Source organism: Streptomyces cyaneus, assembly GCF_004028635.1.
Classification (GTDB): domain Bacteria; phylum Actinomycetota; class Actinomycetes; order Streptomycetales; family Streptomycetaceae; genus Streptomyces; species Streptomyces cyaneus.
The window spans coordinates 1-56,741 of record NZ_RQJW01000024.1 but is presented as its reverse complement, the minus strand read 5'-3'; the positions used below and the strand labels follow the sequence as shown (position 1 = coordinate 56,741).

The following is a 56,741-nucleotide window of genomic DNA, read 5'->3' as shown; positions in this document are numbered from 1 at the left end:
GCAGCTCATCGACACCTACCCCGGTCTAATCCTCGTCTACTGCTCCACCGTCGTCCCGTACTGCGCGTGGCTGATGAAGGGCTACTTCGACACGATCCCGTTCGAGATCGACGAGGCGGGGCGCGTCGACGGGCTGTCTCCCTTCGGCACGTTCGCGCGGCTGATCCTGCCGCTCGCCAAGCCGGGCCTGGCGGTCGCCGCGTTCTACAGCTTCCTCACGGCCTTCGGCGAGGTCGCGTTCGCGTCGACGTTCATGCTGTCCGACACGAAGTACACCTTCGCCGTCGGTCTGCAGACCTTCGTCAGTGAGCACGACGCGCAGCGCAACCTCATGGCCGCCACCGCGGTGCTGATCGCCATACCGATCTCCGCGTTCTTCTACTTCGTGCAGAAGAACCTGGTGACCGGGCTCACCGCGGGCGGAACGAAGGGCTGAGCCCAGGGCTCACCACGACTCCCGCGCGCCTCGTCGCGCGGGTGGCGGCCGCGGTGCCCATCCGACCCCGCTGTCACCGCGGCCGCCTCACATCCGTGCGCCGAAGAATCCCGAGGGTTCCGTAAACCGCCGAAAACCTGCAAGCCGCACCATTCATCCATGACTCGAACTCCGTTACGTACCAAGGACGCCATGAGCCAGCACTCCGCAGCCCCGGCCCCGACCCCCACTTCCGCAGCGGCCGTCGCCACCGTCGCCAAGCGACGTGACTGGTGGCGGGACGCGGTGATCTACCAGGTCTATCCGCGCAGCTTCGCCGACAGCAACGGCGACGGCATGGGCGACCTGGAAGGCGTACGCTCACGCCTGCCGTACCTGCGCGACCTCGGTGTGGACGCCGTGTGGCTCAGCCCCTTCTACGCCTCCCCGCAGGCCGACGCCGGCTACGACGTCGCCGACTACCGGGCCGTCGACCCCATGTTCGGCAACCTGCTCGACGCGGACGCGCTGATCCGCGACGCCCACGAGCTGGGGCTGCGCATCATCGTCGACCTGGTGCCCAACCACTCCTCCGACCAGCACGAATGGTTCAAGCGGGCGGTCGCGGACGGCCCCGGCTCCCCGCTGCGCGACCGCTACCACTTCCGCCCCGGCAAGGGCGCGGACGGCGAACTCCCGCCCAACGACTGGGAGTCGATCTTCGGCGGCCCGGCGTGGACGCGGGTCACCGAGCCCGACGGCACCCCCGGCGAGTGGTACCTGCACCTCTTCGCCCCCGAGCAGCCCGACTTCAACTGGGAGCACCCGGCCGTCGGCGACGAGTTCCGCTCCATCCTGCGCTTCTGGCTCGACATGGGCGTCGACGGCTTCCGTATCGACGTCGCTCACGGCCTGGTGAAGGCGGAAGGGCTGCCGGACCTCGGATCCCACGAACAGCTCAAGCTGCTGGGCAACGATGTCATGCCGTTCTTCGACCAGGACGGCGTGCACGCGATCTACCGCCAGTGGCGCACGATCCTCGACGAGTACGCCGGGGAGCGGATCTTCGTCGCGGAGGCCTGGACGCCGACCGTCGAGCGCACCGCGAACTACGTCCGCCCGGACGAGCTCCACCAGGCCTTCAACTTCCAGTACCTGTCGACCGAGTGGGACGCCAAGGAGCTCCGCGAGGTCGTCGACCGCACCCTGGACGCGATGCGCCCGGTGGGTGCCCCGGCGACGTGGGTCCTGTCCAACCACGACGTCACCCGCCACGCCACCCGCTTCGCCAACCCGCCCGGCCTCGGCACCCAGATCCGCGTGGCCGGCGACCGTGCACTGGGCCTGCGTCGCGCCCGCGCCGCCACCCTGCTCATGCTCGCGCTGCCGGGTTCGGCGTACATCTACCAGGGCGAGGAACTGGGCCTCCCGGACGTCGTCGACCTCCCCGACGAGGTCCGCCAGGACCCGGCCTACTTCCGCGGCGAGGGCCAGGACGGCTTCCGCGACGGCTGCCGCGTCCCGATCCCGTGGACGCGCGAGGGCTCGTCGTACGGCTTCGGCGCCGGCGGCAGCTGGCTGCCGCAGCCGGAGGGCTGGGGCGAGCTGAGCGTCGAGGCGCAGACCGGCGACCCCGACTCCACGCTGGAGCTGTACCGCTCCGCGCTCGCCGTCCGCCGCGAGCAGCCCGACCTCGGCGCGGGTGAGTCGGTGGAGTGGCTGCGCGCACCCGAGGGCGTCCTGGCCTTCCGCCGTGGCGAGTTCGTCTGCGCCGCGAACACCACCGGCGAGTCCGTGACGCTCCCGTCCCACGGCCGGGTGCTGCTCACCAGCGGCGAGATCACCGAGGCGGACGGCGAGACGAAGGTCCCGTCGGACACGACGGTGTGGTGGACGACGGCCTGACGACTCCGCCGGAGGACAACACCGAGGGCCCTGCCGATCGATCGATCGGCAGGGCCCTCCGAACGAAGGCTCTACGCAGGTCTGGGATCCAACTACCCGTGAGGGTGGTGCAGTTGCGAAAGCACGTCAAGGCAACCGGTGAAAGTTCTTTCTGTGAATTTCCAACCTCTTGCTGTAAAGCTTTCGCTAGCGGTACGTTCTCGCCGACGCCCGGCAACGACGCCGTGCCGCGGCGCAGGGGGGAACCGAACTGAGCCGCACTCGCAAGGAGTTCAGCCTGTGATATCGAAAAGATCGGCTCCCGCGGTTGGCCTGACCGCGCTCGCCGCAACCGGAGCCGCGGTCGCGGCCCTCCTGGTCCCCAGCGGCACCGCATCCGCCTCCCCGCCCGGCACCAAGGACGTCACCGCGGTGATGTTCGAGTGGAACCTCGCCTCGGTCGCCAAGGAGTGCACCAACACCCTCGGCCCCGCCGGCTACGGCTACGTCCAGGTCTCCCCGCCCCAGGAGCACATCCAGGGCTCGCAGTGGTGGACCTCGTACCAGCCGGTCAGCTACAAGATCGCCGGCCGCCTCGGTGACGCCACCGCCTTCCAGAACATGGTGAACACCTGCCACAACGCGGGTGTGAAGGTCGTCGTCGACACCGTCATCAACCACATGTCCGCGGGCAGCGGCACCGGCACCGGCGGCTCGTCGTACACGAAGTACAACTACCCAGGCCTGTACTCCTCGGCCGACATGAACGACTGCACGGCCGCGATCAGCGACTACACCAACCGCACCAACGTCCAGAACTGCGAACTCGTCGGCCTCGCCGATCTGGACACCGGCGAGGAGTACGTCCGCGCCACCATCGCCGGGTACATGAACACCCTGCTCGGCTACGGCGTCGACGGCTTCCGCATCGACGCGGCCAAGCACATCCCGGCGGCCGACCTCGCCAACATCAAGTCGCGCCTGACCAACCCGTCGGCGTACTGGAAGCAGGAGGTCATCTACGGCAGCGGAGAGGCCGTCCAGCCCACCGAGTACACGGGCAACGGCGACGTGCAGGAGTTCCGCTATGCCTATGACCTCAAGCGCGTTTTTAACAACGAGAACCTCGCCTATCTGAAGAACTACGGCGAGGGCTGGGGCTACATGAGCGGCGGCGTCTCCGGTGTCTTCGTCGACAACCACGACACCGAGCGCAACGGCTCCACGCTCAACTACAAGGACGGTGCCAACTACACGCTGGCCAACGTCTTCATGCTGGCCTACCCGTACGGCGCTCCGGACATCAACTCCGGCTACGAGTGGTCCGACACGGACGCCGGCCCGCCCAACGGCGGCTCGGTGACGGCCTGCTGGCAGGACGGCTGGAAGTGCCAGCACGCCTGGCCGGAGATCATCCGCATGGTCGCCTTCCGCAACGCCACCCGCGGTGAGTCGGTCACGAACTGGTGGGACAACGGCGGTGACGCCATCGCGTTCGGGCGGGGCAGCAAGGGCTACGTGGCGATCAACCACGAGTCGAGCAGCCTGACCCGCACGTACCAGACGTCCCTCGCGGCGGGCACGTACTGCAACGTGCAGAACAACACGACGGTGACCGTGAACTCCAGCGGTCAGTTCACCGCCACCCTCGGCTCCAACACCGCCCTCGCGATCTACGCCGGCATGTCCAGCTGCTGAGCTCCCACTCTCTCTTCGGCCACCCGTGTCGCGGCTTCACACGCCGGCGCACGGGTGGCCGATCGAGTATCAGGGCCTGGACCCGACCGCCTCCGGCCCCTACAACACCCTGCCCTGGCGGCTCGGACTGCTGACACAGACGAACTCCAGTTGTTGAAAGGTCTTTCCGTTACTTTCACGACTCTTGCTGTAAGCCTTACGGCGGCGATACGGTCGCGCGGGGTCGGACCCACGTAGAGCCGCCGCAATCGCAAGGAGTCCATCTGTGATATCGAGATGGCCGGCGCCGTCGAGGCGCCGAACAGCTCATGCCGGACGGGTCGCTGCGGTCACCGTGACCGCGCTGGCCGCAGCACTCGTCCAGCCTCTCGCGGCGCGGGCGGACACCCCGCCTGAGCCCCCGTCCGACGCCAAGCTCGCCGCCGAGCCGGCCCGGCACGACGCCACCGGCGAGCAGTTCTACTTCGTCCTGCCGGACCGTTTCGCCAACGGCGACGCGAGCAACGACAAGGGCGGCCTCACCGGCTCCCGCCTCTCCACCGGCTACGACCCCACTGACAAGGGGTTCTACCAGGGCGGCGACCTCAAGGGCCTGACCAAGAAGCTCGACTACATCAAGGGCCTCGGCACCACCTCCATCTGGATGGCGCCGATCTTCAAGAACCAGCCCGTGCAGGGGACGGGGAGCAACGCCTCCGCCGGCTACCACGGCTACTGGATCACGGATTTCACCCAGGTCGACCCGCACTTCGGCACGAACAAGGACCTGGAGACCCTCATCTCCAAGGCCCACGCCAAGGGCATGAAGGTCTTCTTCGACGTCATCACCAACCACACCGCCGATGTCGTCGACTATGAGGAGAAGTCGTACGACTACCTCTCCAAGGGCGCCTTCCCGTACCTGACGAAGGACGGCGAGCCCTTCGACGACGCCGACTACGCGGACGGCAAGTCCAAGTTCCCCGCGGTCGACACCGACTCCTTCCCGCGCACCCCGACCGTCACGGCCGCGAAGAAGAACGTCAAGGTCCCGTCGTGGCTCAACGACCCGACGATGTACCACAACCGCGGCGACTCCACCTTCGCCGGTGAGAGCTCCACGCACGGCGACTTCGGCGGCCTCGACGACCTGTGGACCGAGCGACCCGAGGTCGTGACGGGCATGGAGAAGATCTACCAGCGCTGGGTCAGGGACTTCGACATCGACGGCTTCCGGATCGACACCGTGAAGCACGTCAACACGGCGTTCTGGACCCAGTGGGCCACGGCCCTCGACTCCTACGCCGCCAAGCAGGGCCGCGACGACTTCTTCATGTTCGGTGAGGTGTACTCCGCCGACACGAACATCACCGCCCCGTACGTCACCCAGGGCCGCCTCGACGCCACGCTCGACTTCCCCTTCCAGGAGGCGGCACGCCAGTACGCCTCCCAGGGCGGCAGCGCCAAGAAGCTGGCCTCCGTCTTCGGCGACGACTACAAGTACACGACCGACAAGGCCAACGCGTACGAGCAGGTCACCTTCCTCGGCAACCACGACATGGGCCGCATCGGGTACTTCCTGAACCAGGACAACCCGAAGGCGACCGACGCCGAGCTCCTCGCCAAGGACAGGCTCGCCAACGAGCTGATGTTCCTCAGCCGCGGCAACCCCGTCGTCTACTACGGCGACGAGCAGGGCTTCACCGGCGCCGGCGGCGACAAGGACGCCCGCCAGACCATGTTCGCCTCCAAGACCGCCGACTACCTCGACGACGACGAGATCGGCACCGACCGCACGCACGCGAGCGACGCCTACGACACCGGTGCGCCGCTGTACCGGCAGATCAGCAAGCTCGCCAAGCTCCGCAAGGCCAACCCGGCCCTCGCCGACGGCGTCCAGACCGAGCGCTACGCGGCCGACGGCGCCGGGATCTACGCCTTCTCCCGCACCGCCGCCAAGTCGGGCACCGAGTACCTCGTCGCCTTCAACAACGCCGGCGACGCCAAGACGGTGACCCTCCCGGTCGGTTCGGCGGACATGACGTACTCCGGCATCTACGGCACCCGGGCGAAGGCCGAGTCCGACGGCGACAAGAAGCTCACCGTCACCGTCCCCGCAGGCTCGGCGATCGTCCTCAAGGCCGCCGGCAAGCTCGCCAAGCCCGCCACCGAGCCGACCCTCACCCTCAAGGCCCCAGCCACCGGCGCCACCGGCACCGTGGAGCTCGGCGCCGACGTAGACGGCGGACAGCTCAACCGCGTCGTCTTCGCCGCCCAGGTCGGAGGCGGCAAGTGGAAGACCCTCGGCTCCGCAGACCACGCCCCGTACAAGGTCACGCAGACCATCGCAAAGGACGTACCGGCCGGCACCGCCCTGCGCTACAAGGCGGTCGTGATCGACTCCGCCGGCCGCACGGCGAGCGCGACCGCCGCGAGCACCACCGGCACCCAGCCCGCTCCCGAGATCCCCTCCGCCGCCTCCCGCGACTACGCGGTCGTCCACTACAAGCGCACCGACGGCGACTACGCGAACTGGGGCCTGTACGCCTGGGGCGACCTCGCCGACGGCGAGTCCACGAACTGGCCGGACAGCCACCCCTTCGTCGGCCGTGACGCCTACGGGGCCTTCGCCTACGTCAAGCTGAAGCCCGGCGCCTCCAGCGTCGGCTTCCTCGTCATCGACAAGGACGGCAACAAGGACGTCTCCGCCGACCGCACGATCGACGTCACCAAGACCGGCGAGGTCTGGATCGAGCAGGGCAAGACGGACGTACGCACGGAGAAGCCGGCGGCCGACTACCCGGCCCCGGACAAGACCAAGGCCGTCCTGCACTACCACCGCGCCGACGGTGCCTACGACGGCTGGGGCCTGCACGTCTGGACGGGTGCCGCGAACCCCACCGACTGGTCGAACCCCCTCAAGCCGGTCAAGACTGATGCCTATGGCGCAGTCTTCGAGGTACCGCTCACCGACGGTGCCACCAGCCTCAGCTACATCCTGCACAAGGGCGACGAGAAGGACCTGCCCAGCGACCAGTCGCTCGACCTCACGGCGAACGGCCACGAGGTGTGGCTGTTGAGCGGCCAGGAGAAGTACCTGCTCCCGCAGCCCGCGGGCTCCGCGGCCGCGCTCGACCTGAGCACCTCCAAGGCGGTCTGGATCGACCGGAACACCCTCGCCTGGAACGGCTCCGAGGCCGCCGCCTCCACCCAGCTGCTGTACAGCCGCCACGGCTCGATCGCCGTGAAGGACGGGGCGCTGACCAGCGACGACGAGCGCTGGCTGCGGCTGTCCAAGACCGGCCTCACAGACGCCCAGAAGGCGAAGTTCCCGCACCTGAAGGACTACACCGCCTGGACCGTCGACCCGCGCGACCGCGACCGGGTCCGCGAGGCCCTCGCCGGCCAGGTCGTCGCCTCCCAGCGGGCCGCGAACGGCGCCGTGCTCGCGGCGACCGGCGTCCAGCTCGCCGGCGTACTCGACGACCTGTACGCGGGTGCGACGAAGGCCGACCTCGGGCCGACCTTCGACAAGAGCGGCCGTCCCACGCTCGCCGTATGGGCGCCGACCGCGCAGAACGTCGCCCTGGAGCTCGGCGGCGACACGGTGAAGATGAAGCGGAACCCGACCACCGGCGTCTGGTCCGTCACCGGCCCCAAGGCGTGGAAGGGCAAGCCCTACCGGTACGTCGTGCGGGTCTGGGCGCCCAGCGTCCAGAAGGTCGTCACCAACAAGGTCACCGACCCCTACTCGGTCGCCCTGACCATCGACTCCGAGCGCAGCCTCGTCGTCGACCTGGACGACAGGTCCCTGGCGCCGAGCGGCTGGTCCTCGTACACCAAGCCCAAGGCCGTGCCGCTGAAGGACGCCCAGATCCAGGAGCTGCACATCCGGGACTTCTCGGTCGCCGACAAGACGGCCAGGAACCGGGGCACCTACCTCGCCTTCACCGACAAGGACAGCGACGGCTCCAAGCACCTGCGCGAGCTGGCGAAGTCGGGCACGTCGTACGTCCACCTCCTGCCCGCCTTCGACATCGCCACCATCCCCGAGAAGAAGTCCGACCAGGCGGTCACCGACTGCGACCTCGCCTCCTTCCCGGCCGACTCCGACAAGCATCAGGAGTGCGTGGCGAAGATCGCCGCGAAGGACGCCTTCAACTGGGGCTACGACCCGTACCACTACACGGTCCCCGAGGGCTCGTACGCCACCGACCCGAACGGCACCGGCCGTACGGTCGAGTTCCGCAAGATGGTCAAGGCCCTCAACGACGACGGCCTGCGGGTCGTCATGGACGTCGTCTACAACCACACCGCGGCCGGCGGGCAGGCGCAGACCAGCGTCCTCGACCGGATCGTCCCCGGCTACTACCAGCGGCTCCTAGCCGATGGCTCGGTCGCGAACAGCACCTGCTGCTCCAACACGGCCACCGAGAACGCCATGATGGGCAAGCTGGTCGTCGACTCGATCGTCACCTGGGCCAAGGAGTACAAGGTCGACGGCTTCCGCTTCGACCTGATGGGCCACCACCCGAAGGCCAACATCCTGGCGGTGCGGAAGGCCCTGGACGCGCTGACCCTCGCCAAGGACGGCGTCGACGGCAAGAAGATCATCCTGTACGGCGAGGGCTGGAACTTCGGCGAGGTCGCCGACGACGCCCGCTTCGTGCAGGCCACGCAGAAGAACATGGCGGGCACGGGCATCGCGACCTTCTCCGACCGCGCGCGCGACGCCGTACGCGGCGGCGGGCCCTTCGACGAGGACCCCGGCGTCCAGGGCTTCGCGTCCGGGCTGTACACCGACCCCAACTCGTCCAAGAACAACGGCACTTCGGCCGAGCAGAAGGCCCGCCTGCTGCACTACCAGGACCTGATCAAGGTGGGGCTCTCCGGCAACCTCGCCAAGTACCGGTTCACCGACACCGACGGCAAGGAGGTCACCGGAGCCGAGGTCGACTACAACGGACAGCCCGCCGGGTACGCGGACGCGCCGGGCGACGCCCTCGCCTACGCCGACGCGCACGACAACGAGTCGCTGTTCGACGCCCTCGCCTTCAAGCTGCCCGCCGGCACGAGCGCCGCCGACCGCGCCCGTATGCAGGTCCTCGCCATGGCCACGGCCACCCTCTCGCAGGGCCCGGCCCTCTCCCAGGCCGGCACCGACCTGCTGCGCTCGAAGTCGCTGGACCGCAACTCCTACGACAGCGGCGACTGGTTCAACGCCATCCACTGGAACTGCGCCGACGGCAACGGCTTCGGACGTGGACTGCCGATGGCGGCCGACAACGCGTCCAAGTGGCCGTACGCCAAGCCCCTGTTGAGCACCGTGCAGGTCGGCTGCGGGCAGATCCAGGGCGCTTCGGCGGCGTACCAGGACCTGTTGCGGATCCGCTCGACGGAGGGCGCGTTCTCCCTCGACACGGCCGACCAGGTGCAGTCGAAGCTGTCCTTCCCGCTGTCCGGCAAGGACGAGACGCCCGGCGTGATCACCATGCGGCTCGGTGACCTCGTCGTCGTCTTCAACGCGACGCCCGAGAAGCAGGAGCAGCGCATCGCCTCGCTCGCCGGCGAGGGCTACCAGCTGCATCCGGTGCAGGCCTCAGGGGCGGACCCTATCGTCAAGTCCTCGTCCTACGAGCAGAAAACCGGCACGTTCGCCGTTCCGGGGCGCAGTGTCGCCGTCTTCGCACGGGCCCATTGATGCGGCGCTAACTTGAGTGGGGCGGACCCGGTCACGGGCCCGCCCCACTTCACGTGTATCCGAGGGCTGCGGACGATGGACGGTTACGGCAGGCAGTCCGGCGCGACGGTGATGGTCGTCGACGACGTCTCGGCCAGCCGCTACGCCATGGGCGCCGTGCTGCGTCGCGCGGGCCACGACGTCGTGCCGGTCGCGAGCGCGGGCGAGGCGCTGAGCGAACTGGACGTACGGCTGCGCGCGGGCGCCCTGCCCGACGTGGCCCTCGTCGATGTGGGGCTGCCGGACATGAGCGGCTTCGAACTGTGCCGCCGGGTCAAGGCCCGGCCGTCCACGGCCGCGCTCCCCGTCGTCCACTTCTCGGCGACGGCCATGGAGGCGGGGGACCGGTGCCAGGGGCTCGACTCGGGCGCCGACGCCTACCTGACGGTGCCGGCCGAGCCGAGGGAGATCCAGGCCGTCGTCCATGCCGCGATGCGCAGGGCGCGCCGACGCACCGCGGCCGAGGCGCTCGCTCACCGGCTGACGCTGCTGTCCGAGGCCATCGTCACCGTGCAGACGGCGCGCTGCCTGGGGGAGCTGGCCGACGCGGCGGCAGCGGGGGCGGCCCGGCTCAGCGGTACGCCCGCCGTCGTCTTCGTCATCGGCCCGGACGGCGAACCGCACTGGGGCAGCTCGCCGAGCTCCCTCCACCTGCCCCGGAGCCATGGCTTCGCCCGCCCGGCGGGAACCCCCAACGCCCTGCCCGAGACCGCCCCGCACGTGGCGGCGGCACGGCTGATCACCCGGATCGCGGAGGGCCGGACCGGGCGGACAGGAGTGCACAGCACCGTCGTGCCCGCCTCGCTGTGGCCCGCCGGCTTCTTCCGGCCCGGCGTCCGGGAGGACGCCCGCCTGATAGTGGCGTCGGGCCAGGAGGGCCGAGTGCAGGTGTGCATCGCGACACCGGCATGTGCGGTGCCCCAAAGGGGCGCGGGGCGGTATCGATATGCGGCTCCGCCACGGGGCGCGACCAACCACGACGTCCCCGCAGACGCCCGACGACACAGCGCGGTACTTCCTGTCGCGGCACCTCCGGTGGAGCGCCCCGCGGAGCGACTCGCCCAGGCCACCGCGCTCGCCGCCGAACCGCTGCTGATGTACCAGGCGGAGCGGGACATCGCCCTGACCTTGCAGCACAGCTTTCTGCCCCAGCCGTACCGGCTGCCCGCGCTGCCCGGCGTGGAGGTCGTCGTCCGGTACGTGCCCGCGTCCCGGCAGGCCGAGATCGGCGGGGATTTCTACGCCGCCCTGCGCACCGAGGGCGGGGTGCTCACCGCGGTCGGGGACGTCGTCGGGCACTCACTGGACGCGGCCACGGTGATGGTCGAGATCCGGCACGCGCTGCGCGCCTACTGCGTCGAGGAGAGCGACCCCGGCACGCTCGCGGCACGGCTCGACCGGATGCTCCAGCACTACCACCCCGATGTCACCGCCACGGTCTGCCTGGCCCTGGTCGACCCCGGGACCGGGCGGGTCCGGATCGCCAACGCGGGGCACATTCCGCCGCTGCTCGTGCGGGACGCGGGCGACGCCGAGTACGTCCCGGTGGACGGTCCGCTGCTCGGGCTCGCCCTCGACCGGCCCGAGCCCAGCGAGCTGGTGCTGACCCGGGGGGACCGTCTGCTCATGGTCACCGACGGCCTCATCGAGACCCGCGGCATCGACCTCGCCGCCTCCATGGAGCAGCTGCGCACGGCCGCCGCCGAGGCTCCGGCAGGCCTCGACGCGCTGTGTGACACGCTGCTGAGCTGCTTCGGGCGGGGCCGGGAGGACGACATCGCGATGCTGGCGCTGCGGTTAGGGTGAGTCCGGATGCCGCCGTAGAACAGGAGTGCCCATGCCGCAGATCACCGTCGACTATTCCGGGGTACTGGCCCACGTCTTCGACCGGGAGGGTTTCGCGCGGGCGCTGCACACCGCGACGGTCGAGATCGCGGCGGCGAAGCCGGAGGCATGCAAGACACAGTTCCGGCGGAGCGAGTACACCGCGTTCGGCTATGAGGACCCCGAAGAGCAGGGCCACGCCATCGTGCACGTCACGCTCGGACTGCTCGCCGGCCGCACCGAGGAGACGAAGGCGAAGCTGACCGAGGCCGTCCTGGAACTGCTGCGCAAGCACGTGGAGGAGGACGAGTTCGTTCTGCACGCCTCCGCCGAGGTACGCGACCTCGACCCGTCCTACCGCAAGTTCGAACGCTAGGAAGCCAGCGAGATCAGCCGGGCGACCAGGTCGCTGAACGGACCGTCGGCCGGCTCCTCCTTCAGCATGCGGCGCAGCAGCGCGCCCATCTCCTCGTCATAGGCCGCGCTGACCGCGGCCAGCGCGGCGAAGTCGTGCACCAGCTGGGCCTCCAGCTCGGCGCGCGGGATGCGCCGCCCGTCCAGCCAGATCAGCGCCGTCGACTCGGCGAGCGAGATCCAGGAGCGGACGACCAGCTCCAGGCGCGCGGGCGGGTTCGCCACGTCCAGATGCGAAAGGATCTGGACATACGCGGCCTGCCGCACGGAGTCGATGAGCGCGTTCGTCGCCGTCGAGCCGACGGCCGGGCCGCCGCGCATCAGGGCGGAGAAACCGGGGCCGTGCTCGTCGACGAAGTCGAAGTACCGGCGCATCACCCGCAGCAGCCGCGCCCCCAGCGGCCCCTCCTGCGGCTCGACGAAACGGGCCGCGAGCTCCTCCGAGGCACGCTTCAACGCGGCTTCGTACAGGCTGAGTTTGCCGGGGAAGTAGTGGTAGACCAGCGGACGTGAGATGCCCGCCGCCGACGCTATCTCGTCGATGGAGACATCGTCGGGCGAGCGCTGGCTGAACAGTTCGAGGGCGACGCCGATCAACTGCTGCCGTCGCTCCTCGACTCCCATTCTTCGGCGTACCCCGGTAGTCATGCGAACACCTTACCGATCGAATTCAGCCCCGAACGGACCGGACCGACCACGGACGTTCACATATCGAGTACGAGTCGATCACCTCGCGCCCGCGACACGCAGATCAACATCGAGTCGGCCCGCTCCGCGTCCGTCAGCAGTTCGTCCCGGTGGTCCACCTCGCCCTCCAGCACCCGCTGTTGGCAGGTCCCGCAGAACCCCTGCTCGCAGGAGTACGCGGTGTTCGGCAGCTCGGCGCGCACGGTGGCCAGGACGGTCGAGTCCGCCGCCACGCTCAACGTCCGCCCGCTGCGCCGGAGTTCGACCTCGAAGGCGCCGCCTTGCGAGGCGCGTGGTGTGAACCGCTCCAGATGGACCCGCGGGAATCGCTCCTCCACCGCGGCCATCAGCCCCTCCGGACCACAGCAGTAGACGGCGGCACCCTCGGGCACGTCCGCGAGGACCACGTCGAGATCCGGCTGCCCCTCCACCACGGTCACCCGGTCCCCGCCCCCCAGCTTCCCGACCTCCTCCAGGAACGGCATCGAGGCGCGGTCCCGCCCGCAGTACAGCAACCGCCACTCCACACCCTCGGGCAGCGCCCGCAGCATCGGCAGGATCGGGGTGATGCCGATACCACCCGCGACGAACACGTACGACGACGCCTCGACGAGCGGGAAACGGTTCCGCGGCCCCCGCACCTCCAGCTCCATCCCCTCCCGCACCTGCTCGTGCACCTCGCGCGAGCCGCCCCGCCCGTCCGCGACCAGCCGGGTCGCCACGGTGTACGACGAGGTGTCCTCCGGGTCGCCGCACAGCGAGTACTGCCGCACCAGCCCCGACGGCAGCACGAGATCGAGATGCGCGCCGGGCTCCCAGCACGGCAAGTCGTGCCCCTCCAGGCGTAGTTGTACGACCCCCTCGGCGACCTCGTCGCGCGCGGCCACCAGCAGACGCAGCGCCCGCGACCGGGGCCGCCCGGAGATCGGCTCCTCCAGGGCGGGCATCGGCCACAGCGGCGAGGCCTGGATACGGCGGCGCATCGCCCGCCGGGCGAGCAGTGCGGCACCGGCGACCACGGCGACGGTCCGTAGCTTCGGCATCAGGCGGCACCCTTCTCGGCGGCCCGGGCGGCAGGGGAGGAAGCGAGGTAGGCGACGGCCTGCGCGGTGGAACCCTCCTGGGAGGGGTGGTACGAGCCGCTCAGATAACGGGGGATGGACTTGAGCATGTCGCCGGTCGTAGGCAGCAAGCCCCGTCGGCCACGGAGGTAAAAGTCCTTGAAGCTTGCCTTGCCGTCAACGAGCGTCGGGTCGTTCTCCATGAAGAACCGCGCCCCGCGTTGCCACAGGAACACCAGTGCGGTGAACGCCGTGGCCCACGTCCGTGCCCGCCGCCGATAGCTCCCGTCGACGTGCATGAACAGCTCGAAGGCGACCGACCGGTGCTCGACCTCCTCGGCGCCGTGCCAGCGCAGCAGGTCCAGCATGGTCGGGTCGGCGCCCCGGCGGTCCAGCTCCTCGGCGTTCAGCACCCAGTTGCCGAGGAACGCCGTGTAGTGCTCGATCGCCGCGATGAGCGCGACCCGCTCCATCAGCCACCACCGCCGCGCCCGGCCCGGGGGGAGGGTGCGGTCGCCGAGCAGCTTCTCGAAGAACCAGTCGACCTGCGCGGTGTACGGCGTCGGATCGAGCCCCTGCTCCCGCAGGTGCGGCAGCACCTCGTCATGGGCCTGCGAGTGCATCGCCTCCTGCCCGATGAACCCGATGACGTCCTCACGGAGCCGCTCGTCCCGTATGTACGGCAGCACCTGCTTGTAGACGTGCACGAACCACCGCTCACCGGCGGGCAGGAGCATATGCAGCACGTTGATGGTGTGCGTGGTGAACGGATCCCCGGGCACCCAGTGCAACGGGGTGTCGTCCCAGGAGAAAGACACCTTGCGGGCCTTGAGCGGCACCCGGTCCTGCGTATTAGACATGGCGTCAATGTACTGACGAGTAAGCCCGCGGTGAACCCCCGTGCACGCCCTTGTTCACATGCCTGTCAGCAAGACGCTCGACCGGGTCTCACCGCAGCCCGCTGATCGTGCGCCCGCTCTCCAGCGTGCCCTTCAACTCGGCCTGCGCGCCCTGCTTGGCCCGCACCGTGAGCAGGCTGCCCTCGGTGCTGCCGCGGGCCCCGCCCGTGGCCCGGATCGACTCCGTGTCCCGGGCGCCCGCCGCCAGCAGGTACCAGCCGCCCGTGTTCGCCTTCCACAACACCCCTGCCAGCACATGCGGATCCCGCGCCCCGCACGCCGATACGTTCTCGCCCTTCGCCGCCACCGCCGCCTGTGTCGCGCCCGGTGTCCGGAACTGGGCCAGCACCCGCTCTCCACCGCCCCGCCAGGTCTCGGCACGCGTGCACACCCAGTCCGCCGAGCCGGTCCCGTCGGGCAGCGCCTGCCGGGCGAACGCCCAGGCGTTGACCGTGCGCACGCCCGCGGAGCGCATCTGGCCCAGCCAGCAGGAGTACGGCGCCCAGGTGCGCAGCGCCGCCGCGCCGGACGCGTCCTTGACCGACCCGGGACGGCCGGTGGTGAGGCGGGCCGGGACCAGTTCGGCGAGGTCGGTCAGCAGGCGGGTGCCGGTGCTGTCGGTCAGCTGCAGGACGTTCCACGACGTGCACGTGCCGGCCTGCTGGGCGGCGGCGCTCGCCAGCGGCGAGGTGATGCCGTCGGTCAGGGTGAGGTCCATCGCCCCGGTGCGCGGCTTCAGCAGATCCCGCTCGGCCGCCCTCTTCACCCAGGGCGCCACCAGATAGCGGACGTTGCCGTCGGCCCGGCTCAGCACCACCGCGCTCGCCTCCGCCCTGGTCGCGCCGTCGACCCGGGAGAAGTCCAGGGCGGCGCCGGCCGTGCCCTCCTCGGGTTCGGCGTAGCGGACGATGCGCAGGCCGTCGTAGAGGATCACCACGTGCGCGTTGTCGACGGTCCCGGCGTACAGCAGCTGCGGCGCGCCGGGCGGGCCGCCCGACGGGGTGCCCGGGGTCGCCGAGACCGCGACCGTCTCGCCGGGGCGGGCCCAGACGGCGAGGGCGCGGCGCAGCAGGGCCGAGTCGTCGGTGAGGTCGCCGCGCGCGGGCCACACGGAGAAGTCGGTGCGGGCCGAGGACTGCCAGGCCAGTGCGGGGACCTTCGTCAACTGGGCCGGGTCGAGGGCGGCCTCGGCCGCCGGGTTCTGCGCGTACGAGGGGGCAGCGGCACTGCCCGGGCCCCAGCCCTCGCCGGGCAGACCGAGCAGCGCCCCGCACACCAGGAGGGCGGCCCCGGCGGCGAGCGCGGCCTTCGTGTGCTGCCTGCGCCGCATCAGGTCGGTGGGGCGGGCCTGCAGCGAGCAGGGATCGAACTCGGGGGAGTCGAGCAGCGCGTACTGCTCGGCCACGGTGTCGGCCTCGGCGAGCGCGTCGTCCACGTCCTCGACGCCGGCCGCCGTCAGTACGTCGCGTACGTCGCCGTCCTTGAGCTTCTCCAGGCCGCGCAGGACGTAGGCCGCCCGCGCCGGGCCGGACAGCGCCGACAACTGCTGGTCCAGGGCGAGTTCGTCGGCGCCGCCCGACCTGGGGAACAGGCGCAGGCCCCACACCTGGGGCAGCAGGGGCGGCAGCTGGGAGCGCTTGGGCCAGGCCAGGCGCTTGAGCGGCAGGCCCGCCTCCAGCGCCGTACGCAGGACCTGGAGGCGGAGGAAGGCGTACCCGGGGTCGCCGTCGCGGCCGGTCGACTGGGCCGGGATCGCGGGCGTCGCCGCCGCCCGGCCCCGGGGCAGTGCCCGCTGGGTGAGGGAGTGCGCGGTCACCACGCGCCGGTTGCGGCCGAGGCTCGGCGGCAGCACCAGGTAGGCGAGCCGGACGAGGCGCGGGTAGTGCTCGACGAGCGCGGCCTCGGCCCGCTCGACGTCGACGACCGGGTCGTCCGAGGCGGGTGCGGGGCGCGGGGCGACATCCTGTGACTGCACGTTCAGCAGAACGAGCGAATGGTCAGTTGGTCACCGTCACCCGGACCCGCCGGAGGCGTTTCCGGGCCTGCTCAGTACTCGGGCTCCAGCAGTGCCCTTGCGTAGTTCGCCATCGACCGCTGGTACCGCGGCAGATGCGGCGCGAGAGCACCCAGCACCAGCGCCAACCCCTCACGGTCACGCCCGAGGCTCGACAGGCACAGCGCCAGCGTCGCCCGTACGGCGTCGTCCAGCTCGTCGGAGGGCGCGTCCAGTTCGGGTGTCAGCAGCTTGACGCCCTCCTCGGCCTGCCCGATGTTCCTGAGCGAGCTGGAGAGCTGGATCTTGGCCCGGCGCCCCTTGTAGCCGGTCAGCCCTCGTGCGAGAGCCTCCCGGTACAGCGGTACCGCGTTGTCCGAATGCCCCGTCGAGTCCCAGGCGCACGCCTGCTCGAAGGGGCCGAGGGGGCTGTCGTCCGGCAGTTCGGCGACGAGGGCGTCGATGACGGCGCGGAAGTCGGCAGCCTCCTCCTCGGGGTAGGTGTCGAACGTCGCCCATGCCGCGGTCACGCGATCTTCCCAGTCCTGGTTCACCCGACCCACACTGGCACATCCGTACCCATGACAACCTCGGATTTGAGCGCATCGCACGCCACAGCCGTATGGGAGACGAGGGCCCCGCCGGGGCTCTGTGCGGCATGGACCGGAGGAACAGATGACATTGACCCGACCGATGCTCGCGCTGACCGGCGCGGTGGCGGTGCTCGCGCTGGCCGGCTGTGGCTCCGGCGGCGACAAGGAGGCCGAGGTGCCCAAGACGGCGACCGGCAGCCTGGAGCATCTGGCGGCCATGGCGAAGTGCGACCCGAACATGCAGACCGACGCCGACGAGATCCGCCAGGCCATCTGCAAGACCGGCAAGGAGAAGTACGTCCTCGCCACCTTCGCCACCGACCGCGGCCAGGCCGAGTGGCTGAGCGGCGCCAAGGACTACGGCGGCTACTACCTCGTCGGCCGCAAGTGGGTGGCCGTGGGCCAGGAGAAGACGGTCACGACGCTCCAGAGCAAGCTCGGCGGGACCATGGAAGAAGGGTCCGCGCACATGAACCCCGGTGGCAGTCACAACAGCGGCAGCCATCACGGTTGACCCGCTGGTCAATGGCCCAAGCGAAAGCCGGCGGTGGGAATTCCCACCGCCGGCTTCCTATTGGTTCAGAACCGGTTCAGGACTACTTGGACTACTGGCAGTCCTGGCCGCTGTTGATGCACTGGACCATCTCGTTCATCACGTTCTCGTCGAAGAAGTTGATGAAGTCGTTGTGGTCGGTGATCGCCTTGTGCAGCTGGTCCGGGAAGGAGTCCACCGCGTAGGCGTTCTGGACCTGGCCGTTCTGGATCTGCGGGGCCGGGACGTCGTAGACCAGGCGCACCTGGAGCTGCGGGATCGCCTGGAAGCCGTTGGCGCAGGTGCCGTCGCCCTGGACGAACGCCACGTGCGTACGGTGGTTGGCGCTGTCGATGTTCTGACCGTCCCAGCAACTCTGGAAGTTGGACGTCCGCACCACGGAGCTGCCCTGGGGGCAGATCGGGAGCTTGTCGTGCAACTGCACCTTGTCCTCGAAGCCGGTGCAGCTCCAGTTGGCGTTGGCGTTGTTGTTGCCGTTGACGAAGGACTTGGCGTCACCGGTGATGATGCGCAGCGCCGTCGGCATCGCGACGACATCGCTCGTCTTGTTGCCGACGAACTTCAGCTGTGCCTCGCTGGCCTGGATGATCGTGCCGACGTTGCCGTCCTGGCCGCCACCGGGGGCGTTCGCGTCGATGTCGTTCTGACCGTCCTGCACACGCAGCACCGGCCAGAAGTACGACGACTTGTCGCCCTGGTTCTGGCAGGTCGTGTCGCCGTTCGCCAGGTCCTGGTCGCTCGCGAAAGCGTTGTTGGCCTGGTTGCCCACGTAGTCGTGCTGGTGCTGCGCACCGTTGGAGACACCCGGGGCGACGATCACGTTGTCCGAGTTGCGGTTCTCGTTCTCGTTGGTACCGCAGTTCGTGGTGAAGCTGCCCGTCGAACCGGAGTCGCCGTTCGCGGGGAGGCCGTTCGCGCCGACGCCCAGCTGGGCGTTGCCCTGGACCTGGGTGATGTCCACGAAGTCGTTCGCCGACGGGCCGTTGCCGGCCTGGCCGCCGTTGCCCTGGTCCTGGCCGTCCTGACCGTCCTGGCCGTCCTGGTTCTGGTCCTGACCGTCTTGGTTCTGGTCCTGACCGTCCTGGTTCTGGCCGTCCTGGTTCTGGTCCTGGCCGTCCTGGTTCTGACCGTCGCCGGCGTTGCCGTCATTGGTCTCGGGCTGTTCGGCCGGGACGCCCTGGCACTGGGCGAGCTGGTCGAGGCCACCCGGCGCGGTTCCGCCCACGCGCCGGATGTTGATGCCGATCCGGTCGAGCGTGGCCGTCCGCTTGGACTTCAGCGGACCGAGGATCGCGTTGTTGACGAAGCCGGCGTCCCCCGCCTGGGCCTGACGCGTGTCCGCGAGACGCTTGTAGGCCTCAGTGATCTGCCGGTCGAGCAGCGCCAGCTCCTTGGCGACACCCTGGCGTGCGCTCCTCGGCACGTTCGTCAGCTTCTGGCCGACGTCCGGGCAGTCGATCGTGGCGACCTGGGCGCCCGCGGACTTCGTCTGGTTCCACCCGGAGTTGTCCTCGTGTGCCGAAGCATAGAAGTTGGCCCAGACAAGCCCGCCCCCACCGAGCGCTAGGGCCGCCGATGCGGCAATGGCCTTGGTGGCCAGCGGCGTACGGCGTTTTCGAATGTTGCGTCCCATGGAACTCCTCTGACTTCCTTTTTCGGGGCATCGAGGCGCCCGACAGGAGTGAAGCGGCTCCCATTCATACGGAGGGCGTCCCAGGGGTGTTCAGTCGCCTCGGAAATTGTTGAGAGATTCGTGAGAACGCTGTGTTCTCAACCGCCCCATAAACACCGGGAGTTGTTGATCCCCCACGGCGGGTGCACGGCCGGGTCCGTTTTCACCGGCCGTGGTCGAGATACGCGAGAACCGCCAGCACGCGACGGTTGTCGTCGTCCGACACCTCCAGGCCCAGTTTGGCGAAGATATTGGCGGTGTGCTTCGCGATCGCCCGTTCCGTGACGACCAGCCGGTCGGCGATCGCCGCGTTCGTCCGCCCCTGCGCCATCAGCTCCAGCACCTCCGTCTCGCGGGGCGTGAGCCGCGCCAGCGGCTGGTCGTCGGCCGCGCGCCGGCTCAGCAGCTGCTGGATCACCTGCGGGTCCATCGCGGTGCCGCCCGCAGCGACCCGCCGTACGGCGTCCACGAACTGCTCCGCGTCGAACACCCGGTCCTTCAGCAGATACCCCACCCCGCCGCTGCCGTCGGCGAGCAACTCCCGTGCGTAGAGCTGCTCCACGTGCTGGGAGAGGACCAGCACGGGCAGCCCCGGCTTCCTGCGGCGGGCCTGAAGCGCGCACTGCAGCCCCTCGTCGGTGTGCGTCGGCGGCAGGCGTACGTCGACCACGGCGACGTCCGGCTCCAGCTCGGCCAGCGCGCGGGCCAGCTCGGGGCCGGTCTCGACGGCCGCCGCGATCTCGAAGTCGTAGGCCTGGAGGAGCCGGACGAGTCCGTCGCGCAGCAGGAACAGGTCTTCGGCTAGGACAACGCGCAAGGAATCTCCATGGTGACCATGGTGGGACCGCCCGCAGGCGAGCTGACGGCCAGGACGCCGTCGAATGTACCCAGTCGCCGCTCGACTCCGGCGAGGCCCGAACCCGCCCCGATCACCGCGCCGCCCTTGCCGTTGTCGGTGACGGTGACGCGCAGCATGCCGTCGCCTGCCTTTTGCGTCGCGTGGTGCAGGTCGATCCAGATCCGGTCGGCGCCGGAGTGCTTGACGGCATTGGTGAGCACCTCGCTGACCGCGAAGTACGCCGCGGACTCCACGGGCGCCTCCGCACGCCCGGGCAGCTCCACGGTCACCTCGGTGGCCACGGGAATCCGCAGTGCCAACGCCCGTACGGCGTCGCCGAGTCCGCGTTCGGCGAGGACCGGCGGATGGATGCCGCGGACCAGGTCGCGCAGTTCGGCGAGCGCGTCGGCGGAGGACTTGCGGGCGTGTGCGAGGAGCTTCTTCGCCTGGTCCGGGTCCTTCTCGACGAGCATCTCGATGGTGCCGAGGTCCATGCCCATGGCGACCAGTCGCGCCTGCGCCCCGTCGTGAAGGTCGCGCTCGATACGCCGCAGTTCGGCGGCGGAGGTGTCGACGGCGTCGCGTCGGGTCTCGGTCAATACCCGTACGCGCTCGGCGAGTTGGCCTTGATTGGAGGCGAGGACGGCACGCGTGAGGCGGAAGTGGAGGTGGAACAGCGGGACGGTGAAGCGGTGGGCGAGGACGAGGAGCACGGCGCCCAGGGCGGCCGCGCCGAACGCGGACGTCTGGTCGCTCACCGGCACGAAGCCGTACCAGTACGGCCCGTACTCGACATACGGTCCGCCCGTCATGGTCCGCCACAGCCCGGCCGCCAGCGCGAACCCCTCCAGCGGGTAGAGCACGAGCACGGCGGGCAGCAGCGCGGTGGTGAAGCCCACCGTCATGTCGAACGGCAGCCACCGCAGGTCGCGCCAGGTCGCCGGATCACGCAGCATCCCGAAGGTGCGGGACCAGGGATTGGCGTCCTTCGGTATCGGGCGGTACGCCGGCGGAATCCGCACCCCGCCCCACTCCGCCGCGATGACCCGCCGCCAGTTCGCGAACGCCCGAACCCCCGTGAGCACCCACGGTGTCGTGACGATGCCCACGCCGATCGGGATCAGCGCGATGGACACCAGGGAGAGCGTGAAACAGAGCACGGCCCCCGGCAGCAGCACCAACGCCAGTCCCAGTCCCCGTAGTGCCGCGAGCACCATGCCCCGCGCCCTGCTGCCGCTCTTCGTCTCTGTGGTCGTCATGCCGCAAGTCTGGACGAGGCGGGGGAGCAGGTCACGGGGCCGAGACCCCCGATCAGGAGGTGGTGTCAGGTACACCCCCCACGCCCGCGAGCACCTTCGCCTCCACCTCCGGATCGAGCCCCTTCGACGTCCGGTCCGGCCGCATGGGCGCCGTGCCTCCGATGTCCGTCAGCCACCGCCAGGTGTCGGCGACGGTCTCCTCGACGGGCCGGCAGCGCAGTCCGGTCGCGACGGCTCGGGACACATCGGCGCTGTGCAGGGCGTCGTGCATGTCGCTGCCCGGCGGCACCCACACCGGCAACTGGGTCCACGGCTCGATGCCCGCGTCCAGGATCACCTCGGGTTCGGTCCAGCGCAGCTCGGCGGTCCCGCCGACGGTGGCCACGCACGCGTCGAGCAACTCGCCCATGGTGGCGTGTCCTTGCGGGCTCATCAGGTTGTACGGCCCGCTCAACTCCTGCTCCACCGCACCCAGGATCCACTCCGCGAGATCACGGATGTCGACGTACTGGAGCGGCAGATCCCGTGGCCCCGGGGCCAGCACCGGCCCGCCCCGGGCGATCCGGGTCAGCCACCACGGCAGCCTGCCGACGTTCTCGTACGGGCCGATGAGCAGCCCGGCGCGCACGAGTACCGAGCGGTCCGCCCCGAACTCCTCGACGGCGGCCAGCTCGCCGCCCCGCTTGTCCCGCAGGTAGTCGGTCTGCTCCGCGTCGGCCTCGGCGCCCTCGACCAGCGGCGCGTCCTCGCCGTACCCGGCGGGCGGGGCCCACTCGTACACCGAGCAACTCGACACGTACACATACCGTTCGGCGCGGCCCCGCAGCAGCCGCGCCGCGTCCCGCACCGCGCGGGGCGCCGCCGACCAGGTGTCGACGACGGCGTCCCACTCGCCGGTGTGCTCGGCGAGGGCGGCGAGCCCGTCGGACGCGGTGCGGTCACCCTGCAGCAACCGCACCCCGGCCGGGGGCTCGTGCCGCCCCCGGTTGAAGACGGTCACGTCCCAGCCGCGCCCGAGGGCCGCCTCCACGACGGCCAGCCCGGCGAACTCCGTACCACCCAGCACCAGAAGTCTCATGCCTCCGACTCTGCACGGTGCGGGCGCGGGACGGAACAGGTCTCTGCCGTCGGCAGAAGGCTTTCGAGGGTGCGGCCGCGTAGGTCAGCGCCCGGCCGGCGGGGCGTACTTGTACCCCACCCGACGCACCGTCCGGATGGTGTCCCGGTGCTCGGCGCCCAGCTTGCGGCGCAGCCGGGCGATGTGGACGTCGACGGTACGGCCGTCCCCCACATGCCCGTACCCCCACACCGTGGTGACCAGCTGGTCGCGGGTGTGCACGCGATGCGGGTTGGCCACCAGGTGGGCGAGGAGCTCGAACTCCAGGTAGGTGAGGTCGAGTTCACGCCCGTCGACCGCGGCGGTGCGCCGCACGGTGTCGACGCTGACGAGCGGGTCGCCGTCGACGTCCCGGGCCGGCGGGCCGACCGGTGGCTGCTGGTCGGCCGGGACGAGCACCAGGTAGCCGATCATCGGCGGCTGCCCCGGGAGCGTGGGCAGGGAGTGCTGGGGAGCGGGGAGCCAGGTGGCACCCGGCGGCAGGAGGTCCGCGACGTCGATCACCTCGTCCCGGTCCACGGCGCGCAGATGATGCCGTGAAGCGGTCGGGGTGGGGGAGTTGAGCGTGGCGGCGGAGGACAGAGAACGAGTGGTCGCCATGAGAGGTCAGCTCTTTCGCGCGAGAGGTCCATTGGGGAGGAACGTCGTTCGCGCTGGCCGAAGGCCGGGGAAATACGGCTTTAGAGGGCCGGCGCGTTCATCGCGCGGCAACACACCCGGTCGAAGTCGTGGTGCTGACGGGACGGCCAGAAGGGCTCCAGGTCGTGGCGACCTGTCGCGAGGTGCTTCTGGATGCTGGCCATGCCCCCATTGAAGCAGACGACGTGCACGTGCAGGACCCTCCTCTCACAGCTTGGACGCGAAGAGGGCGCCCACCGGACGGTGGGCGCCCCTCGGGAGCTACTGGGCGGATCAGACCTGGCCGGCCTTCTCCAGCGCGGAGCAGCAGGTGTCGACGAGCAGGCGGGTCACCACGTACGGGTCGACGTTGGCGTTCGGACGGCGGTCCTCGATGTAGCCCTTGCCGTCCTTCTCGACCTGCCACGGGATACGGACCGAGGCACCGCGGTTGGAGACGCCGTAGGAGTACTCGTTCCACGGGGCGGTCTCGTGCAGACCGGTCAGGCGGTCGTCGATGCCGGCGCCGTAGTTCTTGACGTGGTCGAGCGGCTTGGAGCCCTCACCGAGCGACTCGGCGGCGGTGATGATCGCCTCGTACGTCTCGCGCATCGCCTTGGTGGAGAAGTTGGTGTGCGCACCGGCGCCGTTCCAGTCGCCCTTCACCGGCTTCGGGTCCAGCGTCGCGGAGACACCGAAGTCCTCGGCGGTGCGGTAGAGCAGCCAGCGGGCGACCCACAGGTGGTCGGAGACCTCCAGCGGGGAGACCGGGCCGACCTGGAACTCCCACTGACCGGGCATGACCTCGGCGTTGATGCCGGAGATGGCGAGACCGGCGGCGAGGCAGTTGTCCAGGTGGGCCTCGACGACCTCACGGCCGAAGATCTCGTCGGCGCCGACGCCGCAGTAGTAGCCGCCCTGCGGGGCCGGGAAGCCGCCCTTGGGGAAGCCGAGCGGGTAGCCGTCCTGGAAGAAGGTGTACTCCTGCTCGATGCCGAAGATCGGCTCCTGAGCGGCGAACTTCTCGGCGACCTCGGTGAGCGCGGCACGGGTGTTGGACTCGTGCGGCGTCATGTCGATGTTGAGGACCTCGCACAGGACGAGGATGTCGTCGCCGCCGCGGATCGGGTCGGGGCAGGTGAAGACCGGCTTGAGGACACGGTCCGAGGAGTGGCCCTCGGCCTGGTTCGTGGAGGACCCGTCGAAGCCCCAGATCGGCAGCGCGTCCAGACCGACGGGCTCGCCCGTCATGATCTTCGTCTTGGAACGGAGCTTGGCGGTCGGCTGGGTGCCGTCGATCCAGATGTACTCAGCCTTGAAGGTCACGGGCCACTTCCTTCGGGGGTGTGTCTGACGCACTTGCGGGTGCTGCGGCGCTGCGGCACTGAGGCGCCGCTCGTTGATGCCCGCGAGCCTGTCAACAGGCGATTTCCCGGCCGTTGCTCGAATGTGAACCCCGTGTTACCTGGTGGTGGTGTGGCGCGATTCACGCTGTGAGCGGCCGTACAAAGTCGATACGCCGACATCCGTCCCTCTGGGCGGGAACGGCTCGACGCCTCGTATGCGATGGGAGTGAGGCACCGGGTGCACCCCACGCACGCGGGCCCTGCCGCTCGTGGCCGCGAGCGGCAGGGCCCATGACACGTACGCGTGGTTACCCGAGCCTCACCCCACCTTCTCGATCAGCGCCCGGCGAATCAGGAACTTGCCGGGCTCACGCACCTGCTCGAAGGCGGCGTTGTTGAGCAGCGCACAGCTACCGGAGACCGAAGTGACCTCCACCGTCGTGGACTTGTTGTTGTCCAGGTTGGTGACCTTCAGCTTCGTACCCGCAGGGAACTGGTTGCTGGATGCCGCAGGAGCCCCGCCCTCGCCTGAGAGCGTGACGGTCGAGCCGTTGCAGACCTGCTGCCCCGAGGCCGCGGCACCACCACCGGCGTCCCCCGCGTTCCCGTTGTCCCCGCCGTTCCCCGCATTGCCGGCGTTCCCAGCGTCCCCCGCATCGCCTGCATTCCCGGCGTTCCCCGCGTTCCCGGCGTCCCCCGCAGGAGCGCTCTGCGCCGGGGGCGAGGCCTGGGAGTCCTGAGCCGACTCCCCGACCGCGCACCCGGACGCTTCCTGTTGGACCTTGATCTGCGCGATGACGGCCTCGCGGTTGGCGATCCGGGCCTCGGACTGCGCGTCCGGATCGGCCCGTTGACCGTCGATGAACTTCTGGTTGTTGCCGAGAGCGGTGGCGAGGCCTTGGCAGACGTTGGAGTCTGCGGCCGACAGGGTCCTGGGACTCTGCGAGGCGTTCGACGTGCTCGCCATGACGAAGGCACCGCCTCCGGCCACCGTCGCCGCGCTCACGAACAGCGCGAGCTTCTTCTTCGTGCTGAGAGTTCTCCTACGCGACATGCGCGCCTCCTGAGAGGTAGGGGAGCGTACGTCGCTATGTACGAGATACCGAACGAGGTTACTCAGCGGTTACAGGAGTCACTGAAGTAACCTGCATCACACAAAGCTCAGCAGGGCATTTCAGCTTCAGCTTCAGCTCTCACGGGACAGCGCATCCCGCACCGCCTCTTCGGTACGCGCGACAACGGCCGTACCGTCGTCCGCGGTGATGATCGGCCGCTGGATCAGCTTGGGGTGCTCGGCCAGCGCCGTGATCCACCGCTCCCGCGAACCCGCGTCCCGGGCCCACTCCTTGACTCCGAGCTCCTTGGCGGCGGCCTCCTGGGTCCGGGTGATGTCCCAGGGCTCGAGCCCCAGCCGATCGAGGACGTCCCGGATCTCGGCCGCGGTCGGCACGTCGTCCAGATAGCGGCGGACGGTGTAGTCCGCTCCCTCGGCGTCGAGCAGGGTGATGGCGCTACGGCACTTGGAACAGGCCGGATTGATCCAGATCTCCATGCCGCTCACGGTATCCCGACCGGCTCGACCACCTCCGTCGACCGGGCCCGGGCTGCCTGCCCAGCCGTCGGCCCAGTCGCCCGCCCCACCGCTTGCCGGACAACCCGTGTTCGATTTTTCCGCCGCCTCACACACCCCTCCCGGCCCCGGTGTGACACAGTGACAATTTCGTTGCTGACCAGGGCATTTCATGGACGTCCGGGACCCTCGGATTGTCAGTGCCGGGCAGTAAACTGTAACCAGTGTTCGAGAGCGTCGCCGGGGAACCCGACCGGCGCTCTACCGCGACAGGAGGATGCCTGTGCCCGCTGCCGCACTGAAGCAGAAGCCGACCCGCAAGCCGCTGCCCACCCAGTCCACCGCGAAGCACCCGGTGCTGCTCGACCTGCCGTACGCGCCCGTGGAGAAGCGGCCCCTGCCGCCGGGCCGCCCGCGCGAGTGGTACATCACCCACAACCGCCGTCTCAAGGCCATGCGCCTGGCGATAGCCCTGCTCGACTCGGGCGTCCTCATGCCCAACCAGGCCCGCAACGACACGATCCGAAGCACCGCGGAGACGATCGGCGTGCACCCGCCGTCGGACACGACGTGCCACATGGTGCGGGCGTTCATGAGGTATTCGAGGTAAGCCGCGACGCCGGGTGCCCACACTGACCAAGGGCACCCGGCACTGCCCCTGCCAAGCGTGGGCGCCCCTACGCCGACAACTCCCGCTCCAGCGGCGTCCGGAACCGCGGTGTCACCCGAGCCGCCCCCACCCACCCCCGCAACCGCTCCGCCTCCAGGGCGACCGCGGCCTGAACCGCCCGCCGCTCCACGGCCCCCAGGTCCTCCAGCAGCCGCCAGACGATCTCCCCGTCCCCGCGCTGAGCCCAGCCGCCCACCACACGCCCGTTCCACCACACGGTCGGCCCCACATTGCCGCTACGGTCGAACAGCGACGGCCACAGCTCCGGCGCCAGATACCACTCCCGCTGCTGCCACCCCATCGCCGTGGGGTCGAGGGCGGGCAACAGCGCTGCCCACGGTTCCGCGGGCCCGGCCACCGGGCCGACGTCGCCGTCGACGACGTACCCCGTCCCCTCGTCGAGGGACACGGCCTGCGCGTCGATCGCCGCCAGCGCCCGGCGTACTTCGGTCACCTTCCACCCGGTCCACCACTTGAGGTCGGCCTCCGTCGCCGGCCCGCACACCGCGAGCCAGCGCCGCAGCAGCTCCGCCTGCGCCCCGGAGACGTCCAGCTCGGGATGGTCGGGTGCCACCGCCCATCTGAACTGCGAGGACGTCCAGGAGCCCAGGGGCCGCCCCCGCACCACCTTCCCCTCGACGCCCAGCACCCGCAGCAGCCGCGTCGAGACGGTGTGCACGCCCTCGTAGCTCTTGCCGGCCCCGTACACGAACCGCTCGCGCAACCGCGGCTCGTCCTCGGCGAGTTCGGCCGCCGTCGCCGGTCCGCGCCGGGCAAGCGCGGCCAGCGTCGACTCCTCGACCTCGGCCAGCCAGGCCGCGTCCGGCGCCCCAGCCGTCGCCATGTGCTTGACCAGCGTGGCCCGCTCCCGCGCGGCGACAGCGAGGCCGGTCGAGGCGTGCACGACGGCCGTCAAGCCGGTGGGGAACACGAACACGGTGTGCCGCATGCCGTGCATCCGAACCAGCGCCCGCTCCTCGTACAACGCCCGCTCGGTCTCCGCGACGGTCTGCGCGGGCTCCGCCAGCCGCGCGCCCACGGCCAGATACACGGTCGCCGGATCGGTGCCGTGCAGCGCGACCAGCGACTCGGCGACCTCGACCGGCCCCGCCGCCCGAGCGGCCCCGGCCAGCCGATGCCGCAACCCCAGCCGGGCCCGGCGCTCCGCCACCCCGATGTACCGCAGCCCGCCACCCATCCCGACCTCCACCCGTCACAACGCCCGTGACTGCATCTTCCCGGACCCCACTGACAACGGCCCCACACACCCGACCGCCCCTGTCACCCGATCGCCGTATCAGGCACGCGCGCGCACCACACCCCACACCCCCGCCGACCGAACCCTCCGCGGCAACGCCGCCCACAAACAGATCCCGCGCTCCGCGCACGCCTGCCGGAGGGGCGGCGCCCCCGTTCGCCTTCGTGCCGCAGTGCTCGGCCGTCAACGCACGTAGCCGCGGGCGGCGTCAGCCGTACCTGCCTGGGGCCTCAGCCGTACGTATCCGGGGCCTCAGCCGTACCGCTCCACCAACCCGCCCACATACGCCGTCAACCGTTCGCCCAGCACCTCCGCCGTCAGATCCGTCCGACCCAGCTCACGCCACGGCCCGGCGAGCTTGGCGGCGTCGGGGGAGTAGGCCAGGGCGTCCAGCAGCCGCCAGTACAAGTGGTCGGCCGGGGCGGCGAGTCGGCGCCCGCCGTGTGCCTCGTACCGCTCCCGGAAGCCGAGCCCGTGCTCCGGGCCGTGCAGCAGCGCGAGCGCCGTCGAGCAGTGGGCGACGTCGAGGTCGGCCGGTCCCCACGACGTCTCCACCCAGTCGACGACACCGCTGACCCGCAGCTCCGTGCCTTCCCCGCTGAACAGCACGTTCCCGGGGTGGAAGTCCCGGTGCAGGAAGCACCCTTCGTAGGCGGGGGGCTCGCGGCGGATCACGTCCACGGCTCGTTCCCAGAGCGCGCCGCCCGGCGTCCGTACCCTCCCCCACTCTCGGCTTCGCTCGAGCGGGGGGACCCCCATCGGGGACGTCCACGCCTGGTACGTACGCGGACGCTCCGCCGGTACGACCCGGTGGATCCCGGCGAGTTGGGCGGCCAGCAGGTCCAGGCGGCGGTCCAGGTCCTCCTCGTCGACCCGCACCCGGCCCGGCAGCAGGGACATCAGCAGTGCGGGGTGGTCGCAGTGCTCGGCCGTGGCGTCGACGGCGATCAACCGGGGCGCGGGAACGCCCTCCTGGGCGGCGAGCAGGGTGAGGACCGACGCCTCACGGGACAGCAGCCCGGGCGCGTGGCCGCGGAAGAAGGGCTTCACGAACGTGCGCAGCGCGAGCCCGGTGCCGTCGTCGAGGGTGAGCCGTCGCATCTGCGAGCTCCAGCCACCCTTCGCGAACGCGGTGCCGGTGACGGTCCGCCCCTGGGGCAGCTGCTTGGCCAGCCACGATCGGGTGGCCGTCCAGCCCCGGTCGCCCAGGCCGGTCAGTACGGCCGTCACGAACTCCCGCCGGTCCTCGGCATGCTCCTGGAACCACAGCCCCAGCATGTGCTCCGCGTCCGGCACCTCGAACCGGGTGAACTGCGCGCGAGCGGCCAGCACCTCCTGCACCGCCTCCGTCACGTCCGGCGGGATGATCGCGTCCGTCCCCGGCACCGCGAGCACCGCCCGCCCCTCGTACGCCCGCAGCACATCGAGCGCGGGAGCCGCACGCCAGCCGTCCGGCCTGCGGATGATCTCGCTGAACCGCCCGTCCCCCTCGCCGAACGGCACATCCCACGCCTCCTGCGCGTACACAGCGGGCGCGCACAGCCCCACCGCCGCCACGCGCTCCCCGTAGTGGCCGACGAGGTCCGCCACCGTCTGCCCGCTCATGCTGAACCCCACCACGATCAGCGGCCCGCCCGCCGGCACGCGCGCCTCGATGACGGCGACCGCCTGCTCCAGGCGCCGCCGCAGACTCAACTCCCGCAGTTCGCCGGTGCTTTCGCCGTGCCCCGAGAAATCGAAGGCGAGCCCACGGCAGCCGCGGGAGACGAACTCGGCGAGCAGCGGCAGCAGCCGTTCCTTGCTGCCGTTGCCCGCGCCGTGCAGCAGCACGACGGTGGCCGTCTCCGGGCCGCCGGCGTCACCGCCGTGGACGCCGCTGAGCAGTTCACCGTCGTGGGCGCATGTGAAAGGAGAGAGCTCGATCATGCGCCCATTCATTCACGGCACTCGGGTCCCGGGAAAAGGAGATGCACGCCAGGTGACCGGATCCCTACGCTGGACACGCGTAACGGAGCTGTTCACGCCGCTTTCCGCAGGGCAGGCGTCACCCTGCGGACTCGGGGCTACTCTCTACGCACCGACGGACGGTCGCCCATCCCCCAGCGCCCCGTCGGGACATCGGTCACCGCTCGAGATCCAGATTCAACCCACGCTCACGGAGGCCCGTGATGGGCACCATCGTCATGTCCGGGACTGTCGTCCTGGTGATCCTAGGATTCGGAAACCACCTCTACTGGCTCGCTGCCGTCGCCGTGCTCTTCCTCTACCTGCAGTACGGTCGCAGCTCCTCCGCGTCGAGCGGCGGAGCCGGGGGCGCCGGCGGCGGGGGAGGGGCCTCGTCGGGAGGTCCCATGCCCTCGGACTACCGCGCCTACCGAGACCGTCGTGACATGCAGGCCAAGTGGGAGCGCCGCTACCGCCGCGAGCGTCCCATGGAGGCCCGTCGTCAGGAGCGCGAGAAGAGCAAGTGAGACCAGCTCCGCTGGTAGCCGGAGGGGCCCCCGGTCACAGGCCGGGGGCACCCCACACCGGGAACCAGCGGTTCAGGTCCTGCTCGATCCGCAGGTCGTCGGCGAGCGCCGCCTTCACCCGTAGCTCCAGCGCATTGTCACGCCGTTCCGCCGCGCCGGGCAGCGGTGCGAAGGGATAGAACCTGCCCCGCTTGTAGAGATAGACGAGGGCGAGCCGTCTGCCCTGCCGCTCGTCCTCGAACCCGGCCAGCGAGCACAGCAGCTGCGGCCCGAAGCCGTTGACCTCCATCGCGCTGTTCACCGCGTGCAGGTCGTTGACCAGCTCCGGCAGCTGCTCGGGCATGCGCCGGGAGACCAGCCACGAGTAGCCGTAGGAGTCGCGTGTCAGCTCCACCGGGCGGCCCTCGCGCTCGGCGTCCGCGTCGAGCAGCGCCTGGACCTCGCGGTGTGTCTGCTCGAAGACCGCGCCCTCGACCGGGGCGAAGCACACCGCTCCGCTCCCGGTGGGCCGCAGCCCTACCGCCGCCTCCAGCGTCACCGCCGCCGACGGCAGCCTGAAGAGCTGGTCGAGATCGGGCGCGACCGGCTTCGTACGGCCGAGCAGGATGTCCAGCAGCCCCATGCTCACGCCCCTCCGGGAGCCGTCGTCTCGCCCAACTCGGCGGAGATCCGCCCCAGTTGGTCGAGCCGCTGCTCCAGACTCGGGTGCGTGGAGAAGAGCTGCGCAAGGCTGGGCTCGCGGCCCAGCGCCGGAGTGAAGTAGAAGGCGTTGAAGGCCTGGGCCGTGCGCAGGTCCTTGCTGGGAATCCGGGCGATGTCTCCTGTCACCTTGGTGAGCGCGGAGGCCAGCACCGAGGGCCGCCCGGTGAGCAGCGCCGCGGCCCGGTCGGCGGCCAGCTCCCGGTACCGGGACAGGGCCCGGATCAACAGGAAGCTGATCGCGTACACGGCCGCCGACACACCCAGTACGGCGGCGAAGACGACGGCGGTGTTCTGGTCCCGGCGTCCACCGCCGAACAGCTGCGAGTAGAAGGCGAACCGCACGATCAGTCCCGCGATCACGCCGAGGAACGAGGCCACCGTGATCACGGCGACGTCCTTGTGCGCCACATGCGACAACTCGTGCGCGAGCACACCCTCCAGCTCGTCCGGCTCCAGCCGTCGCAGCAGCCCGGTGGTCACACAGACCACGGCATGATCGGGATTGCGCCCGGTGGCGAACGCGTTCGGCATCTCCATGTCCGACACGGCGACCACGGGCTTCGGCATGTCGGCGAGGGCACACAGCCGGTCGACGACCCCGTGCAGCTCGGGATACTCCTCCCGCTCCACGACCCGCCCACGCATCGCGAACAGCGCGACCCGGTCCGAGAACCAGTACTGAGCCCCCAGCAGCCCCGCCGCCACGACCACGACGAGCACCCAGGACTTCAGCAGCACGATCAGCGCGGCGATGAACGCCACGTACAACAATCCGAGCAAAAACAGAGTGATCCCCATCCGGGCGGTCAACCGCCGATCACTCCGGAACCGGCTCTGCATCTCGCATCACCCCGCGCGCACTCAGGCACTCGTCCCACTGCCCAGTGTGCACCCGGTGACCCCCATGAACGGGTCGTGATCGGCCCTAGGGCCAGCAAAGACGCCGGTCTCAGTACGTCCGGAAGTTGATGTAGCCCAGCAGCACGATCACCCCGGCGACGCAGCCGAGCACGATCGCCGTGGACACCCAGCCCGACCGGCGCTGCCGCCGCGCCACATGATCGGGCTCGGCCCGGAACGGCACCGGAGCGGGCGGGTTCTCCTTCCAACGGGCGGCGAGCATACGGGCCCTGGCCGAGGGCTCCTTGTGCTCGGCGTTGTCCGCCCACTTCAGGTCGAACTCGCGCTCCTGGTCGTCGTGTTCGTGCTCCGGCATCCCGTCCACCCCCGTGTCGTCTCATCGGCAGAATAGAACATACGCCCGCGCCCCCGCTGTCGGTATGACAGCGGGGGCGCGGGCGTATGCCTCCGGTTCGAGAGACCGGTCAGGCGCCGATCACACGTCGAAGTAGAGCTCGAACTCGTGCGGGTGCGGACGCAGCTGCAGCGGGGCGATCTCGTTCGCGCGCTTGTAGTCGATCCACGTCTCGATCAGGTCCGGCGTGAAGACGTCGCCCTGGAGGAGGAACTCGTGGTCGGCCTCGAGCGAGTCGAGAACGGCCGGGAGCGAGGTGGGGACCTGCGCGACGCCCGCGTGCTCCTCGGGAGCCAGCTCGTAGAGGTCCTTGTCGATCGGCTCGGCCGGCTCGATCTTGTTCTTGATGCCGTCCAGGCCCGCCAGGAGCAGGGCCGAGAAGGCCAGGTACGGGTTGCCGGAGGAGTCGGGCGCGCGGAACTCGACGCGCTTGGCCTTCGGGTTGGAGCCCGTGATCGGGATACGCATCGCGGCGGAGCGGTTGCGCTGCGAGTACACCAGGTTGATCGGGGCCTCGAAGCCCGGCACCAGCCGGTGGTACGAGTTCACCGTCGGGTTGGTGAAGGCCAGCAGCGACGGGGCGTGCTTGAGGATGCCGCCGATGTAGTAGCGGGCGGTGTCCGACAGGCCCGCGTAACCGGCCTCGTCGTAGAAGAGCGGCTGGCCGCCGGTCCACAGCGACTGGTGGACGTGCATGCCCGAGCCGTTGTCACCGAAGATCGGCTTCGGCATGAAGGTCGCGGTCTTGCCGTTGCGCCAGGCCACGTTCTTCACGATGTACTTGAAGAGCTGCAGGTCGTCGGCGGCCGCGAGCAGCGTGTTGAACTTGTAGTTGATCTCGGCCTGGCCGGCGGTGCCCACCTCGTGGTGCTGGCGCTCGACCTTCAGGCCGGCCCGGTCCAGCTCCAGGGAGATCTCGGCGCGCAGGTCGGCGAAGTGGTCGACCGGCGGGACCGGGAAGTAACCGCCCTTGTAGCGGACCTTGTAACCACGGTTGTCCTCGAGGGCACCGGTGTTCCAGGCGCCCGCCTCGGAGTCGATGTGGTAGAAGGACTCGTTCGACGTGGTGGCGAAACGCACGCTGTCGAAGACGTAGAACTCGGCCTCGGGACCGAAGTACGCCGTGTCGGCGATCCCGGTGGAGGCGAGGTAGGCCTCGGCCTTCTTCGCCACGTTCCGCGGGTCACGGCTGTACTGCTCGCCGGTGATCGGGTCGTGGATGAAGAAGTTGATGTTGAGGGTCTTGTCCCGGCGGAACGGGTCGACCCGGGCGGTCGACAGGTCCGCGCGCAGCGCCATGTCGGACTCGTGGATGGCCTGGAAACCACGGATCGACGATCCGTCGAAGGCGAGCTCCTCGTCCGGGTCGAACGCCTCGACGGGCACCGTGAAGTGCTGCATGACGCCCGGCAGGTCGCAGAATCGGACGTCGACGAACTTGACGTCCTCGTCCGCGATGAACTTCTTGGCCTCGTCGGCGTTCTGGAACATCCAGCTCCTCCTACTCCCGACCGTCCGCGCCGGGGTGGTAGTTCGTTCGTGCGGCCAGTGCGGTGGCACACGCTGTCTTCGACCCTAGGGACGGGTGATTTCTCGGGCGTGACCCATTTGTTTCACCCACGTTAACCGGACATCCCGTACCGCACCCCACCTGTCCGTATCGCAAAACGCGCCCAGTACCGTGGATGCGTGGACAAGAGGCAAGCAATCGGATCCTGGCTCTCGGGCCCCCGCGCGGCCGCCGAGGACGCCGGTGTCGACTTCGGATACCGGGGTGAACAGCTCGGACTGCCGGAGGAGGGGCCGGGGTCGATCGCCCGCCCCGGCCGACGGCTCGGAGCACTCGCGGTCGACTGGGGTCTCTGCGTCTTGATCGCATACGGTCTCATCACCGACGGCTACGGCCAGGCGACCAGCAACTGGGCCCTGCTGCTGTTCTTCCTGATGAGCGCCCTGACCGTCGGCACCGTCGGCTTCACTCCGGGTAAGCGCCTCTTCGGCCTCCGTGTGGTCACCCTGGAGACCGGCACGGTCAACCCGCTGCGCGCCCTGCTGCGCTCGGCCCTGCTGTGCGTGGCGATCCCGGCCCTGATCTGGGACCGCGACGGCCGCGGCCTGCACGACCGGCTGGCCGGCACGGTCGAGGTCCGGGTCTGACACCAGCTCCTCGCGTACGACCTCCTCGCGTACGACGAAGGGGGCGCCCGGCAGGTGCCGGGCGCCCCCTTTTCTCGTAGGAGCTCTCTCGTGCGAGGGAGATCAACGGGCCTTCGGCCCGCCCTTCGGCAGCTTCATGCCCTTGGGCATCGGCCCCTTCGGCAACGGCATGTTGCTCATCAGGTCGCCCATCGCCTTCAGCCGGTCGTTGGTCGCGGTCACCTGGGGGCCGGTGAGCACGCGGGGCAGCTTCAGCATGGTGGTCCGCAGCTTCTTCAGCCCGACCTGCCCCTCGCCCGTGCCCACGATCAGGTCGTGCACCGGCACGTCCGCGACGATGCGGTTCATCTTCTTCTTCTCCGCGGCCAGCAGGCTCTTCACCCGGTTCGGGTTGCCCTCGGCGACCAGCACGATGCCGGCCTTGCCGACGGCCCGGTGCACCACGTCCTGGCTGCGGTTCATCGCCACCGCGGGCGTCGTCGTCCAGCCCCGGCCGATGTTGTCCAGCACAGCCGCGGCGGCGCCCGGCTGGCCCTCCATCTGCCCGAAGGCCGCCCGCTCGGCCCGGCGCCCGAACACGATCGCCGTCGCGAGGAAGGCGAGCAGCAGGCCCAGGATGCCGAGATAGATGGGGTGACCGATCAAGAAACCGATCGCGAGGAAGACACCGAAGGTGACGATTCCGACAGCCGCGAGTACAAGACCGATCTTCTTGTCGGCCCTGCGGGTCATCTTGTAGGTCAGAGCGATCTGCTTGAGTCGCCCGGGGTTCGCAGCATCCGCTGCCGTGTCCTTCCTCGCCATGCCACGAAGTCTACGTGGCCCGGGAAGCGGCGACGACGGCAGTGCCGCGTGGGAGCGGGGGAGAGGGCTCAGGGGCGGACGACAGTGACCTCGTCCAGGACGCGCTGGGCCTCGACCCGGTCCTTGGCGCGACGGCGGTCCTCCAGCACGGACGTCCAGGCGTTGCGGCGGGCGGTGCGCTGACCGCTGCTCATGAGCAGCGACTCGACGGCACGCAGTGCAGTGGTGAACGACGGGATGGCGGTGGCGCGAACGGGCGCGGCCTGCATGGTGGAGGTCCCCCCTCGGGAATGGCGGCTTTGGTGAGTGGTGCACGGGGTGTACAACCAGCGTCACTGATTGGTGTTACCAGGGCGTGACCGACCGGTCAAACACCAATGAAGCCTTGATGTGTCGCCCAAAACACTTGACGCGGCCCTGACGGGCCCCCTAGCTGCGGGGACGTCCAGGGCCGCGTCAATCGGCGGCTACCGAGAGGTAGTTGCTTGTGCGCGGATTCACACGAGCAGAGTGGCACTCCGTGCCATCAGACGGCCTGCGAGGCGACGTAGGAACCACCCCGCTGCGGAGCAGCTGAGTGTCGCTGTTCGACGGCCATCTGGTACAGCCGCCCGGCGCGGTACGACGAGCGCACCAGCGGCCCGGACATCACACCGGAGAAGCCGATCTGCTCGGCCTCCTCCTTCAGCTCCACGAACTCGTGCGGCTTGACCCAGCGCTCCACGGGGTGGTGCCGGACGCTCGGGCGCAGGTACTGCGTGATGGTGACCAGCTCGCAGCCCGCGTCATGCAGCTGCTGGAGCGCCTCACTGACCTCCTCGCGGGTCTCGCCCATGCCGAGGATGAGGTTCGACTTGGTGACCAGGCCGTAGTCGCGGGCCTCGGTGATGACCTTCAGGGAGCGCTCGTAGCGGAAGCCGGGGCGGATGCGCTTGAAGATCCGGGGCACCGTCTCGACGTTGTGCGCGAAGACCTCGGGGCGGGAGGCGAAGACCTCCTGGAGCAGCTCCGGTACGGCGTTGAAGTCCGGGGCGAGGAGCTCGACCTTGGTGCGGCCGGCCTCGCGGGAGGCGGTCTGCTCGTGGATCTGGCGGACCGTCTCCGCGTACAGCCAGGCGCCGCCGTCCTCCAGGTCGTCGCGGGCGACGCCGGTGATGGTGGCGTAGTTCAGGTCCATGGTGACCACGGACTCGCCGACGCGGCGCGGCTCGTCGCGGTCGAGCGCCTCGGGCTTTCCGGTGTCGATCTGGCAGAAGTCGCAGCGCCGGGTGCACTGGTCGCCGCCGATGAGGAAGGTCGCCTCACGGTCTTCCCAGCACTCGTAGATGTTGGGGCAGCCGGCTTCCTGGCAGACCGTGTGCAGGCCCTCGCTCTTCACGAGGTTCTGCATCTTCGTGTACTCGGGACCCATTTTCGCCCGGGTCTTGATCCACTCGGGCTTGCGCTCGATGGGGGTCTGGGCGTTCCTGACCTCCAGGCGCAGCATCTTGCGTCCGTCGGGTGTGACTGCGGACACATCGGCTCCCTGTAGCTTCGATTCTTCGGCGTACACCAGGGTACGCCCGTGTTTACTCAGCCCTGCTGTCAGGCCAACCCCATCGCCGCAGGGCGGATTCCCGGTCTCAGGCGGTCGTCTTCTCGATCTCCCGCGGCTTCAGGTCCGCGTTCTCCAGTACGTCCGTCAAGTGCCGTTCGACGACCGGCAGCACCTCGTCGATCGTGACGTCCCGGCCGAGCTCGTTCGCCAGGGAGGCGACGCCCGCGTCCCGGATCCCGCACGGGATGATCTTGTCGAACCACTTGTTGTCCGGGTTCACGTTCAGCGCGAAGCCATGCATGGTCACGCCCTTCGCGACCCGGATCCCGATCGCCGCGATCTTGCGGTCCTCGCGCCGCTGGCCGGCGTTGGACGGGGCGTACTCGGGCCCGTTCAGACGCGGGTCGAACTCCTCGTCGGTGAGGCGGGGGTCGAAGTCCAGCGACAGGCCGCCGAGGGCCGGACGCTGCTCGACGGGGTCGCCGAGGACCCATACGCCGCTGCGGCCCTCGACCCGGGTGGTCTCCAGGCCGAACTCCGCGCAGGTGCGGATCAGGGCCTCCTCCAGCCGCCGTACGTGGGCCACGACGTCCACGGGGCGCGGCAGCTTCTGGATCGGGTAGCCGACCAGCTGGCCCGGGCCGTGCCAGGTGATCTTGCCGCCGCGGTCCACGTCGATGACCGGCGTGCCGTCCAGGGGCCGCTCGTTGTCCGCCGTGCGCCGGCCCGCCGTGTAGACCGGCGGGTGTTCGAGCAGCAGGACCGTGTCGGGGATCTCGTCCTCGAACCGCGCCGCATGTACCCGGCGCTGCTCGTCCCACGCCTGCTGGTACTCGACGGCGTCCGCGCCGAATCCCATGCGGACGAACCGCAACTCACTCACGGCAAGCGCCTCCCTGGAAGAACCGGAAAGTCGTAAGGCACAAAGCGTGCCTACGCCACTGTACGACCGGCTCGATCGGGTGAGGTCCCCCGGTCCGCGTCAGCCCAGTAGGGCAATCCTCACACGATCGGATGAATAGGCGGCGGAATGTGCGATCGACTGCTTACTCTCCGCTACATTCGCGCCGTTCGAGCAGGCCAAAAGGGCTGCTCACCGGCAATCCGGGCACCCGCGGCGCACTGACCCCGCGAGGCCCGAAAGGCAGGAGACCGCACCGCAGATGACGGAACGACCCGCGCAGCGCACTCCCAACCGCCAGCTCGCCGCGCTCATCGCAGAAGCGGGATTCTCCAACGCGGGTCTCGCCCGCCGGGTGGACCAGCTCGGCCTCGAACACGGGCTTGATCTGAGATACGACAAGACATCGGTCACCCGCTGGCTGCGCGGACAGCAGCCGCGCGGTACGACCCCCGCCCTCATCGCCGAGGTCTTCACCCGCCGCCTCGGCCGCCGGCTCTCCGCCCAGGACCTCGGCCTCGACGCCTGCGCGCCCGTGTACGCGGGCCTGGAGTTCGCCGCGACCCCGGAGGAGGCCGTCGACATCGTCAGCGGCCTGTGGCGCAAGGACTCCGGCAGCCACGCCGAGCTCCGCAAGATCGCCTTCACCCCGGCAGGCCTCGTCGTGCCCAGCCGGGACTGGCTGATCGGCCGCGCCGACGAGAAGGTGGCCCGCGGCGAGCCCATCGCCCGCATCCCGGCCCAGGGCCGCCCAGGGGCCGTACCCCGCCAGCGCAGCCAGGGGGAGCGCGGCCCCGGCCAGAAGGTCACCGGCGGCGACATCGCCGCGCTGCGGTCGGTCGGCGAGCTGTTCCGCTCGCTCGACGACATGTACGGCGGCGGCCACGCCCGGCAGGCCCTCGTGCGCTACCTGGAGCACGAGTGCGAGCCGATGCTGCGCGGCACCTACGGCGAGCAGACCGGCCGCAAGCTGTTCGCCGCCGCCGCGGACCTCACGAGGCTCGCGGGCTGGACGTCGTACGACATCGCGGCGCACGGTCTCGCGCAGCGCTACTTCGTGCAGTCGCTGCGCCTCGCGCAGGCGGCCGGCGACCGGGCGTACGGCTCCTACGTCCTGGTCACCATGAGCCGCCAGGCCGTCTACCTCGGGCACGGCCGTGAGGCCGTCCAGCTCGCGCGCGTGGCGCAGCAGGGCGTGGGGACCAGCGCACCGCCGGTCGTCCAAGCCCTGCTGCACGGGTGCGAGGCGCGCGGGCACGGCGTACTGGGTGAGGTGCGCGCCTGTACGGCCTCCCTGGTGCGGGCCGAGCGCGCCCTCGAAGCGGCTCGCCCCGGCGACGACGTGCCGCACTGGGCACGGTTCTTCGACGAGGCGCAGCTCGCCGACGAGTTCGGGCACTGCCACCGGGATCTGCAGCAGTTCCGTGCGGCGGCCCAGCATGCGGAGCGGTCGCTGCAGCTGCGTGCGCCCGCGTTCGCCCGCAGCCGGCTGTTCTGCCGCGTCGTCCTTGCCTCCGCCCGGTTGGGGCTCGGTGAGCTCGATCAGGCCTGTGCGTTGGGGGCGGAGGCGGCGGGCGCTGCCGCGGAGATGCGGTCGGTACGGGCGATCGAGTACGTCAAGGACTTCGAGCGGAGGTTGGAGCCGTATCGGGACGCGGCGCCGGTGCGGGGGTATCGCGACAAGGTCGCGGCGTTGGGGTAGGGGGTATCGCCGTAACTCCGACTGGTGGATGCCCTGCGCGGCTGCGTTGTGGCTGGTCGCGCAGTTCCCCGCGCCCTTTATGGGGCGCGGGTGCCCCTGCGCCTTTAAGCCGCCGCTCGTAACGGCTCCGCCCGGTGCAGCGAGCCCGCCGCGCCCAGGTCCGTCAGGATGGCAGTCGCGGCGCGGTGGGCCGAGTGGAGGGCGCCCTGGACCGTGCTGGTGTCGCGGTGGTCGCCGCAGACGTACAGGCCCGCCAGGAGGCGCACCGGGCGGCGCAGGTCGTGGGGTGGGCGCATCGCCGGGACCGCCTCGGGGGTGTGGTGCACGGCGAGGGTCTCCCAGCGGGCCGTGGAGGTGCCGTAGAGGCGGGCCAGGTGCATCCGTACGGCTGTGTCGATGTCGGGTGGCGGCGTGCCGAGGACCGTCGAGGAGATGAGGGCCCGGCCTGCCGGGGTGCGGCTCGGGTCGACCTGGCTGATCACCGCCGTGTGCGCGACCGGGCCGCCCCGGTCGGCGTCGAGCAGGAGCGAGGCGCCGGTCGTCGGCGGTTCGTCGGTGGTGTGGTGGACGACCGTCACGGGGTGGAAGTCCGGTACGCGCAGGCCCGGCAGCAGTTCGGCGGCGGTTCGCGCGTCCGTCGCCAGCAGCACGGCCCGGCACCGTATCTCGCCGTGCTCCGCGGTCGTCACCGATGTCGTGGCGATCGACGTGACGCGCACGCCGGTGTGCACGGTGCCCGGCGGCAACGTCCGCGCGAGCAGCTCCGGCAGCGCCTCGGCGCCGCCCTCGGGCACGCACAGACGCCCGCTCATGAAGGTCCGCAGCGCGAGATCCGCACACCGGCTGGACGTCGTCAGATCCGGGTCGCACAGCAGCGCGGCGAGCAGCGGCCGCAGGAAGCCGTCGATGGTCCGCGCGGGGACGCCCCGCGCCGCGAGGGCCTGCGCGGCCGGCAACTCGGGGCGGGCCAGGAGCCGTTCGACGGGTGAGGCGGCGAGGCGGGCCAGCGCGGCACCCAGTCGGGCCTGGTCGACGGCGGTTCCCAGGGGGGCACTCGCACGCACCCTCGGCAGGGACGTCTGGCCCGGAACGCCCCGCACGGACGCCGCCCGAGGGGCGCTCGCCAGAGCGCGCACCGCATGCAGTGCGCCCCTCGTGCGCCTGGCGCTCATCGGCCTCGCCCACGCGCCCGCGCGGTGCCGGCGGCCGTCGCTGTGCAGCAGTACGCCCGGCGCGAAGGGGCGCAGCGCGAGCGTGTCGAGCGACGGAGTCAGACGTAGGTCGGGATATGCCGTCGAGAGGAGCTGGCCGATCCGGTCGAGCCGGAAGCCGTCGATCTTCTCGGTCGACATTCGGCCGCCCGGGTAGGGGGCGGCCTCCAGGACCGCGGTCGTTACTCCTGCGCTGGTCAGTCGATGCGCCGCGGAGAGTCCGGCGACCCCGGCTCCCACGATGACGACGTCCGCCTGGTACGCGGGCTCAAGCACGTGCCCCTCCTCGAGGTTGCGCGGCCGGTGGAGACGTGATGCCCCCAACAGGCTCCGGGGATACCCGAGTTCGGGACGAGGTTAGGGCCGTGATCGGTCAGAAACAGTCGCGCATGGGCAGAGCACGGTCGCACAGTGGTCGCATACGGGCGCCTGCTGCTGGCCGGGTTTTACGAGGCGGCCGCCCGGATTGCACCTTCGATCTCCGGGAACGCGAAGGTGAAACCCGACTCCAGCAACCGCTTCGGCAGCACCCTCTGACTGCCCAGCACATCCCCGGCCATCTCGCCGAGTACCGCCCGGAGCACCGGCGCGGGAACCGTGAAGAGCGTCGGCCTGTGCAGCACCCGCCCCATCGCCTCGGTGATCTCACGGTTCGTCAGCGGCTGCGGGGCGGTCACATTGAACGGGCCCGACAGGTCGTCGCGCTCGATCAGATGCCGGATGGCGGCCACCTCGTCGTGCAGCGACACGAACGACCAGTACTGCCGCCCGTCCCCCATGCGCCCGCCGACCCCGGCCTTGAACAGCGGGAACAGTCGCCCCCAGGCCCCGCCCTCGCGGGCCACCACCAGCCCCGTGCGCGGGAACACCGTCCGTACGCCCGCCTCCTGGGCCGGGGTCGCCGCGCCCTCCCAGTCGACGACCAGCGAGGGCAGGAAGCCCTCCCCGGGCGGGGCGCTCTCGTCGACTTCCCGCTCGCCGGTCTCGCCGTAGTAGCCGATCGCGCTGCCGTTGACGAAGACCCGGGGCCGCTCCTGAGGTTTCAGCGAGGCCACCGCCTCCGCGAGCGCCGCCGTGCCCAGGACCCGGCCGGACCGGAGCTTCGCCTTGTACGTCTCCGTCCAGCGGCGCGAACCCACGTTCGCCCCGGCCAGGTTGACCACCGCGTCGCATCCGGCGAGCCCGGCCGCATCCACGTACCTCCCCTCCGGATCCCAGCGCACCTCGTCCGCGGACCTGGGCGCGCGGCGCACCAGCCGCACCACCTCGTGTCCGTCCGCGGCCAGGGATCGCACCAGGGCGCTGCCGATGAGGCCGGAGGAGCCGGCCACCACAATCCTTGAAAGTTGCATGACTTCATCCTGCCTCTGACCACATGCTGCGCTTTCCCGGGGGGAGCCCCCGGACCCCCAGCCCGGTCGGATTCCCGTGCTCCGGTCATAGGGTGGCGCTCATGCCCGAGCCGTACCAGTCGCCATCGCCATCGCCGTCGTCATCGCCGTACATACGCACCGCCCTGCCCGACGACGAGGAGGAGCTGGCTCTCCTCGACCGTGTCACATGGTCACTCCTGCACGCGGTCACGCCACAGCCGCAGCCGCCGTACCGGCCGTTCTTCGACGAGCGCCACGCCCCCGACGACCATCTGGTCGCCGAGCTCGACCGCCGCATCGTGGGCTACATCCGCCTGGCCTTCCCGACCCCGCTCGCCGCCAACGCGCACGTACGGCAGATCCAGGGAATCGCCGTCGCCGACGAGGCCCGTGGCCGTGGTGTCGGCCGGGCGCTGGTCCGCGCGGCCGTCGAGGAGGCCCGCCGCCGGGGCGCCCGCCGCATCACGCTGCGCGTCCTCGGCCACAACACGCCGGCCCGCAAGCTGTACGAGGCCGAGGGGTTCGTGGTGGAGGGGGTGCTGCCGGAGGAGTTCTTCCTGGGCGGGGAGTATGTGGACGACGTGATCATGGGGCGCCGTCTCTGATCCGCTCGCCCCGGGAGGTGAGGTCAGGACGTGACGAGATCGCCCGTGTCCACCGGTGCCGTCGCGTTCGCGGCGCGCTTCGCGTCGGAGGCGACCTCGGCCGCCGTCAGGACGTAGCCGGTCTCGTCGTCGGAGGTGGAGCGGGCGAAGACGACGCCGAACACCTTGCCGTCGGTGGTCAGCAGCGGGCCGCCGGAGTTGCCGGGGCGGACGGTGGAGCGGATCGAGTAGATCTCGCGGGTGACGGTCTCGTCGTTGTAGATGTTCTGGCCGGTCGCCCGCACCCGGTTCGCGACCGTCGCCGCCTGGAGGTTCAGGTCGCCGTCCTCCGGGTAGCCCGCCACGACGGCCGAGTCGCCGCGGGTGGCGTCGTCGTCGAACCGCAGGACGGGGGCGCGCAGCTCGGGGACGTACAGCACGGCCACGTCCCGCTCCGGGTCGAAGAGCACGACCCGTGACTCGTACGACCGCCCGACGCCGCCGACCCGGACGCTCGGTTCGTCGATGCCGGCCACCACATGGGCGTTGGTCATCACGTGCTGTGGGGTGTAGACGAAGCCGCTGCCTTCGCGGCCCTGGGTGCCCGAGACACCCTCGATCTTGACCGTGCTGAGCTTGGCGGCGTTCGTCGCGGCAGGGGTGACGCTGTCGCCGGTGGGTCTTGCGACCTCGGCGGTCGACTCGTTCTCGAACGGGTTGAAGACCTGTGGGAAGCCTGCCTCGGTGAGTGCGGAGGTGGCCCGGGAGAACCAGGCGGGTGTCGTGTCCGGCATGGCCTCCTGCACGGTCCCGAGCAGCCGGGAGTCCCGGATCGCCGACGTGAGCAGCGGGGATGAGGACGCGGCGAGAACGCTTGCCGCGACCCAGGCCACGATCAGTACGGCCACCGAGTTGGCCACGGCCCCGCCGACGCCGTCGGCCACCCTGAGCGGCCCCCGGTCCAGCTCCCTGCGCAGCCGCAGAGCCAGCCGCCCCGCGAGCTCGTGCACCACCACCGCCGGGACCAGCACCGTGAGCACGGCGGTCACGGTCGCCTGCGTCGTCCCCGGTGTGACCAGGCCCATCATCCACGGCAGGATCCATACGCCGATCACCGCACCGCCCACGAAGCCGGCCAGCGAGACGCAGCCGGCGACCAGTCCACGCCGGTAGCCGGACGCTGCGTAGGCCAGGATCACCAGCAACAGCAGGATGTCGAGCAGGTCCACGGAGCCGCCTTTCTCTCGGACCCCTTAGTACGCGCGCGAGGCGCCTGTTGATCAGCACGCGCACGCGTACTGATCGGAACCGGCCACCCTGCGTGCACCTGGAGAAACGCCCCGGACCAGGACGATGGTTCCACCGCGTGGCACACCACACATCGCGGGCGGACCGGATCCGTCGGACAGTAGGACCATGTTTGCCTTCCGACGGGTCACCCGACGGGTCTTCCGACGAACACGGGGGAGACGGGGACCACGTGCCGTACGAATACCGTGGGCTGCGGGGATACCGGGGCGGTCGGGGGGTGGGGGTGGGCTGGGCGCGGGGCGGCAGAAGGGGGCTGCGCGCGGGCCGGGTGCGGAGCCGGAGGAGGAGACGGCTGCGCGCGGGTCGGGTGCGGGTTGGGACGAGGGGGATGCGTGCGGACCGGGAGTTGGGCTTGTAGAGGGTGCGGCGCTTGAGCCCGGTGTGGGTCGGGTTGGGGGCGCTGCCCGCGGGCCCGGTGCGGGGTGGGGCGAGGGGGATGCGTGCGGACCGGGAGTTGGGCTTGTAGAGGGTGCGGCGCTTGAGCCCGGTGTGGGTCGGGTTGGGGGCGCTGCCCGCGGGCCCGGTGCGGGGTGGGGCGAGGGGGATGCGTGCGGGTCCGGAGTAGGGCGTGAGCAGGGTGCGGCGCTTGAGCCGGGCGTGGGTCGGGTTGGGGGCGCTGCCCGCGGGCCGGGTGCGGAGCGTGAGCCGGGAGCGCGGAGGGCGGGGCGGGTCTCGGGAGCGCCCGAGGGAGGGGGCACGGGAGCGCCTGAGGGAAGGGGCATGGGAACGCCGGGTCCCTGGCGCCGAGCGCAGGCCGGGCGGGTCGCGGATTCCGGGCGGGCCATGGATGCCGGGCGGACGTCGGCGGGCGGGGGAGCGGCGGACGGCTTAGGGACGACGCCGGATACGGGAGCGTCGCTCGGTGCCTCGCGAACATCGCCTTGGGGGCGAGATGAGCCAGGGCTACGGGAAGAGCAGGCTGGGCGAAGAGAACCCGTCGTACGGGAGCAGGTGGCTGGGCGGAAAGCGTCGGCCGGGCAGGAGCCGCTGGTCGAGTGCGAGCAGCCGACGGGGCGGGAGCAGTCGGTCGGGCGAGAAGCGCCGGCCGGGCGGGAACAACCGGCTGGGCAGGGGCAGCCAGCCGTGCGAGAAGAGTCGGCTGGGCAGGAGCAGCCGGTCCGGTGGGAGCAGTCGGCTGGGCAGGAACAGTTGGCTGGTCGGGAGCGGTTGGTCGGGCGAGAGGGGGCGGCGGCCGAGCAGGAAGAGCCAGCCGTGCGTGAAGAGCCTGCTGCACGAGAACAGTCGGCTGGGCGGGGGCGGCTGGCCGAGCGGGAAGAGCCTGCCGTCCAGGAACAGCCTGCCGTGCAGGGACAGCCTGCCATCCAGGAACAGCCTGCCGAGCGGGGGCAGTTGGCTGGGCGGGAGCAGCCGGCCGTGCGAAATGAGCCTGCTGTACGGGAGCGGTCGGCTGGGCGGGAACGGGCGGCCGAGCGAGAAGAGGCGGCCGAGCGGAAGCAGTCGGTCGGCTCGGAGCGGTGGGCTGGCCCGGTGCGCGGTGCCGCGTGGCAGGCCCGATACCGGCAGCGGCCTCGAAACTTGCGGCAGGCCCAGGCCGGGCGGCGGTCCGGGGCCGGGCAGCACTCCCGTGCCCCACGCGACTCCCGAGCGCAGCACGACTCCCGAGCCCATCGCCACCCCCGAGGCCGGCTGCAGCTCCGAGCTGTGCGGCAGTCCGGGGACCGGCTGCAGGCTCCTGCCCGGCGGCGTTCCCGAGTTGGGCTGTGGCTGTCTGCTGGGCGGCGTTCCCGGGTCGGGCTGTGGCTGTCTGCCGGGCAGCGATGCCGGATCCGGCTGTGGTCCCCTGCCGGGGGGCAAGCCGGGATGTGGCCGCAGTCCGGTGCCGGGCGGCGTATACCGCCCACCGTGCTCGTGCTTCTCGGCTGTCTTCCCGGCCTCGCCGCCGTCCTCGCGCTGGTGCTGTGCGCGAGCGGGGTCGAGCGGGGTGTCGCGGAGTCCGGGCGGCAGGTCGTGGCGCGTCCGGCGGCCGTGCACAAGGCGGCCCGGCCGCACATCGTGCCGAGGTCGGTCTGGCTGGACGACGACACCCGGCACGCCCAGCCGCCCCCGCGCTACGACGACAAGGTCGTCGCCGTGTTCGTCCACCACACCGACTCGCCCAATGGCTACGACTGCGCCGACACGCCCCGCATCATCCGCTACCTGTACGCGGGCCAGACCGGCTTCCGTGACTGGGACGACGTCGGCTACAACTTCCTCGTCGACCGCTGCGGCACCATCTACGAGGGCCGCGCGGGCGGCGTCGACCGCCCCGTCACCGGCGCCCACACCCAGGGCTTCAACCACCGCACCACCGGCATAGCCGCCATCGGCACCTTCACGGCCGGCGTCCCCGTGCCGAAGGAGATGACCGACGCGATCGCCGCGCTGGCGGCGTGGAAGCTGGGGCTGTCCGACACGGACCCGCGCGCGACGGTCCGCCTGACCTCCAGCAACAGCCACAGCCGCTACTCCGCCGGCACCACTGCCATGCTCCCCGCGCTGGCCGGCCACACGGACGGTTACATGACCAGTTGCCCGGGCGCGGCGCTCAGCGCTCTCCTCCCGGAGATCAGGGAGACGGCGGCCCGTCTGCAGGGCAGACGCTGATCCGCACGCTCTCAGACACTCTCGGCCCACCAGCCGTTCGCCGACCCGCCGCCCCCACCCTTCACCGCCGCCCCAGATAAACCCCCAACGCCCGCTGCAGCACCCTGCCCTGGCTGCCGACTGGAAGTTCCCACTCCCCGAGGTACTCCACGGCGCGGCCGCCCGTGCCCGTCTTGAAGCGGAGGCGGCCCAGCAGGCGGTCCTCGGTGAGGGCGGGGGTGATGGAGCGCAGGTCGTACGTCTCGGCGCCCGCCGCACGGGCGTCACACAGCATGCGCCACAACAGTGCGCTGCTGGGTCGCAGTTGGCGCCCCCGGCGGCCGGACGCGGCGTACGAGTGCCAGGCGCGGGAGCCGACGTTGATCATCAGGGCAGCGGAGAGCACCTCGTCGTCGTACTCGGCGAGATAGAGGCGCAGCCGGTCGCCGTCCTCGGCGTTCAGGGCCTTCCACATGCGCCGGAAGTAGTCCAACGGGCGGGCCTTGAAGCCGTCGTGGGCGGCGGTTGCGGTGTACAGGCGGTGGAATTCGGGCAGGTCGGCCGCCGAGCCCCAGGAGACCCGGACGCCTGACGCCTCGGCCAGTCGCAGGGACTGTTCCCAGTGCGGTGCGAGGGCGCCGCGCAGTTCGTCCACCGAGCGCCCCGCCAACGTGATCTCACAGCCGTACCGCGGCTGACCGAGCCCGAAGCCGCTCCCGTCGTCCTCCTCGCACCGCCGCCACCCGAGCCGCCGCAGCCGCTCCGCGGCGTCGAGCGCGTATCCGTCGATGCCGGCCGGGGGCAGCTCGTGCAGATGACGTACGTCGGGGTCGGCGATGCCCGCCGCCACGGTGGCCGCGTCCCAGTGCCGTACGACGAGGGGCGGGCCGATCCGGACCGAGAACGCCCCGATCCGCTTCAGATGGGCGACGAGCGGGTCCAGCCAGCGCTCCAGCCGCGGCGTACGCCAGTCGATCCCGGGGCCGTCGGGGAGGTAGGCGAGGTAGCGCCGGGTTCCGGGCAGCGGCCGGTACAGGACCAGCGCCGTCGCGACCATCTCCCCGTCCTCGAACCAGCCGACACTCTCCGGCAGCCAGTCGGGCTTCACATCGCCCCACTCGGGGATCTGCAGATGGCTCGCGTCGGGATACCGCCGCAGATGGGCGAGGTGCTCCGCGCGCGGTATCTCCCGCACGAACAGGCTGGTCATGGGCAGGGTGCTCCTGGTCGGGGCGGCCACCCTAAGCCGGAGATCACGCAACGGGTCAAGAGACGGGGCGTGAACCTTCCCGACCCGGCCGGTGACGTCGGTCACCAGGCGAAAACGCCTCACAGGTTTCTCGTAGCCGACTCAAGGACCGCGCCGAGACTGCCTCCCTATCGTCATGCACACGCACTGACCGGAGGTGGGGATCATGAGCAGCAGCAGCGGCAACAACAGCGGCAGCAGCAAGCGTTTCTGGACGGTGGCCTGCGCGGTCGCGACCGTCGTCCTGGGGCCGGCCGCCGTCACGGCGTCCGCGCTCGACCAGGCCAACAAGGCCCCGATGTACCACGCGGTGCAGGCCGAGCAGACGCAGGCGTACATCCCGTCGGACCCGAGCCGCAGGCGGGCCATGGCCTGAGGTCCAGTCCTCGGTCTCAGCCCTCGGTCTCAGTCCTTGAAGCGCTCCCACAGTCTGGGGTACCGCTCCGCCAGTGCCCGTTCGTTCTCGAAGTCGACCGGTGCGCCCTCCGGTTCCGAGGGTGCGGGGGCGATGCCCAGGTCGGGGGCGACGGTGCCGGTGAGCTGCTCGTAGGCCTCGTCCGCGGCGTAGCCGAGTTCCTCGCCGTCGCCGTCGAACTCCTCGTCGAAGTCGCCCAGCAGGTCGGCGAGCGAGTCGGGCTCGTGCACACCGCCCTCGTACACCTCGCGGCCCTGGCCGATCAGCCAGCACCGGAAGAAGTCGAACGCGTCGTCGCTGGCCCCGTCCAGCAGGACCCAGGCGGCGCCCCACAGGTTCCAGGTGTACGCGCGGTTGTAGCGGGCCTCGAAGTGACGGGCGAAGTCCAGGACCATGTCCGGGTCCAGCTGGAGCAGCTTGTCCAGGAGCAGGTCGGCCTGCTCCTCGGGGTCGCCCTCGGCGGCCTCGCGGGTACCGTCGATCAGCTCCCAGAACTCCGTCTCGTCCATCACGGGTCAAGCATCGGCCCTGTGCGGGTGGGGCGCACGTGGAGTGCGACGGATTGTTATGCGTACCCCTCATGAGCGGTACAGCGCGGCCAGCCGTATCGCGTCGCTCGCGAAGCGCTCCCGCAGTGTCTCCGGCGCGAGCACCTCGACCTGCGGGCCGAGCGACGCGAGCTGGGTGTGGGCGACCTCCTCGGATTCCACCGGGAGGGTCAGCGTCACCCACCCGTCCTCGTCCGGGGCGTCCGCCGCGTCCAGTGCCTCCCGCGCGGACTGCGGATCGACGGCGTACGGCAGTGCACGCACCCCGTCCGGGGACACCCGCACCACGACCTCGGCCCGCAGAATGGACCGCGCGAACTGCTCCGCCCGCTCGTCCCAGAAGCCCGGCAGATCGAACTCCTCGTCCCGCTCGAACCGCCCGGACCGCCCGTCACCGGGGTCCACGGCGGTGAAGCGGTCGATGCGGTACACCCGGTACGAGCCGTGGCCCGCGACCCGGGCGCACAGGTACCAGACCCCCGCCTTCAGTACGAGCCCGTACGGCTCCAGCTCCCGCTCGACCTCGCTCTCCCCGCGCCGGTACCGGGCCACGATCCGCCGGTCGTCCCACACCGCGTCCGCGACGGCCGGCAGCAGCTCGGGGGCCTTCGTCTCCTTGAACCAGTTCGGGGCGTCCAGATGGAACCGCTGGGCGGCGGAACGGGAAGCGTCGCGCACGGAGGGCATCAGGGCCGCCGACACCTTCAGCCGGGCGGCGGAGGCGGCGTCCTCCAGCCCCATCTCCCGCAGCGCGCCCGGCACCCCGGACAGGAACAACGCCTCCGCCTCGCTCCGCGCGAGCCCTGTCAGCCGGGTCCGGTACCCGCCGATGAGCCGGTAACCCCCGGCCCGCCCCCGGTCGGCATACACCGGAACCCCCGCCTCCGACAACGCCTGCGCATCCCGCGTGACCGTTCGCTCGGACACCTCAAGCTCCCGCGCAAGCTCGGCAGCGGTCATGGACGGCCGGGACTGGAGCAACAGCACCATCTTGATCAGCCGGGCAGCACGCATACGGCCATCATGCCGGGGCCCACTGACAACACCGTCGACGACGAAGACGACGAAGACGACGAAGGGGTACGGCAGCCGCCGTACCCCTTCACTGAGCGTCAGTTGCTACAGGCCGTACTTCTCCCGCGCTTCCTTCACCGCCGTCGCCTTGACCTCGCCCCGCTTCGCGAGCTGGGCCAGCGCCGCGACGACGATCGACTCGGCGTCGACGCCGAAGTGGCGGCGGGCGGCCTCGCGGGTGTCGGAGAGGCCGAAGCCGTCCGCGCCCAGCGAGGAGTAGTCCTGCTCGACCCACTGCGCGATCTGGTCGGGCACCTGGCGCATGTAGTCGGAGACCGCCAGCACCGGGCCCTCGGCGCCGTGCAGCGCCTGACGGACGTACGGCACCCGCTCCTCGCCGCGCAGCAGGGCCGCGTCGGCCTCCAGCGCGTCGCGGCGGAGTTCCGTCCAGGAGGTCGCGGACCACACGTCGGCCGCCACGCCCCACTCCTCCGCGAGCAGCTTCTGCGCCTGGAGCACCCAGTGGATCGCCGTGCCGGAGCCCAGCAGCTGGATGCGCGGGGCGTTGGCCGCCGGGGACAGCTCGGCCGACTCCGCCGTGTTGAAGCGGTACAGGCCCTTGACGATGCCCTCGTCGATGCCGAGGCCCTGCGGCTTCGCGGGCTGCGGCATCGGCTCGTTGTAGACGGTGAGGTAGTAGAAGACGTTCGGGTCCTCACCCGGCGCCGCCTCGCCGTACATCCGGCGCAGACCGTCCTTGACGATCGCCGCGACCTCGTACGCGAACGCCGGGTCGTACGTCAGCGCCGCCGGGTTCGTCGCGGCGATGACGGGGGAGTGGCCGTCGGCGTGCTGCAGGCCCTCGCCCGTCAGCGTCGTACGGCCCGCCGTGGCGCCTACGAGGAAGCCGCGGCCGAGCTGGTCGCCGAGCTGCCACATCTGGTCGGCCGTGCGCTGCCAGCCGAACATCGAGTAGAAGATGTAGAACGGGATCATCGCTTCGCCGTGCGTGGAGTACGCGGTCGACGCGGCGATGAAGTCGGCCATCGAACCGGCCTCGGTGATCCCCTCGTTGAGGATCTGGCCGTTCTTGGCCTCCTTGTAGTACATCAGCTGGTCGCGGTCGACCGGCTCGTACGTCTGGCCCTTGGGGGAGTAGATCCCGAGGGACGGGAAGAGGCTCTCCATACCGAAGGTGCGTGCCTCGTCGGGCACGATCGGCACCCAGCGCTTGCCCGTCTCCTTGTCGCGGACCAGGTCCTTGATCAGGCGGACGAAGGCCATGGTGGTGGCCACGTTCTGGGAGCCGGAGCCCTTGTCGAAGGAGGCGAACGCCTTCTCCGCCGGGGCCGGCAGCGGGGCCACCGGGTGCACACGGCGGGCCGGGGCCGGGCCACCGAGGGCCGCGCGGCGCTCCTGGAGGTAGCGGACCTCGGGGGAGTCGGCGCCGGGGTGGCCGTAGGGGACGACCCCGTCGACGAAGTCGCTGTCCTTGATGGGCAGGTCGAGCAGGTCGCGCATCGCCTTGAACTCGTCCGCCGTCAGCTTCTTCATCTGGTGGTTGGCGTTCTTCGACGCGAAGCCCTCGCCGAGGGTGAAGCCCTTGACCGTCTGGGCCAGGATCACGGTCGGCGCGCCCTTGAACTCGACGGCGGCCTTGTATGCGGCGTAGACCTTGCGCGCCTCGTGACCACCGCGGGAGAGGTGGAAGCACTCCAGGATCTTGTCGTCGCTCAGCAGCTTCGCCATCTCGACGAGCGCCGGGTCCTTGCCGAAGAAGTCCTGGCGGATGTAGGCGGCGTCGCGGGTCTGGTACGTCTGCACCTGCGCGTCGGGTACCTCACGCAGCCGGCGTACGAGCGCGCCGGTCGTGTCGAGCTGGAACAGCTCGTCCCACGCCGTACCCCACAGCGTCTTGACGACGTTCCAGCCGGCGCCGCGGAACTGGGCCTCCAGCTCCTGCACGATCTTGAAGTTGGCGCGGACCGGGCCGTCGAGGCGCTGCAGGTTGCAGTTGATGACGAAGGTCAGGTTGTCCAGGCCCTCGCGGGAGGCCAGGGCGAGTGCCGCCGTGGACTCCGGCTCGTCCATCTCGCCGTCGCCGAGGAAGGCCCACACGTGGGACGCGGAGACGTCCTTGATGCCGCGGTTGGTGAGGTAGCGGTTGAAGCGGGCCTGGTAGATGGCGGAGAGAGGGCCGAGGCCCATCGACACCGTCGGGAACTCCCACAGCCAGGGGAGGCGGCGCGGGTGCGGGTACGACGGGAGACCGTCGCCGCCCGACTCGCGGCGGAAGTTGTCGAGGTGGTGCTCGTTCAGCCGGCCGTCGAGGAAGGCGCGGGCGTAGATGCCGGGGGAGGCGTGGCCCTGGATGTACAGCTGGTCGCCGGAGCCGGCCGCTTCCCCGGAGTCCTTGCCCTTGAAGAAGTGGTTGAAGCCGGTCTCGTAGAGCCAGGCCGCGGAGGCGAAGGTGGCGATGTGGCCGCCGACGCCGTGTTTGCTGCCCCGGGTCACCATGGCGGCCGCGTTCCAGCGGTTCCACGCGGTGATACGGGACTCCATCGCCTCGTCACCGGGCACGGACGGCTCGGCGGCGGTCGGGATGGTGTTGACGTAGTCCGTCTCGAGAAGCTTGGGCAGCGCGATGCCGGTGCCCTCGGCACGCTCCAGCGTGCGACGCATCAGGTACGCCGCACGATGCGGCCCGGCCGCCTTGGCGACCGCGTCCAGCGAGGCCTGCCATTCGGCGGTCTCCTCCGGGTCACGGTCCGGGAGCTGGTCGAGCGCGCTCGGCTGGATGGCGTTGGGGTCGGTCATGTCGCCGCCTTCCTCAGTCGAAGGGGGTTCCCTCATCTGTAAGGGTTCGGGGGTGCCCTTGGTCTTTGGCAGGACAGGGCGGTGGGCCTCGGTGCGGTGACACCATGCGGCTCCCGCCGCGCGGCCCGTCGGCGACTGTAACTCCCTGATCGATGATCGATCAAAGGGGGGAAGGCTAAAAAGTCTCGACATCGAGAAATTGGCATCCGGTGCCGGGGAAACAGGCACGCGGTGCCGCGTTTTCCCTGCTCACCTGAGTTCCGGGTGGCTAGCTTGGGCGGCTTGCGCCGGCTTCGGTGCGGACGGGGGTGTGGTCACCCCGTCGCTGCCTGCTGGGGCGTCCCGGTCTCCGTCCGGTCGGCGGCGGTCTGTCGGCCCTGCTCGCCCTCGGTGCGTTGCCGCTCCATGCGTTCGTGATCCTGGCGATGCCGTGTCGACTGCTCGCGGGTGATCACCTCGGTGGCGGCACCGACGGCGACCGCGACCGGCCATGCCATGGCTCCGGCTGCGGTCATCCCGCCGAGCAGCCCGTAGAAGGCTAGCCTGCGGGGCGACGGGAGCAGGGACGTGGCCGTGGTCGTGGCCGCTGACGTGGCCTTGCGGGCGCCCGAGAACATGTCGCCCGGTGTCACGTAGGGGATGGGAACCCGGGGGTGCGCGGTGTGCATGTGCACCACCTTGCCGCCGGTCCGCCTCTCGTCGTGCTGCTCCGGCTCGGCCTGGGTGCCGGCCTGGGCCTGGGTACCGGCCTCGGGCGGGGTCGGCTGCTGCGCTTGCTGGGTCTGTGGCTCTGGGGAAGTCATGACCGTCCTCCCCTGCTGGAAAGCGTGGGCAGTGGGTCCTTCCAGCCGCCTTCCATCGATACGCGCAGCTAAACCCGCCCTGAACGGACAATTCGTCCAGGTGGCTTGCGTCGCCGGTCAGGCGTGGGCGGCCGCCGCGGGTGCGCTCGTGCCGAACGCCTTCCAGAGCTGGATGGCCAGGCGCACCAGGACGGCCTCGAGCAGGGCGACCGCCACCTGGGTCAGGATCGTGGTGAGGATGTGTGGCATGGTGAGCCGCCTTTCGTGTGCGTCGAGCTGGGTACGGCTCCTTTGTCCGGTCCGATGTCAACCGGCAGGCTGCACCGGAGTGTCCTGCGGGTGAACCTTCCCCAGCGCGTCGACGGCGCCCCGGGCCACGGCGGGCACCAGCACGGCCCCCGCCGCCGGCGCCAGAGCGATCGTCCAGCCCACCGGACCGAGCGGCCGACTGTTGCCGAAGAAGTGGCTGAGCCCCGGCACGGTCACGACCACACCCAGCACCACCAGGGACCCCACCACGGCCGCGGCCACCATGGCGGGCAGCATGTCGGTGAGCAGGTTGACCGGGAGCAGCCGGCGGGCGTTCAGCGCACTGCGCCCGGTGAGCAGCGTGCTCCCCAGGGTGAAGATGATCTCGCCCAGGTTGCCGCCGAGCAGGATGCCCAGCGCCCTGCTCCGTGGCCGTCTCGCCGATCCGGCGGGCGATGCCGTCGCGCAGCGGCGGGGTGGACTCCACGAACTGGATCGCCGACATCACCAGCGGATGCAGGCCCCGCAGCCCACCGTAGGCCGCCCCTGCCCCTCACCTCATCGCGCTGCCCGCCCTCACCCCGTCCCCCCTCCTCGACAGCGGCATCGGCGGCAGCGACCACACCGACGACCATCCCGAGGTCGATATCCGGCGGCCCGCAGCCGACGTACACGCAGCCCAGCGTGCCGTTCACCTCGGCGCGGCTCACTCCCGGCAACTGCCGCAGCGTGGCCTGCAGTCGGCGCGCCGAGGCGGCCGTCCCAGCCGCCGGACCTCGATCTGCACACCCCCGGAGGTCCGCCACAGGCGGGCGTACGAGGCCGCAGCATCGGCCCGATCAACGGCAGCGCCGCCGGTACGGCGGTCAGACCCGCCGATGGTGGTGGGGTCCGGTGGTGTCTGGCCGTAACGAACTCGGCGCTTGCTACTCGCTCTCGTGCCGAGGCGCGCACCCCAGCACATGGGCCTTGACGAGCTCGGCGATCCGGGGATCCCGGCGCTGGAACGCGGCCACCAGCTCCTCGTGCTCCTCCGCGTACGACTGCTGCACCGTCCCGAGCCACCGGATGGACAGGGCCGTGAACACCTCGATACCCAGGCCCTCCCAGGTGTGCAGCAGCACCGAGTTGCCCGCCGCCCGCACCATTTCGCGGTGGAAGGCGACCGTGTGCCGCACCTGGGCCGTGCCGTCGGACTTGCGGTCGGCCTCGTACAGCGCGTTGACGTGCGGCTCCAGGGCGGAGCAGTCCAGCGCCAGCTTCTCCGCGGCCAGTTCGGCCGCGATCGCCTCCAGGCCGGCCCGGACCGGGTAGCTCTCCTCCAGGTCGGCGGCCGTCAGGCTCCGCACCCGCACGCCCTTGTTCGGCGCCGACTCGATCAGCCGCAGCGACTCCAGCTCGCGCAGCGCCTCCCGCACCGGTGTCTGGCTGACCTCCAGCTCGGTGGCGATCCGCCGCTCCACGATCCGCTCGCCCGGCTGCCAGCGACCGCTGATGATCCCCTCCAGGATGTGCTCGCGGATCTGTTCGCGCAGCGAGTGGATGACGGGGGCGGTCATGAGGGCTCCTTAGGGCGCGTTGACGTTTAGACAATACGGCCGTTGCGCTCCGCTGGGAGGGCCGACGGGGGTGCTTTCGTGCAGGTGAGACGAGACTTACACGGCGTGGGGCGTGTGGTGCGCAAGAGCTCGGTGTGATCTGTCGTCGGGCGGCTGCGGGTTGTCGGGGGCTGGTGGCGCCCACGCGGCGGATCCGCATATCGACACAGCCCCGCGCCCTTGAGGGGGTGGCAATCGACCTGCGTCGAAAGCCGACGCAAAGCCGATACGCAAAGCCGATACGCAAAGCCGACGCCCCGCCCGGAGAAGCTCCGGGCGGGGCGCCGTACTACCCGATCGGGGAGATCAGAGGCCGAGCTCGACCTCGAACTCGCCCGCCTCCAGGATCGCCTTGACCGCCGTCAGGTAACGGGCCGCGTCGGCGCCGTCCACCAGGCGGTGGTCGTAGGACAGGGTCAGGTACGTCATGTCGCGGACGCCGATGACCGTGCCCTCCTCCGTCTCGATGACGGCCGGGCGCTTGACCGTGGCGCCGATGCCGAGGATCGCGACCTGGCCCGGCGGCACGATGATCGTGTCGAAGAGCGCACCGCGCGAACCGGTGTTGGAGATGGTGAAGGTCGCGCCGGACAGCTCGTCGGGCGTGATCTTGTTGGCGCGGACCTTGCCCGCCAGCTCCGCCGTGGCCTTGGCGATGCCCGCGATGTTGAGGTCGCCGGCGTGCTTGATGACCGGGGTCATCAGGCCCTTCTCGGAGTCCACCGCGATACCGATGTTCTCGGTGTCGAAGTAGGTGATCGTGCCTTCGCCCTCGTTGATCTTGGCGTTGATGGGCGCGTGCGCCTTCAGCGCCTGGGCCGCGGCCTTGACGAAGAACGGCATCGGGGAGAGCTTGACGCCCTCACGGGCCGCGAACGCGTCCTTGGCGCGGGCGCGCAGCTTCATCAGACGCGTGACGTCGACCTCGACGACCGACGACAGCTGGGCCTGCTCGTGCAGCGCCTTGACCATGTTGTCGCCGATGACCTTGCGGATGCGGGGCATCTTGACGGTCTGGCCGCGGAGGGGGGAGGCCTCCAGCGTCGGCGCCTTCTTGGCAGCGGCGGCCGGAGCGGCAGCGGCCGGAGCCGGAGCAGCGGCGGCGGCCTTCGCGGCCTCGGCGGCGGCGATGACGTCCTGCTTGCGGATACGGCCGCCGACGCCGGTGCCCTTGACGGTGGCCAGGTCGACGCCGTTCTCGGCGGCGAGCTTGCGCACCAGCGGGGTGACGTAGGCGCCCTCGTCGGTCGGCTGGGCGGCAGCCGGAGCCGCCGGAGCCGGGGTGACCGGGGCCGGAGCGGCCGGCGCGGGGGCCGGGGCCGCGGGGGCGACCGGAGCCGGGGCGGCAGCGGCGGGCGCGGCCGGA

The 56,741-nt window shown here is 70.6% G+C and carries 51 protein-coding genes (1 of these 51 running past the window's edge); 14 read left to right on the top strand and 37 right to left on the bottom strand.

From position 1 onward, the window contains the following. The 6 genes from EHO50_RS42275 to EHO50_RS42250 all read left to right on the top strand — a co-directional run. On the top strand, nt 1-436 hold the end of the coding sequence (locus tag EHO50_RS42275; RefSeq protein ID WP_128437197.1) for a sugar ABC transporter permease. The gene continues 470 nt to the left of window position 1, outside the view; only the last 436 of its 906 coding nucleotides appear in the window; the start codon falls outside the window, past its left edge; it ends in the stop codon at nt 434-436. Nucleotides 437-628: 192 nt separating this feature from the next. After that, nucleotides 629-2,320 carry a glycoside hydrolase family 13 protein gene (locus EHO50_RS42270; RefSeq protein WP_128437196.1) on the top strand — a complete coding sequence of 564 codons (1,692 nt, stop codon included), beginning with the start codon at nt 629-631 and terminating at the stop codon, nt 2,318-2,320. Between the two features lie 282 nt (nt 2,321-2,602). Further along, a complete protein-coding gene (locus tag EHO50_RS42265) occupies nt 2,603-3,997 on the top strand; it encodes an alpha-amylase (RefSeq protein ID WP_425472374.1) in 1,395 nt (464 codons plus the stop codon). 265 nt (nt 3,998-4,262) lie between these two features. After that, nucleotides 4,263-9,677 (top strand): pullulanase-type alpha-1,6-glucosidase, encoded by a 5,415-nt coding sequence (pulA, locus tag EHO50_RS42260; RefSeq protein ID WP_128437194.1) that lies wholly within the window; start codon nt 4,263-4,265, stop codon nt 9,675-9,677. 75 nt (nt 9,678-9,752) lie between these two features. Then, on the top strand, nt 9,753-11,522 hold the full coding sequence (locus tag EHO50_RS42255; RefSeq protein WP_128437193.1) for a fused response regulator/phosphatase: 1,770 nt from the start codon (nt 9,753-9,755) through the stop codon (nt 11,520-11,522). A 31-nt stretch (nt 11,523-11,553) separates the two neighbouring features. Continuing rightward, nucleotides 11,554-11,916 carry a 5-carboxymethyl-2-hydroxymuconate Delta-isomerase gene (locus tag EHO50_RS42250; protein WP_128437192.1) on the top strand — a complete coding sequence of 121 codons (363 nt, stop codon included), beginning with the start codon at nt 11,554-11,556 and terminating at the stop codon, nt 11,914-11,916. Here EHO50_RS42250 and EHO50_RS42245 read toward each other — a convergent pair. The 5 genes from EHO50_RS42245 to EHO50_RS42225 form a co-directional block, all read right to left on the bottom strand. Further along, nucleotides 11,913-12,602 (bottom strand): TetR/AcrR family transcriptional regulator, encoded by a 690-nt coding sequence (locus EHO50_RS42245; RefSeq protein ID WP_128437191.1) that lies wholly within the window; start codon nt 12,600-12,602, stop codon nt 11,913-11,915. The genes EHO50_RS42250 and EHO50_RS42245 overlap by 4 nt on opposite strands. Nucleotides 12,603-12,658: 56 nt before the next feature. After that, nucleotides 12,659-13,684: a PDR/VanB family oxidoreductase gene (locus EHO50_RS42240; RefSeq protein WP_128437190.1), complete on the bottom strand. Its 1,026-nt coding sequence runs from the start codon at nt 13,682-13,684 to the stop codon at nt 12,659-12,661. Continuing rightward, nucleotides 13,684-14,562 (bottom strand): metal-dependent hydrolase, encoded by an 879-nt coding sequence (locus EHO50_RS42235; protein ID WP_128437189.1) that lies wholly within the window; start codon nt 14,560-14,562, stop codon nt 13,684-13,686. The genes EHO50_RS42240 and EHO50_RS42235 overlap by 1 nt, the downstream gene beginning before the upstream one ends. 88 nt (nt 14,563-14,650) lie before the next feature. Further along, on the bottom strand, nt 14,651-16,576 hold the full coding sequence (locus tag EHO50_RS42230; protein ID WP_128437188.1) for a hypothetical protein: 1,926 nt from the start codon (nt 16,574-16,576) through the stop codon (nt 14,651-14,653). 71 nt (nt 16,577-16,647) lie between these two features. Then, the gene (locus EHO50_RS42225) at nt 16,648-17,148 is read right to left on the bottom strand and encodes a tetratricopeptide repeat protein (RefSeq protein WP_128437187.1); all 501 of its coding nucleotides are present in this window, start codon (nt 17,146-17,148) and stop codon (nt 16,648-16,650) included. A 121-nt stretch (nt 17,149-17,269) separates the two neighbouring features. Here EHO50_RS42225 and EHO50_RS42220 point away from each other — a divergent pair, with 121 nt between their 5' ends. Continuing rightward, the gene (locus tag EHO50_RS42220) at nt 17,270-17,701 is read left to right on the top strand and encodes a hypothetical protein (protein ID WP_128437186.1); all 432 of its coding nucleotides are present in this window, start codon (nt 17,270-17,272) and stop codon (nt 17,699-17,701) included. A 91-nt stretch (nt 17,702-17,792) separates the two neighbouring features. Here the strand turns inward: EHO50_RS42220 and EHO50_RS42215 are convergent, their stop codons facing one another. From EHO50_RS42215 to EHO50_RS42180, 9 genes are all read right to left on the bottom strand, one after another. Beyond that, nucleotides 17,793-19,373, bottom strand: coding sequence for a DUF1996 domain-containing protein (locus tag EHO50_RS42215; protein ID WP_128437185.1), 1,581 nt, complete (start codon nt 19,371-19,373; stop codon nt 17,793-17,795). Nucleotides 19,374-19,575: 202 nt separating this feature from the next. Continuing rightward, the gene (locus tag EHO50_RS42210) at nt 19,576-20,229 is read right to left on the bottom strand and encodes a LuxR C-terminal-related transcriptional regulator (RefSeq protein ID WP_128437184.1); all 654 of its coding nucleotides are present in this window, start codon (nt 20,227-20,229) and stop codon (nt 19,576-19,578) included. Next, nucleotides 20,214-21,509: a sensor histidine kinase gene (locus tag EHO50_RS42205; RefSeq protein WP_128437183.1), complete on the bottom strand. Its 1,296-nt coding sequence runs from the start codon at nt 21,507-21,509 to the stop codon at nt 20,214-20,216. Before EHO50_RS42205 ends, EHO50_RS42210 begins: the two co-directional genes overlap by 16 nt. A gap of 52 nt (nt 21,510-21,561) precedes the next feature. Continuing rightward, nucleotides 21,562-22,587 (bottom strand): SDR family oxidoreductase, encoded by a 1,026-nt coding sequence (locus tag EHO50_RS42200; RefSeq protein WP_128437182.1) that lies wholly within the window; start codon nt 22,585-22,587, stop codon nt 21,562-21,564. Nucleotides 22,588-22,671: 84 nt separating this feature from the next. Beyond that, nucleotides 22,672-23,226, bottom strand: a complete 555-nt coding sequence (locus EHO50_RS42195; RefSeq protein WP_128437181.1) for a winged helix-turn-helix domain-containing protein — start codon at nt 23,224-23,226, stop codon at nt 22,672-22,674. A gap of 80 nt (nt 23,227-23,306) precedes the next feature. Next, nucleotides 23,307-23,429: a hypothetical protein gene (locus EHO50_RS45765; RefSeq protein ID WP_281288322.1), complete on the bottom strand. Its 123-nt coding sequence runs from the start codon at nt 23,427-23,429 to the stop codon at nt 23,307-23,309. 109 nt (nt 23,430-23,538) lie between these two features. After that, the gene (glnII, locus tag EHO50_RS42190; RefSeq protein WP_128437180.1) at nt 23,539-24,570 is read right to left on the bottom strand and encodes a glutamine synthetase; all 1,032 of its coding nucleotides are present in this window, start codon (nt 24,568-24,570) and stop codon (nt 23,539-23,541) included. 339 nt (nt 24,571-24,909) lie between these two features. Beyond that, a complete protein-coding gene (locus EHO50_RS42185) occupies nt 24,910-25,644 on the bottom strand; it encodes an RlpA-like double-psi beta-barrel domain-containing protein (protein WP_128437179.1) in 735 nt (244 codons plus the stop codon). Nucleotides 25,645-25,776: 132 nt separating this feature from the next. Continuing rightward, nucleotides 25,777-26,142 (bottom strand): arsenate reductase family protein, encoded by a 366-nt coding sequence (locus EHO50_RS42180; RefSeq protein ID WP_128437178.1) that lies wholly within the window; start codon nt 26,140-26,142, stop codon nt 25,777-25,779. A gap of 301 nt (nt 26,143-26,443) precedes the next feature. Between EHO50_RS42180 and EHO50_RS42175 the strand changes: the two genes are divergently transcribed. Continuing rightward, nucleotides 26,444-26,770: a hypothetical protein gene (locus tag EHO50_RS42175; RefSeq protein ID WP_128437177.1), complete on the top strand. Its 327-nt coding sequence runs from the start codon at nt 26,444-26,446 to the stop codon at nt 26,768-26,770. 67 nt (nt 26,771-26,837) lie between these two features. Here the strand turns inward: EHO50_RS42175 and EHO50_RS42170 are convergent, their stop codons facing one another. Further along, the gene (locus tag EHO50_RS42170; RefSeq protein WP_128437176.1) at nt 26,838-28,028 is read right to left on the bottom strand and encodes a winged helix DNA-binding domain-containing protein; all 1,191 of its coding nucleotides are present in this window, start codon (nt 28,026-28,028) and stop codon (nt 26,838-26,840) included. 312 nt (nt 28,029-28,340) lie between these two features. Further along, a complete protein-coding gene (locus tag EHO50_RS42165; RefSeq protein WP_246101831.1) occupies nt 28,341-30,014 on the bottom strand; it encodes an alpha/beta fold hydrolase in 1,674 nt (557 codons plus the stop codon). A 242-nt stretch (nt 30,015-30,256) separates the two neighbouring features. On the opposite strand from EHO50_RS42165, the gene EHO50_RS42160 reads away from it, so the two are divergent. Beyond that, complete coding sequence (locus EHO50_RS42160) at nt 30,257-30,559, top strand: hypothetical protein (protein ID WP_128437174.1); 303 nt, start codon at nt 30,257-30,259, stop codon at nt 30,557-30,559. Between the two features lie 34 nt (nt 30,560-30,593). Here EHO50_RS42160 and pspAB read toward each other — a convergent pair whose 3' ends face one another. From pspAB to glnA, 4 genes are all read right to left on the bottom strand, one after another. Further along, the gene (pspAB, locus tag EHO50_RS42155) at nt 30,594-31,181 is read right to left on the bottom strand and encodes a PspA-associated protein PspAB (protein WP_128437173.1); all 588 of its coding nucleotides are present in this window, start codon (nt 31,179-31,181) and stop codon (nt 30,594-30,596) included. A gap of 2 nt (nt 31,182-31,183) precedes the next feature. Continuing rightward, on the bottom strand, nt 31,184-32,101 hold the full coding sequence (htpX, locus tag EHO50_RS42150; protein WP_128437172.1) for a zinc metalloprotease HtpX: 918 nt from the start codon (nt 32,099-32,101) through the stop codon (nt 31,184-31,186). Between the two features lie 109 nt (nt 32,102-32,210). Further along, on the bottom strand, nt 32,211-32,477 hold the full coding sequence (locus EHO50_RS42145; protein WP_128437171.1) for an SCO2583/SCO2584 N-terminal domain-containing protein: 267 nt from the start codon (nt 32,475-32,477) through the stop codon (nt 32,211-32,213). A gap of 120 nt (nt 32,478-32,597) precedes the next feature. Continuing rightward, entirely contained in the window at nt 32,598-34,007 is a 1,410-nt protein-coding gene (glnA, locus tag EHO50_RS42140; protein ID WP_128437170.1) for a type I glutamate--ammonia ligase, read from the bottom strand. Between the two features lie 198 nt (nt 34,008-34,205). Between glnA and EHO50_RS42135 the strand changes: the two genes are divergently transcribed. Further along, complete coding sequence (locus EHO50_RS42135) at nt 34,206-34,673, top strand: RDD family protein (RefSeq protein ID WP_128437169.1); 468 nt, start codon at nt 34,206-34,208, stop codon at nt 34,671-34,673. A 102-nt stretch (nt 34,674-34,775) separates the two neighbouring features. Here the strand turns inward: EHO50_RS42135 and EHO50_RS42130 are convergent, their stop codons facing one another. The 4 genes from EHO50_RS42130 to lipB all read right to left on the bottom strand — a co-directional run bounded on the left by EHO50_RS42130 (nt 34,776) and on the right by lipB (nt 37,897). Beyond that, nucleotides 34,776-35,477 carry a DUF4191 domain-containing protein gene (locus tag EHO50_RS42130; RefSeq protein WP_128437168.1) on the bottom strand — a complete coding sequence of 234 codons (702 nt, stop codon included), beginning with the start codon at nt 35,475-35,477 and terminating at the stop codon, nt 34,776-34,778. 68 nt (nt 35,478-35,545) lie between these two features. Further along, nucleotides 35,546-35,746, bottom strand: coding sequence for an SCO2195 family GlnR-regulated protein (locus tag EHO50_RS42125; protein ID WP_128437167.1), 201 nt, complete (start codon nt 35,744-35,746; stop codon nt 35,546-35,548). 257 nt (nt 35,747-36,003) lie between these two features. After that, on the bottom strand, nt 36,004-36,993 hold the full coding sequence (lipA, locus tag EHO50_RS42120; protein ID WP_128437166.1) for a lipoyl synthase: 990 nt from the start codon (nt 36,991-36,993) through the stop codon (nt 36,004-36,006). A 106-nt stretch (nt 36,994-37,099) separates the two neighbouring features. Next, nucleotides 37,100-37,897: a lipoyl(octanoyl) transferase LipB gene (gene lipB, locus EHO50_RS42115; RefSeq protein ID WP_128437165.1), complete on the bottom strand. Its 798-nt coding sequence runs from the start codon at nt 37,895-37,897 to the stop codon at nt 37,100-37,102. A 280-nt stretch (nt 37,898-38,177) separates the two neighbouring features. Between lipB and EHO50_RS42110 the strand changes: the two genes are divergently transcribed. Beyond that, a complete protein-coding gene (locus EHO50_RS42110) occupies nt 38,178-39,617 on the top strand; it encodes an NsdA family TPR-like regulatory protein (RefSeq protein WP_128437164.1) in 1,440 nt (479 codons plus the stop codon). 104 nt (nt 39,618-39,721) lie between these two features. Here the strand turns inward: EHO50_RS42110 and EHO50_RS42105 are convergent, their stop codons facing one another. Then, nucleotides 39,722-41,104: an NAD(P)/FAD-dependent oxidoreductase gene (locus EHO50_RS42105; RefSeq protein ID WP_128437163.1), complete on the bottom strand. Its 1,383-nt coding sequence runs from the start codon at nt 41,102-41,104 to the stop codon at nt 39,722-39,724. A 170-nt stretch (nt 41,105-41,274) separates the two neighbouring features. Continuing rightward, nucleotides 41,275-42,180 carry a TIGR01777 family oxidoreductase gene (locus EHO50_RS42100; protein WP_128437162.1) on the bottom strand — a complete coding sequence of 302 codons (906 nt, stop codon included), beginning with the start codon at nt 42,178-42,180 and terminating at the stop codon, nt 41,275-41,277. Between the two features lie 101 nt (nt 42,181-42,281). On the opposite strand from EHO50_RS42100, the gene EHO50_RS42095 reads away from it, so the two are divergent. After that, complete coding sequence (locus tag EHO50_RS42095) at nt 42,282-42,806, top strand: GNAT family N-acetyltransferase (protein WP_128437161.1); 525 nt, start codon at nt 42,282-42,284, stop codon at nt 42,804-42,806. A gap of 23 nt (nt 42,807-42,829) precedes the next feature. On the opposite strand, the gene EHO50_RS42090 is transcribed toward EHO50_RS42095, so the two are convergent. Then, complete coding sequence (locus EHO50_RS42090; RefSeq protein WP_128437160.1) at nt 42,830-44,014, bottom strand: MarP family serine protease; 1,185 nt, start codon at nt 44,012-44,014, stop codon at nt 42,830-42,832. Nucleotides 44,015-44,999: 985 nt separating this feature from the next. Beyond that, the gene (locus tag EHO50_RS44370; protein ID WP_164905111.1) at nt 45,000-45,725 is read right to left on the bottom strand and encodes a hypothetical protein; all 726 of its coding nucleotides are present in this window, start codon (nt 45,723-45,725) and stop codon (nt 45,000-45,002) included. A 192-nt stretch (nt 45,726-45,917) separates the two neighbouring features. Here EHO50_RS44370 and EHO50_RS42080 point away from each other — a divergent pair, with 192 nt between their 5' ends. Continuing rightward, on the top strand, nt 45,918-46,703 hold the full coding sequence (locus EHO50_RS42080) for a peptidoglycan recognition protein family protein (protein ID WP_128437159.1): 786 nt from the start codon (nt 45,918-45,920) through the stop codon (nt 46,701-46,703). Nucleotides 46,704-46,764: 61 nt separating this feature from the next. On the opposite strand, the gene EHO50_RS42075 is transcribed toward EHO50_RS42080, so the two are convergent. Then, the gene (locus tag EHO50_RS42075) at nt 46,765-47,892 is read right to left on the bottom strand and encodes a lipid II:glycine glycyltransferase FemX (RefSeq protein WP_128437158.1); all 1,128 of its coding nucleotides are present in this window, start codon (nt 47,890-47,892) and stop codon (nt 46,765-46,767) included. A 205-nt stretch (nt 47,893-48,097) separates the two neighbouring features. On the opposite strand from EHO50_RS42075, the gene EHO50_RS42070 reads away from it, so the two are divergent. Beyond that, nucleotides 48,098-48,307 (top strand): hypothetical protein, encoded by a 210-nt coding sequence (locus EHO50_RS42070; protein WP_128437157.1) that lies wholly within the window; start codon nt 48,098-48,100, stop codon nt 48,305-48,307. A 29-nt stretch (nt 48,308-48,336) separates the two neighbouring features. On the opposite strand, the gene EHO50_RS42065 is transcribed toward EHO50_RS42070, so the two are convergent. From EHO50_RS42065 to sucB, 8 genes are all read right to left on the bottom strand, one after another. Further along, nucleotides 48,337-48,855: a DUF4240 domain-containing protein gene (locus EHO50_RS42065; protein ID WP_128437241.1), complete on the bottom strand. Its 519-nt coding sequence runs from the start codon at nt 48,853-48,855 to the stop codon at nt 48,337-48,339. A 69-nt stretch (nt 48,856-48,924) separates the two neighbouring features. Then, nucleotides 48,925-49,908 carry a helix-turn-helix transcriptional regulator gene (locus EHO50_RS42060; RefSeq protein WP_128437156.1) on the bottom strand — a complete coding sequence of 328 codons (984 nt, stop codon included), beginning with the start codon at nt 49,906-49,908 and terminating at the stop codon, nt 48,925-48,927. Nucleotides 49,909-50,013: 105 nt separating this feature from the next. Beyond that, nucleotides 50,014-52,725 carry a pyruvate dehydrogenase (acetyl-transferring), homodimeric type gene (gene aceE, locus EHO50_RS42055; protein WP_128437155.1) on the bottom strand — a complete coding sequence of 904 codons (2,712 nt, stop codon included), beginning with the start codon at nt 52,723-52,725 and terminating at the stop codon, nt 50,014-50,016. Between the two features lie 314 nt (nt 52,726-53,039). Then, entirely contained in the window at nt 53,040-53,528 is a 489-nt protein-coding gene (locus EHO50_RS42050; protein ID WP_128437154.1) for a hypothetical protein, read from the bottom strand. Nucleotides 53,529-53,645: 117 nt separating this feature from the next. Then, nucleotides 53,646-53,777: a hypothetical protein gene (locus tag EHO50_RS45760; RefSeq protein WP_281288321.1), complete on the bottom strand. Its 132-nt coding sequence runs from the start codon at nt 53,775-53,777 to the stop codon at nt 53,646-53,648. A gap of 57 nt (nt 53,778-53,834) precedes the next feature. After that, nucleotides 53,835-54,074, bottom strand: a complete 240-nt coding sequence (locus EHO50_RS44605) for a hypothetical protein (RefSeq protein WP_181449799.1) — start codon at nt 54,072-54,074, stop codon at nt 53,835-53,837. A 629-nt stretch (nt 54,075-54,703) separates the two neighbouring features. After that, nucleotides 54,704-55,336: a GntR family transcriptional regulator gene (locus tag EHO50_RS42040; RefSeq protein ID WP_128437153.1), complete on the bottom strand. Its 633-nt coding sequence runs from the start codon at nt 55,334-55,336 to the stop codon at nt 54,704-54,706. 345 nt (nt 55,337-55,681) lie between these two features. After that, the coding region (sucB, locus tag EHO50_RS42035) for a 2-oxoglutarate dehydrogenase, E2 component, dihydrolipoamide succinyltransferase (RefSeq protein ID WP_128437152.1) at nt 55,682-56,741 on the bottom strand (1,060 nt) is incomplete at its 5' end.

What these genes read in the sequence shown, in the direction of transcription:
- EHO50_RS44605 (WP_181449799.1), bottom strand. Translation starts at nt 54,074, where the DNA reads ATGCTGCCCGCCATGGTGGCCGCGGCCGTGGTGGGGTCCCTGGTGGTG.
- EHO50_RS42235 (WP_128437189.1), bottom strand. Translation starts at nt 14,562, where the DNA reads ATGTCTAATACGCAGGACCGGGTGCCGCTCAAGGCCCGCAAGGTGTCT.
- EHO50_RS42220 (WP_128437186.1), top strand. Translation starts at nt 17,270, where the DNA reads ATGACATTGACCCGACCGATGCTCGCGCTGACCGGCGCGGTGGCGGTG.
- EHO50_RS42145 (WP_128437171.1), bottom strand. Translation starts at nt 32,477, where the DNA reads ATGCCGGAGCACGAACACGACGACCAGGAGCGCGAGTTCGACCTGAAG.
- EHO50_RS42270 (WP_128437196.1), top strand. Translation starts at nt 629, where the DNA reads ATGAGCCAGCACTCCGCAGCCCCGGCCCCGACCCCCACTTCCGCAGCG.
- EHO50_RS42065 (WP_128437241.1), bottom strand. Translation starts at nt 48,855, where the DNA reads ATGGACGAGACGGAGTTCTGGGAGCTGATCGACGGTACCCGCGAGGCC.
- pspAB (WP_128437173.1), bottom strand. Translation starts at nt 31,181, where the DNA reads ATGGGGCTGCTGGACATCCTGCTCGGCCGTACGAAGCCGGTCGCGCCC.
- EHO50_RS42200 (WP_128437182.1), bottom strand. Translation starts at nt 22,587, where the DNA reads ATGAGACTTCTGGTGCTGGGTGGTACGGAGTTCGCCGGGCTGGCCGTC.
- EHO50_RS42165 (WP_246101831.1), bottom strand. Translation starts at nt 30,014, where the DNA reads ATGATCGAGCTCTCTCCTTTCACATGCGCCCACGACGGTGAACTGCTC.
- EHO50_RS42040 (WP_128437153.1), bottom strand. Translation starts at nt 55,336, where the DNA reads ATGACCGCCCCCGTCATCCACTCGCTGCGCGAACAGATCCGCGAGCAC.
- EHO50_RS42075 (WP_128437158.1), bottom strand. Translation starts at nt 47,892, where the DNA reads ATGACCAGCCTGTTCGTGCGGGAGATACCGCGCGCGGAGCACCTCGCC.
- EHO50_RS42100 (WP_128437162.1), bottom strand. Translation starts at nt 42,180, where the DNA reads ATGCAACTTTCAAGGATTGTGGTGGCCGGCTCCTCCGGCCTCATCGGC.
- EHO50_RS45760 (WP_281288321.1), bottom strand. Translation starts at nt 53,777, where the DNA reads ATGCCACACATCCTCACCACGATCCTGACCCAGGTGGCGGTCGCCCTG.
- EHO50_RS42130 (WP_128437168.1), bottom strand. Translation starts at nt 35,477, where the DNA reads ATGGCGAGGAAGGACACGGCAGCGGATGCTGCGAACCCCGGGCGACTC.
- EHO50_RS42250 (WP_128437192.1), top strand. Translation starts at nt 11,554, where the DNA reads ATGCCGCAGATCACCGTCGACTATTCCGGGGTACTGGCCCACGTCTTC.
- EHO50_RS42060 (WP_128437156.1), bottom strand. Translation starts at nt 49,908, where the DNA reads ATGCGTGCTGCCCGGCTGATCAAGATGGTGCTGTTGCTCCAGTCCCGG.
- EHO50_RS42110 (WP_128437164.1), top strand. Translation starts at nt 38,178, where the DNA reads ATGACGGAACGACCCGCGCAGCGCACTCCCAACCGCCAGCTCGCCGCG.
- htpX (WP_128437172.1), bottom strand. Translation starts at nt 32,101, where the DNA reads ATGCAGAGCCGGTTCCGGAGTGATCGGCGGTTGACCGCCCGGATGGGG.
- EHO50_RS42215 (WP_128437185.1), bottom strand. Translation starts at nt 19,373, where the DNA reads ATGGGACGCAACATTCGAAAACGCCGTACGCCGCTGGCCACCAAGGCC.
- EHO50_RS42160 (WP_128437174.1), top strand. Translation starts at nt 30,257, where the DNA reads ATGGGCACCATCGTCATGTCCGGGACTGTCGTCCTGGTGATCCTAGGA.
- EHO50_RS42070 (WP_128437157.1), top strand. Translation starts at nt 48,098, where the DNA reads ATGAGCAGCAGCAGCGGCAACAACAGCGGCAGCAGCAAGCGTTTCTGG.
- EHO50_RS42170 (WP_128437176.1), bottom strand. Translation starts at nt 28,028, where the DNA reads ATGGGTGGCGGGCTGCGGTACATCGGGGTGGCGGAGCGCCGGGCCCGG.
- EHO50_RS42095 (WP_128437161.1), top strand. Translation starts at nt 42,282, where the DNA reads ATGCCCGAGCCGTACCAGTCGCCATCGCCATCGCCGTCGTCATCGCCG.
- EHO50_RS44370 (WP_164905111.1), bottom strand. Translation starts at nt 45,725, where the DNA reads ATGGGCTCGGGAGTCGTGCTGCGCTCGGGAGTCGCGTGGGGCACGGGA.
- EHO50_RS42255 (WP_128437193.1), top strand. Translation starts at nt 9,753, where the DNA reads ATGGACGGTTACGGCAGGCAGTCCGGCGCGACGGTGATGGTCGTCGAC.
- EHO50_RS42080 (WP_128437159.1), top strand. Translation starts at nt 45,918, where the DNA reads ATGTGGCCGCAGTCCGGTGCCGGGCGGCGTATACCGCCCACCGTGCTC.
- EHO50_RS42050 (WP_128437154.1), bottom strand. Translation starts at nt 53,528, where the DNA reads ATGACTTCCCCAGAGCCACAGACCCAGCAAGCGCAGCAGCCGACCCCG.
- EHO50_RS42125 (WP_128437167.1), bottom strand. Translation starts at nt 35,746, where the DNA reads ATGCAGGCCGCGCCCGTTCGCGCCACCGCCATCCCGTCGTTCACCACT.
- EHO50_RS42180 (WP_128437178.1), bottom strand. Translation starts at nt 26,142, where the DNA reads ATGGAGATCTGGATCAATCCGGCCTGTTCCAAGTGCCGTAGCGCCATC.
- glnA (WP_128437170.1), bottom strand. Translation starts at nt 34,007, where the DNA reads ATGTTCCAGAACGCCGACGAGGCCAAGAAGTTCATCGCGGACGAGGAC.
- aceE (WP_128437155.1), bottom strand. Translation starts at nt 52,725, where the DNA reads ATGACCGACCCCAACGCCATCCAGCCGAGCGCGCTCGACCAGCTCCCG.
- EHO50_RS42205 (WP_128437183.1), bottom strand. Translation starts at nt 21,509, where the DNA reads ATGACGACCACAGAGACGAAGAGCGGCAGCAGGGCGCGGGGCATGGTG.
- EHO50_RS42195 (WP_128437181.1), bottom strand. Translation starts at nt 23,226, where the DNA reads ATGGCGACCACTCGTTCTCTGTCCTCCGCCGCCACGCTCAACTCCCCC.
- EHO50_RS42240 (WP_128437190.1), bottom strand. Translation starts at nt 13,684, where the DNA reads ATGCCGAAGCTACGGACCGTCGCCGTGGTCGCCGGTGCCGCACTGCTC.
- EHO50_RS45765 (WP_281288322.1), bottom strand. Translation starts at nt 23,429, where the DNA reads ATGGCCAGCATCCAGAAGCACCTCGCGACAGGTCGCCACGACCTGGAG.
- EHO50_RS42245 (WP_128437191.1), bottom strand. Translation starts at nt 12,602, where the DNA reads ATGACTACCGGGGTACGCCGAAGAATGGGAGTCGAGGAGCGACGGCAG.
- EHO50_RS42185 (WP_128437179.1), bottom strand. Translation starts at nt 25,644, where the DNA reads ATGTCGCGTAGGAGAACTCTCAGCACGAAGAAGAAGCTCGCGCTGTTC.